This window comes from Terriglobus roseus (assembly GCF_900102185.1).
GTDB lineage: Bacteria > Acidobacteriota > Terriglobia > Terriglobales > Acidobacteriaceae > Terriglobus > Terriglobus roseus_A.
In genome coordinates, this window is sequence record NZ_LT629690.1 from 3,281,690 (window position 1) to 3,338,507 (window position 56,818).

Below are 56,818 nucleotides of genomic sequence, written 5' to 3' on the forward strand. Positions count from 1 at the left end.
GAACGGCCTGCAAGTGGACATCCCGCTTGCAAGAAAGAACTAGCCGCCAACGAAGCCAAGAAAAAGGCAGCGCTCACACTGAGTGCTGCCTTTTGGTTTTAAGCCCCGAAACGCTCCTGTAGCAGCGCTTCCACGCGCGCCACGTCTGCTTCGGTATCCACGCCCACCGTATCGAACTCCACGGCTTCCACATACAGCGCCAGCCCGTTCTCCAGCAGCCGCAACTGTTCCAGCCGCTCCGTCTGCTCCAAAGGACTCGCCGCCAGCGTGCCGAAGCGCAACAACGCATCGCGTCGATACGCATACAGTCCCAGATGCTTCCAGTAGGTAGCCTTCCCTGCACCATCGCGGTCGTAGGGGATGGTGGCACGCGAAAAATACAGAGCGCGACCGTCAGTGGCGTGCACCACCTTCACCGCATTCGGATTATGAACATTCTCCGGGGCGCAAAGCGTCTTCACCGTGCTGCATTCGACATGCATACCGCGCGAGAACGGCCGCAACAACGCGTCAATGTGTTCCGGCTTCAGCAGCGGTTCATCACCCTGAATATTCACGTAGATGTCCGCCTCACGCTCCAGCGCCACAGCGCGCATGCGGTCTGTTCCGCTGGGCAGCGCGGCGTCCGTCATCTGCCACTGCCATCCATGCGCCTGGCAGAGCGCCCCAACCTCCTCAGAATCCGTCGCCACGACGACTTCCTGCAGTTGCGGACACCGTTGCGCCGCCTCCACCACCCACTGCAGCATGGGTTTACCCAATAACGGGCGCAGCACCTTACCGGGGAGGCGCGTGGAAGCAAGGCGTGCGGGAATCACTCCCAAAATGCGTGTTTCACTCATGCGTGCAATCATCCGGACGACGGCAATTTGAGCCGAAGCCCGACTTCCAGTAAACTACATCGAGTGCCTAGTGCGCGGCTCCCCGCCGCCTTAACCGCAAGGTACGTCCCACACCATGGCGGTGTAGCTCAGATGGTTAGAGCGACGGACTCATAACCCGTAGGTCACTGGTTCGATTCCAGTCACCGCCACCACTTTCTGTACATCTCAATTCGCCGTCGGCGTCTCTTCCACGTGGTCGATCACAAGCACCTGTACTGGTCGCTTCGTCTTCACCATCTTCAGGCCCAACTGGCTATGCATCGCCTCATCTAGAGTCACCGCGCCATCCGGATCGCTGGACACAGGCTGTCCCGGTGCAGGAGGCGGCTTCAGCACAGTCAGGCTCGCCGAACTCCACGCCATCGTCAGGTCGTACCGTCCCGTCAGCCCCGTGGCATCCACAGGCAGCGTGTACACGTAGCCCGTCGCAAACTCTGCCAGTTGCGCTGCCAGTTCTCTCATAGACACGTTCTGGCAGGTAAACAGTGCCGTCAGCATCGGGTTCGCCTGCCTCGGGTCCTTGCCATCCGGTCCCGGCCCCTCCTTGCAGTGCGTCCGCGACGTTGGATCAGCAGCCTTCAACTTCGGATGGTCCGCATAGATGGTGTACGCCTCAATGGGTCGCTCCTCCATATGCACCTTCATGTTGAAGCGCTCCATCAGCAATTGCTGCAGCATCAGCCGCAGTTCGCGATCTTCAATCTGCGGCGGTAGCTGTCCTGCAACAGGTTCAGGCATTGCAGCCTTCGCCACAATGTCAAACTTGTCGGTCTCGATCCACGCAGGCATGTTCACAATCATCTGCGGATCATTCGGGTTAAAGTCCCATGCATACGTGAGCAAAAACTTGATCGGAATCATCGACAGAGTCATCTGCCCATTACGAATCATGCCGCCCGGCTTAGAATTCGGCCCGCTCGGCTTAATCGTCGACACCTCAAACTGAGGCATTGGTAACGGCGGCAATTCCTTCGCAACTGCAGGCGAGTTTGGTGTTGGGGTCTCGCTCGCACGATCCACAATCCACACCGGTCGTGGCGCCGTCTTCCGTTCCAGCATCAACCCCAGGTCATTCTGTACGGAATTGAAGATCGAAACAGCCTCAGCGCCAGCCTTCGCCCTCTGCCGCATATCCGTCCACTTGATCGTAAACTCCCACTTCCCTTCCAGCCTTGTCTGGTTCAGCACAGGGTCAGGCAGGTAGTTGTTCGCTACCTGCGCCAGCAACGTTGCAATCTCATCCGCGCTGAAGCCGCTGCACGAAATCACATTCAGCGGGGCACCACCCGCCATCTCTTGTCCATTTTGCGGCTTACAATTGCGCTCTGCATCCTCGGGGCTCTGCTTCATCTTCGTCTTGCCACCGGGAGCCGTCAGCACATACGCCGGCAAGGGTGCTTCGCCCTTGTGCATCACCAATCCAAATCGCTCTGCCAGTAGCGACTGCAGCATCAGCTTCTGGTCCGCTTCAGATGTCTTTGGATCGGCCTTCGCCACAACATCAAAACGCCGCATCTCAAGCCAGCTCGGCCCCCCCTGCACCATCTCCGGCTTCACGCCATAGGCCAGCGCAATGATGTCCACCAGTGTGGACTGCCGCAAGTTATAGCGGTCTCCATGCATCGGTCCGCCAACGGAGTACACCTGTCGTGCATACGGGCTGTCATGCACATCCGCAATCACAAACGAAGGTTTCGTGGCAGGCTTTTCCTGCGCCAACGCCACAGCACTCACGACACAGAACATTCCCAGGACAGAAAGCAAACGCTTCATCCAAACGCCCACCGATTCACAAGAAGTGACCTGCTACAGCAAACCATGCATTGGAACGTGATGCGACCAGCCTATACCGTTGCTGCATAGACGCAGCCACATCAGTTTCGTCGTGCACTCGCCGCCGATTCCTATTTTGGTGCATCCTACTGAGTGCATGACGAACCTTCCCGTTCCCGAAACCCTGCTGGATCAGGCACCGCTGGCCTATGAAAATGACGATTTCCTGAAAACCCCGGACGCGCGCATCTTCCGCATCCTGGCGGAATACCAGGAGCCCATGACGCGTTTTCGCCGCGAGCGCATTCAAGACACAGTGGTGTTCTTCGGCTCAGCGCGGTTCGCTGCGCTGGACGTGGCGAACCATGAGATGGAGCTGTTGGCGAACTCTTATTCCAACAATCCTGCACCGCCTGAGGAACAGCCTGACAGTTCGCCGGAGGCAAGCGATCTACAACGCAAGCGCGCCGAAACCGCCATTGAAATGGCGCGCTATTACGAAGACGCGCGCAAACTCGCCTACTTGCTCACGGAATGGTCAAAAGATCTTCCCGGTCGACGTCATCGCTTTGTGGTGTGCAGCGGAGGCGGCCCCGGCATCATGGAAGCTGCCAATCGCGGCGCATACGAGGCAGGTGGCAAGACCATCGGCCTGAACATCGCTCTGCCCTTTGAGCAGCGGCCTAATCCGTACATCACGCCGGCGCTCAACTTCCAGTTCCATTACTTTTTCATGCGCAAGTTCTGGTTCGCGTATCTGGCGAAAGCGCTCGTTGTCTTCCCCGGCGGCTTTGGCACGCTCGACGAAATGTTTGAACTGCTGACATTGGCACAGACGCACAAGATGGCGAAGGAACTAACCATCATCATCTATGGTCGTTCGTACTGGAGCGGCGTCATTAACCTGGAATTGCTTGCAGAGAAGGGTGCTATCTCCGTCGGCGACACAGATCTCTTTCGCTTTGCCGATACGCCCGAAGAGGCTTTCGCCATTTTGCAGGAAGGTCTGCAAAAGTACTGCCCGACATGCGGTCCGGACGAACGAGTTCCGGACACCCCGGCACCGAGCGCACAGGAATTGCTAGGACCAGACATCTCTGCCACACGTTCCTAAATTCTTGCGTCGTGATTTCGAGCAAAAACATCAGCGGCATTGCATAACAGCAATGCCGCTTTCATTCACGAATGACATTGAGTCGAAATAGCGACTCTATTTCGTACTCAGAAAGTCTTCGACGACCTTCACAAACCGTTGCGGCTGCTCCAGCGAAGGTATGTGCCCACTCTCATCAATGGTGACCAGCTTCGCCTGCGGTATCGCCTTTGCGAAAGCCTGTCCTGTTGCAATTGGCACAAGGGTGTCCTGCGCGCCCCACACCACCAAGGTGGGAATCGTAATGGTGGAAGCCTTCTCGCCCAATGCCTCTCCACGCACTGCAGGATTGCCGGTGAACGCACTCGTCGCCATCGCGTCATCGGCCGCCAGCTTCGTGATGAAACGACGCCGTGCAACCTCTTCCGTGATCAACGACTTGTTATAGAAGACCGCTCGCAGTCCTGTAACGACATCGCCGACGGTGCTCACTGAAAAGTGAACACCCGCGTTTGAAGAAAGCACGTTCTCTGGAACAGAAAAGCCAACAGCATCTTCCAGGATCAATCGGGTTGGCTTCGGCAACGTACTTCCAGAAGTTAACGACTGTTGCGCATAAGCGGCAGCAGTCCATCCACCCAGTGATTCGCCAAGCAAATCAAAATGCGTAATGCCCTGGGTACGCAGAAACTCCGCAAGAAACTCCACATACGTCTGCACGCGATATGCAATCAGCGGCTTCGCGCTTTGTCCTGCGCCAATTTGATCCATCGCAATCACGCGATAGTGTTTCGCCAACAACGGAAGCGACGGGCCGAAGTCCACATCAGCCTGTGAACCATAACCATGCAACAGGACCAGCACCGGCTCACCAGCCTTAGCAGTACCCATGTCGTAATAGGCAATCTCTTGTCCGAAGACACGCGTGTGTTTTTGTGCGGGAAGCGGATGGCCGAAGATATCGGCGTTCTGTGCAAGGGCTGCGGAAGATGCGAGGAGGCAGGCTGCGAGGCAGAGTAGTGTCTTCATTATGTTTAGTGGCCGCCTTCATCCGAAGGTCGTCCCTCTTGCATTGAGATTACACCCTATTAACGTTGCAACGGTGTAAACAGAAACTGCCCAATCAGCTTCGGAGCCAACAAAAGATCGCGTGCAAACGAACGCTGTTCACCAATCACAAACGCTCCGCGGCGCATTGCAAACCAGTTAAATCCTGATGCAAACGACGCGAAGATAAACGAAGCAATCAGCCCCGTACGCACATGCTGCGTTCCCATGGCGCGATGCACCAATGCCTGCGCTGTCAATAGTATCGATGGAATCCCCAGCCACACCACGAACGCCGTATTCCTTACTGGCTCTGCGTGGCGGAGTCGCTGTAGCGCTGCACCCGCCACACCTGCTGCGAACGTTCCGTAAATAAACTCCGTCATCACAGCTCTTGCTGCAGCATGGTGCGTGCCGTGAAGATTTGCGAAAAGGAAAAATAAACTACGCAGAATTGCAGAGAAGGATGCGGCCTTCCAGTTCCATCCGCGCAGTAGCCGCAGCGGATGGCGCAACATCTCTGTCAATACACGATGAAGCGGAACGGGATCGTTCGACATAAATGTGCAAACAGTCTCTCATGCAGAAGTGCTATGGTGTCGTGCATGGGGACTGCGCCGCGCGTTGCGTTCTTTCCGGATTCGTTCCACGAGGTAAACGGTGTCGCGCATACCGCGCGCAACTTTACCGCGTATGCAAAACGCCATAGCCTTCCCATGCTGTGCATCCGAGCTGGCGCTCCCGGTGTTCGCGGCAAAGTAAATCTGAATACAAACGGCTCCGTTACTGAAGTTGATCTGCCGCGTAGCGCTTTCAGCATTGCGATGGAAAAGGATCTTAGCTTCGATCCAACATTCAGTCGTTATGCCGTCACCATCAGCAGAGAGTTGGATCGTTTTAACCCTGATCTAATTCACATCACGGGCCCCAGTGAACTCGGCATCTTCGGCGCGTACTTCGCATGGCGCAGAAACATTCCATTGGCAGCAAGCTGGCATACCAATGTTCACGAATATGCAGGCCGCCGGAGCGCCCCGCTAGCCAAGTTACTAACGGACGCACCGCAATGGATCGAATCGGGCGCGCTCCACGCAACATCACGCTTCTATCGGCTGGCAAAGGTGCTTTACGCGCCCAACGAAGAACTGTGTACATTACTGGAAAGCAAGACGCAGCGCACATGCCACGTGATGCGGCGTGGTGTAGACACGGAACTCTTTTCCCCCACGCGAAGAACACGCCACCTCGATAGCGATGAACTGATCTTTGGTTACGTAGGTAGGCTTTCCATCGAGAAGAATGTCGCCCTTCTTCCCCTTCTTCAACAGGCACTCGACGCCGCAGGAATCAATGCACGCTTCTGCATCATCGGGCACGGCGGTGAAGAAGCGGCTCTCCGGCAAGCGTTGCCAAACGCAGATTTCGTTGGCGTATTACGCGGCGAAGCACTCGCAACGGCTTACGCCAACATGGATCTATTCGCCTTCCCATCTGAGACCGATACCTTCGGCAACGTGGTACTGGAAGCACTGGCCAGCGGCGTTCCGGCTGCTGTCACAGATGGTGGTGGTCCAAAGTTCATTGTGACCAACGAAAGCACCGGCATCGTTCGCCCAACATCTGAGTGGATCGAAGGGATCGTAGAGCTCACGAAAGATCGCGAACGTCTTCGCGCTATGGGAGAAGCCGCTCGCGCCTATGCTACAGGTTGTTCGTGGGATGCCATCTTCGATGCCGTCGTCGCAGAATATCCGCGAACTGCCCCGGCAATACAACCAATGAAACTTAGTGCAGAATCTCCGCAACGATAGCGGAACCCGGCGGCAGTGATCCGATCTCAACGTTGATGGCACCCATGCCACGATCGGATCGCATCAGCGGGCGCAGATACACATTGCGAAACCCATTCGATGCCAAAGCCGACGTTAGTAGCAAGTTTGCCGGCGTCGTGCCATCGTTCGCTGCAAGTAGCAACGATCCACGACCTCCCTTTGATCGCAGAATCCAAACTCGAAGTGAAGGCTGTGCCGTTGTCAGGACAACAACACTTCCGTCACGCACCACCGCGTGCGTATTTCGAAACGCAAGCACCTGCTGCACCGATTTCCGCGCCATATCCGACGTGAGTAAACGACTATCCAGTATCGGCGATCCCGACGCCAGCAGCAGCGGGAACAGACTTCTCACATAAGGAACAGCCGCCGGAAAATTCGCAGCAGCAGCAGCATCTGCTTTTTCATCGCCAACCGGCATAGCGGGAATCTCAACAGCATTCACTTCGCCCGGATGACGTATGCCACTCTCAGTGTCCTGCGGCGAAAGAATGTGCAACGTAATGGGATCACCAGACGCTGCACCACGCCTGCGTGCAGCAGAGGTCACAGCCTGCGCTTCCTGTCCCGCGGTTCGTGCGAGCAGAATGCGATGCCCCGGGTAATGATCCAGCGATGCGCGCAATTGCCTAGCTGCATCCATATCGCCGGCACCAAGTGTCCCCAGATCGATTCCAGCCACGCCACGGCTCATCCAGAAACGAACCTCGCCAGCATTGCTGGCCGCACGCTGCAGCGGGATGTGCAGCAGCAGATGCATCCGCCGCGCAGACATCTCACGCAGCAACGCATCCAGCTCCTCTTCCGTGCCAAATCGTTCCGCAAAGGGCTGTTTTGCCGTCGGCTCCAGATCTGGCAACAGGATGCTGTCCGCACCAACATCACTCATGCTGTCCAGCATCTTCGCCGCATCGGCAAACGTCACATCCTTCGCGCAACGGATCATCGACGCGTGCAGCCACCACACCTCAGGCGTAATCCCATTGCCGCGCCATCCCGCATGCGCCAATTGCTGCGCACGCGCACCCGTAGCCACCAGCAACGATCCCACGACGAATTCGCGACGACTCACCATCGCCTTCCATAGTAAGGCGAATCCACGGAAATCATCATACCCGCGCCATTTGCGACAATAGACATATGTTGCATCTCGCCGACGGAGCCAAGCGCTTTGACCACAAGCTGTTATTTGAAGGGGCCAACTGGCTCATCACACCGGACGAACGTACCGGTCTCGTCGGTGGTAACGGCACCGGAAAATCGACGTTGCTGAAAATCCTCGCAGGCATCGAGCATCTGGATCACGGCCAGCTCAATCGCAGCAAAGGTCTCACCATCGGCTACCTTCCGCAGGACGGCCTCGCGCTACGCGGACGCACGGTGTTCGACGAATGCCTCAGCGTCTTCAAGGCCGCGCAGGACATGGAACACGAGATGGGTGAACTCAGTGACAAGCTCGCGCACTTCGACCCCGCCAGCGCGGAATATGAAATTGCCGCCGACCGCTTCTCCGTAGTCAGCGAAACATTGCAGGCGCTTGACCTCTACAACCTGGACGCGCAAGTGGGCGCAGTTCTCGGCGGACTCGGCTTTCAAAAAGAAGACTGGCGTCGCGACTGCGGCGAATTTTCCGGCGGATGGCAGATGCGCATCGCGCTCGCCAAACTGCTGCTGGAAAAACCATCGCTCCTACTGATGGACGAACCCACAAACCATCTCGATCTGGAAAGCCGCAACTGGCTTGAAGAGTATTTGAAGTCATACCCAAGGGCCTTCATCCTCATCTCGCACGACCGTTATTTCCTCGACGTCACCGTGAACAAAATCACGGAAGTGTGGAACAAGCGCGTGTGGTTCTACACCGGCGGCTACGAAAAATACGTGAAGCAGAAGACAGAACGGCGCGAACAACTCGCGCGCGACTATGCTTCACAGCGAGAACGCATCGAGCAACTCGAAGCCTTCATCGGCCGCTTCCGTTACCAGGCCACGAAAGCCAAGCAGGTGCAGAGCCGCATCAAGGAACTAGAAAAGATCGAGCGCATCGAAGTTCCCGAAGACGAAGAGACCATCCACTTCACCTTCCCGCAACCGCCCGCATCGGGTCGAATTGTGTGCGAGGTCAGCGGTCTCTCCAAGCGCTACGAGCCAAAGCAGATTCTCAGCAACGTGAATTTCACCATCGAACGCGGTGATCGCATTGCACTTGTAGGCCCGAACGGCGCGGGTAAATCCACGCTCATCCGCATGTTGAGCAAACTGGAAGAACCCACTGCCGGCGATGTCCGCTACGGCCATAATGTCCTCGCTGACTACTTCGCCCAGGATCAGTACAAGGTGCTTGATCCGCAGGCAAAGATGCTCGAAGACATTAGCGCTGCTGCGCCAAAGATTCCTACAGTGGAACTGCGCAGCCTGCTCGGCGCATTTCTCTTTACCGGCGACGATGTTTTCAAACAACTCGGCGTACTCAGCGGTGGCGAACGCAATCGTTACGCACTGGCGCGCATGCTCGTCTCGCCTGCAAACTTCATTCTGTTGGACGAACCCACAAACCATCTCGACCTGCGCGCGAAGGACGTGTTGCTCGAAGCCATCCGCAACTTCACAGGCACAGTGCTGTTCGTCTCACACGACCGTTACTTCATCGACGGCCTCGCCACACGCGTCTTCGAGTGCGAACACGGTGGCGTTCAGGTGTATCCCGGCAACTACGAAGACTATCTTTGGCGCAAGAATGGCGGTCCGGAACAGATGCAAGCCGCTGCCGTCGAAATGCAGAAGGCACACATCCCCGTCATCGAAACACCGCCACCACCGCCTCCTCCTGCAACACCCGCTTCGAACGTCAAAAAGCTAAATCCAATCAAGCTGAAACAGATGCAGGATCGCGTGCGGTTCGCAGAAGAAGAGATGCCGCGACTGGAAGACCGCATGACGGCTATCGAAACCGCGATGGGCAACTTCGTGTCCGCAGAAGAGTCGCAGCGTCAAACTGCCGAACTTGCAGAGATCCGCAAGCAACATGAAGAACTCATGCTGGAGTGGGAAGACCTCTCTACGCAACTGGAAGAACAAGGCGCAGCCGTCTAGCGCCGCGACAGCGAAATCTCGATGCCTGCAAGAATGCCTCGCCCCGGCATGCGGATGCTTTGAATCTCCGCATAGCCGGTGTTGTACAAGTTCGTTCCTTGCACATACGGACGCACCATGCCGCGATCGCGTGATACTGCAAAATCCACAGTGCTGTAAGGCGTTTGCCCCACACGCTGCGTCACTGTGAATGCTGGCCGCAACGCGACCTGCGAACTCGCATGAAGCCACGCCTCCACGCGCGCGCGATTCGTGGGGAACTGAAACACAAGCTGCGACTGCTGCCCTTGCAAGACATCCTGCGAACCAAAGATGGCAGTCCAGTTCACCTTCAGTTGTTGGTCGCCCTGCAACCGCATTTGCACAGATGTTTCAATGCCCGTTAGACGCACCTCGGCAAGATTCTTGGCCTGCCACTTATCCGCAACAGAGCGGCGCACATAATCAATCGCGTTTTGCTGACGCGCGTAGAAACCGGTCACCGATGCAGCAACGCGTGTCGACGGATACCAATCCACACCACCATCAAAATTCCACGCCGTCTCCGGCTTCAGCGAAGGATTACTGATCGTCGTTGGATCGTTGTAATAAAGATTGGTGTAAGTCGGCAGACGGAAACCATAGCCCGCACTGCCGCGCAGCTTCCATACGTTATGCAGCAAAAAGCTCGCAGCAAACGAAGGCGCAGACACCACACGCCCGCCGCTCAAAATCTCTTCACGCAATCCGATGGAAAAATTCGCGGCTCCACGATGCAGATCCGCATCGGCATACAGTGACGTACGATTGCGCCCATGCTGCCCCAGGCTATTGCTTCGAATGCTGTCAGTGTTCTCTTCCGTGCCCACAAACAGTTTTCCCGCACGCCCTAATGTGACGGTCTGCCGCAACGCCCCCTGCCAACTGGCGTCGACATGATTGTTCGCGTAATACGCCGGATTCGTTCGAGTCAAAATGTAATTATCCGCATGCCTCCGATACGCAACGGCAGCGGTAGTCTTCTCACGGAAAGCCTGCGTGAATCCAACAAACCAACCCTTGGTTCGTTCCCACGAGTTGTAGTTTCCATAGAACTGGTTCGCGCCAAACGAGCGATCACTTCCAGCCAGCAGCAGATCCGATTCGCCCAGCGATGACGTCGTGCGGCCTTCTGCACTCGCGCTTTCACTTCGGTAGTCGCGGCCCGGGATGAAGCCGGTTGAGAAATCGCGCTCCCCTGCAACAACAAGACTTCTCATCTGATTCGCAAGAGCACCCGTCACTGCCTGCTCATTTCCGCCAAAGCTTCCGCCACCCGCGCGCAGTCGCAGCGAACTCTCCCGCGGTTTCCACGTACTCACATGCACGACACCTGCAAGCGCATCCGCACCGTATAACGTGGACCCCGAACCATGCAGCACGGCGAGCCCGCCAACTGCCTGCTGCGGCACTGGCACATCCAGGTTGAAGTGCGAGGCCTGCGCATCATTGATGCGAAACCCATTCAGCAGCACCAGCGTTTGTTCAAACGTGCCGCCACGAATGCTCACGTCAGACTGAACGCCCATGGCGCCGCGCTGCTGAATGTCCACCGACGAATCAGAACGAAGTCCATCCGCAATTTCCTGCAACGAAAGCGACATCGGCTGCGTATCAATTACCTGAACGGAGCGCGCGGTCTGTCCCAGTGCAACGGGCTCAGCCTCACCCACAACGGTAACGGTCTGCTGAATATCCTGCGGCTGCTTTTGTTGACCAAAGCAAGAGCCGAACAACGCAAGAACAGGAAGCACATCAAAAGAGCGGCGTAAACGGACAATCATTCCATGCTGAGTGTAGCTGGGGTAAGGTGAAGAACACAGGGGACTATCTATGCAGGACGAAGAAACGAGCAACCCACCGCAGCACATTCTACGGCGCATCTTCTTTGCGGAAGACGGCCTGCGCGCGATCTGGTCCATCGTGTTGTTCCTTGGCCTCACCTTTGCGCTCGTAAGGGGCGTTCTCGAGCTGTTCCGCAGTTTCCTCCATCAACAGCAGCTTGTATTGAAAAACACGGGAGAACTTCCCGCCGGCTTTTCACTGTTGATCGACGGTGTCGTTTTCGCAGTAGCAGCACTTGTTGCCTTCTTGATCTCGCGCCTTGAGAAGCGTGACTTTGGAAAGTACGGCATCGATGCACTGCGGCCACATCGCATCCGGCAGTTTGCTGCAGGGATTGCAGTTGGCATAGGCACCATGTGCCTACTGATGCTGGCCTTGAAAGTGGCAGGTGTCGTGGTCTTCAACGGCATGCTTCTGCATGGAGCAGAGATTGTGAAATGGGGCGCCCTATGGGCTCTGGCATTTCTTGTCGTGGGGCTCACTGAGGAATATCTCATGCGCGGCTTCCTGCAATTTCAACTGGCGCGTGGCGTTGCAGCCATCGCTTCGCGCATGGGCCACCGCGAAGCCCTCTGCAAACGTATCGGCTTCTGGGTCGCAGCCGGATTCTTCTCGCTACTGTTCGGCCTCCTGCACGGCAACAATCCCGGTGAATCGCCCATCGGCCTGCTGAGCGCCGGCCTCATCGGTCTTGTCCTGGCATACAGCCTGTGGCGCACAGGATCGCTGTGGTGGGCAGTCGGTTACCATGCCGCCTGGGACTGGACGCAATCGTTCGTATGGGGAGTCGCGGACAGCGGCGGCGTCTCTCAGCATCGCCTGTTGCTCACCCATTCCCAGGGTCCGTTGCTGCTCAGCGGTGGCCTTACGGGGCCAGAGGGCAGCATTCTCGTGCTGGCAATCATCCTTCTCGTCACGGCTATCGTGGCCCTCACATTGAAGCCTGAACCGGGTTCTCCCGCGGCGGAATCGAACGTGCCGTCCGTCTGACTTGCTGCAAAGGCAATCTCACTGGTCTACTAGGCACATGGCCGGGTTGTGGCAGGCAAGAAATTGGAGTGAGCGGCTTGCCGAGTTGCAGGCCGCTGAGACGGAGTTGAAAGAAGCTCCGCTGCGTCGTGACGTGCGTTCGCTGGGCACACTGCTGGGCGAAGTATTGCGCGAACAGGTGGGTGACGACCTGTTTGAACAGGTGGAGACGCTGCGTCGTCTGGCCACCGAGCGCCGCGAGGCAGAGTTCCAGGGCGACACCGCCAAAGCGAAATCCGCTCTGCAACAGGCACTGTTGCTGGTGCATCAGCTTCCCGTCGATCGTGCCTATCAGCTTGCCCGCGCCTTTGGTTTTTACTTCGAACTGATCAACCTTGCAGAAACCAACCATCGCAAGCGTCGCCGTCTGGCCGGTGGATTGAATCCCAATGCCGAACCGCAGCGCGGAAGCCTGCAGGGCACGCTGCGCCGTATGCGCAAAGCAGGCTACACGGCAGACGAAGCGCTCGCATTCCTGCAAGCGGTCTGCATCACTCCTGTCTTCACAGCGCACCCAACGGAAGTCGCGCGTCGCTCCGTCATCTCCAAGCGCCGCCGCATCGCCACATTGCTGGAAGAACTCGATCAGATTCCGCAGACCGCTGAAGCCATTGCACAGCGCGAAGATTCACTCATGGCAGAGATCACCGGCCTGTGGCAGACAGACGATGTCCGTCTCCAACGCCCTGCCGTGACCGACGAAGTGCGCATGGGGCTGGATTACTTCCACGACAGCATCTTTGAAACACTGCCCCTGCTTTACGGCGAAGTCGCAAACGCGCTGCGCCACGAATATGGCCTCGATCTGGCGCTGACGGAACTACCAACGCTGGTCAATTTCGGCTCATGGATCGGTGGGGATCGCGATGGCAATCCCTTCGTCACACCCGAAGTGACGCAGGAAGCACTCGCCATGTCGCGCGAGGTCGTCTGGGAGCACTATCGTAAGCGCCTCATCGCGGCGGCACAGCGGATCTCTTCCTCAACACAGCAGGCCGCAGCAAATCCGGCGCTGGAAGCAGCAGCAAACGAATATCTTTCGCAGATGCCCGGTGTTGCAGCCGAGCTTCGCGAACGTTTCCTGTGCGAACATCTTCGCCTCATGTTGACGTGCATGATGCTGCGCATGGGCGACACCACCACGATCGTGCGCGACGAGCACGAAGCGCTTCCGCCCTATCGCAACACAGAAGAATTCCTGCGCGACCTTCAACTCATCCGTGATTCGCTCACGGACAACCGCGGCCTGCGCATTGCGGAAGAGATCATCGATCCTCTGATCGTTGAATCCCGCACTTATGGTCTTCACTTGCAAACGCTCGACATCCGCCAGCACGCTAAGGTGCATTCCGCGGCAGTGAAGGAACTCAGCGCATGGTGCGAAGATGGCTCGCTTCCGCCTGCGCCATCGCCCATGACTGCGGAGGTCATTGACACCTTCCGCACCGTCGCCACCGTCAAGCGCGACGATGATCCCATGAGCATCCGTCAATACATCATCAGCGGAGCCACCTCTGCCGACGACGTGTTGAAGACACTATGGCTCGCACGCCTCGGCGGTGTGACCGCAGAAAAATCAGAGCACGATCCCGGCCTGCTCATCGCGCCGCTTTTCGAGAGCATCGAAGATCTGGAAAACGCGCCAGCCATCTGCCGTCAGTTGTGGACCAGCGAAGCCTATGCGCCATTGCTGGAAAGCTGGGGACGCAAGCAGGAAGTCATGCTGGGCTACTCCGACTCCAACAAGGACGGCGGCATGATCGCCTCCACTTGGAGCATCTGGAAAGCACATCGCGCCCTTTACGAAGTAGCACGCGATTGCAATGTAGACCTGCGCCTCTTCCATGGCCGCGGTGGCACCGTAGGACGCGGTGGCGGCCCCACGCATCGCGCCATCTACGCGCAACCCTTGAACAGCTTCAATGGCGAACTGCGCATCACCGAGCAGGGCGAAGTACTCAACTTCAAGTACAGCGACGTAGTGCTCGCTGAACGCAGCCTGGAACTGATGATCGCCGCATCGCTCGACGCTTTGGCTCGCCCTGACAGCAAGGCCTGCGGCGGATGCAGTGCGCACCTTACCGGTGTCGCATTGCCTGAGTGGGAACAGGCGATGGATTCTTTGTCCGCCTGGTCGTTCGAACAATACCGTCAGGACATCCTCGACAACCCGGACACGTTCGATTACTTCCAGCAGGCAACACCCGTTGCCGAGTTAGAACACGCACGCATTGGATCGCGTCCCGCCAAGCGCACAGGCAAACGCTCTCTTGCAGATCTTCGCGCCATCCCCTGGGTCTTCGGATGGATGCAATCACGCCACACAGTTCCCGCATGGTACGGAGTAGGTTTCGCACTGGAACGCTTCACACGCGAACACAGCGATGGACTGGAACAGTTGCAGCGCATGATGAAGGAGTTTCCTCTCTTCCTCGACATGATGCGCAACGTGGAATCAGCCCTCGCCAAGAGCGATTTCGGCATCGCCGAACTCTACGCATCACTGGTCAAAGACCAGGAGCTTCGCGATCGTGTCTTTCCCATGTTGAAAGAAGAGTTCGATCGCACGCGTGCGATGCTTCTGTTAATTACTCAGCAGGCCGACCTTCTATCAGGCAACCCCGTACTCGCTCGTTCCATCCGTCTACGCAATCCCTACGTGGATCCCATGAGCTGGATCCAGGTAGAGCTTCTACGCCGCAAACAGGCTGGCACAGACCAGCCGGAAGATGCATTGAATCGCGCCATTACCGGAACCATTAACGGTATCTCCGCAGGCTTGCGTAACACTGGCTGATATTTCCCCTCTGGGGAGATTCGCCGGGAATGCACAGTAATTAATACGGTGAAGTAGTTCCACAAATTATTGATTCAACCAGCTGTGAGTGAACGACTGTCTCACGGCTCAGGAGGCCCCTGTGAATCTTGTCCAGCGCTTCGGCCTGGTGTTCTGCTCTTCACTTCTTGTTCCCGTTTTGAATATCGCGGCGCAAGGATATCCTGCACATTCTTTCATTCCCGCTATCTCTAACGTTTCCGGCAACCCTTTCTCCGCAAATACACAAAATCAGCAGAGCGGTGGCACCCTTTCCGTTACGCCCTACAGTGAATCAAAGGTAAAAGACACCTACATCCCCTCTTCGGAGCTATGGAAGCATCCGGGCCTCGGGCTCGCTGTAGGCATCAATGGCATTGGCCTGGAAATCGCTGAGCCAGTGGCGCAGCACTTCAACGTCCGCGCAGGTGGCGGATACTTCCGCTTTGATGAATCCTTCACCAGCGACGGCGCTCAGGTAGAGGCCGGCATGAAACTCGGTGGCGGCCACATCGGCCTGGACTACTTCCCGTGGAGTCATCACGGCTTTCACATCAGCCCGCAGATGTACTTCGGCGTGCAGACATCGGCAGATGTAACCGTAATCGTGCCTCCCGGCCAGACCATCAGCCTCAGCGGTGGCGATTACGCCTCAAGCGCCGCTGATCCACTCCACGGTTCAGCTACTGTGACGGTGCGAAACGTAGCACCGGGCCTAACCATTGGCTACGGCAATCTGGCCCCACGACGACTTGGTTCTCACTGGTCCTTCCCAGTGGAACTCGGCTTCTACTACATCGGTCAACCAGACCTGATCATCAACTTTTCCGGCACCGCCTGCGACACAACACAACCTCCCTCGATTGGCTGTCAGAAAGTGGATAAAGACATCGACTTCCAAAAAGATCTGGCCCGTTTTACCTCGCGCCAGAACCACAACCTAAGCTACGCATCGTTCTTCCCGGTTCTCTCTTTCGGGTTCGGATATCGTTTCTAACAAAACTCTGTGGATGAACTAAAGGGCTGCCATGCGCAGCCCTTTTATTCTGGATGCATGATCGGAACGCCCTATCGTGGCAGACTCGCGCCTTCGCCCACAGGGCTCCTCCATCTCGGCCACGCACGCACATTCCTTATTGCTGCGGAACGTGCCGGCGGCGGAACGCTGATCCTGCGCAACGACGACCTCGACACGCAACGTTCCCGTCCAGAATTCGCTCAAGCCATGTTGGAAGATCTCGCATGGCTCGGCATCCGCTGGACAGAAGGCCCACAGCCAGACGGAACGGAGCCGGGCAACTTCGGCCCGTACGCGCAAAGCCTGCGCGGCTCCCTCTACACGGCAGCCTTCCAGCAACTTAGCGAAGCCGGTTTCCTGTATCCCTGCATCTGTTCCCGCAAAGACCTCCTCTCGGCCCCGCACGCACCGCACGCGGAAGACGAAGACGAGCCGCTCTACCCCGGCACCTGCCGCGAAAGAAACCCTGAGTCAGACGAACCATCCGCATGGCGATTCCGCGTCACCGACGGCGAAGAAGTCAGCTTCTACGACGCCCTGCTCGGCCCTCAAACCTTCATCGCCGGGCGCGACTTCGGAGACTTCGTCGTCATGCGTCGCGACGGCGTTCCCAGCTATCAACTCGCCTGCGTCGCCGACGACGCAGTCATGCAGATCACCGAAGTCGTCCGCGGCCGCGACCTTCTCCGCTCCACCGCGCGGCAAATCCTGCTCCTCCGCGCCCTCGGCCATTCCATCCCCGCCTACGCTCACGTGGAACTCATGCGCAATGAACGCGGTGAACGTCTGGCCAAGCGCGACGCCGCACGCAGTCTACGCTACCTGCGCGAATCCGGCCTGACGCCCCAGGAAGTCCGCAAAATGGCTATAGAAGAGATCGAATAAACAGCAGAAAGGGCTACCCGAAGGTAGCCCTTTCACAAAAAGATGGTCGGGGAGAGAGGATTCGAACCTCCGACCCCCTGGTCCCGAACCAGGTGCTCTACCAGGCTGAGCCACTCCCCGATGCAAGGTGGATCGGTTGGCACAAGGAGCCGAGGGGCCTGATCGCCTCAGCAGCCAACTTGCCTAGTGTAACAGAGTTTCGCCGCCTAAACCGGCTGCAGGGCAAAAGGCGCCGACATGCTGTCGCTCCCCTTCCAATTGCGTTGGAATGACCACGTTACTGCTTCTTCATACATCTTTTCGGTCTACGTTTACCGTGCCGGATATCATCGATGCATGACAAAGACAGCCATCTCTTCGACCGACGCTCCTGCAGCCATTGGCCCATACTCCCAGGCGATTCGCTCGGGCGATTTCCTCTTCGCCTCCGGACAGGTTGGATTCGACCCCGTAACCGGTTTGGTCGTCGAAGGCGGCACGCCCGCGCAGACGGAACGCGTACTCGCGAACATTGAAGCCCTGCTCACCGCTGCCGGACTTGGCTTTGCCGATGTCGTCAAAACCACCGTCTTTCTGAAGAACATGGAAGACTTCGCCATCATGAACGCAGCCTACGCCAAGCGGTTCGCTCCAGAGGGCGCCACGCCGCCTGCGCGCTCCACCATTGAAGTGGCTCGCCTGCCCAAGGACGCACTGGTCGAGATCGAAATCGTCGCACGATTCCCAACAAACTAGCGCCTCTGTCCGGGGGAGCCGCCATGGTTCGTGAGCACCCCCAACAGCGTCTAATACAACGGGAGAAGACCTCATGACAGAAAATCTGAAAGCTGATGCCACCGTTTCTCGCGGACCTCGCGTACAGAAGACGGAGGCAGAGTGGCGGCAGCTCCTGACCCCGGAACAGTTTCACGTTCTGCGCGAGAAGGGCACAGAACGCGCCTTCACCGGCGCGCTCGTTGACAATCACAAGGACGGCATCTACCACTGCGGTGCCTGCGATGCTCCACTCTTCAAGAGCGACACTAAGTTCGACAGCGGCTCCGGCTGGCCCAGCTTCTTTGAGCCGGTTTCGCCGACCGCCATTGAAGCGATTGAAGACAACAGCCACGGCATGCGTCGCGTGGAAGTCGTCTGCGCCAACTGCGGTTCTCACCTGGGACACGTCTTCCCAGACGGCCCCAACCCCACGGGCCTGCGTTACTGCATTAACTCTGCATCGCTGAACTTCGACGAAAACGCGAAGTAACTCGTCGCTGCTCACAAAGAAGAAGGCCGGCTTGAGCCGGCCTTTTCCCTTTGCCATCAGGGGCAATGACGTTTCATCAGCCGCTTGCTCAGAGCCACCGTCTTGTCATCATCGGCGGGTTCCTGATCCTCGTCGGTCACACGCCCCGTCCGCAGATGCACGGTATACGTCCCAACTTCCTCTACGCTCTGCCCTGGCTGTCTCGCCGTCACGCGCACTCTCACCGTGTCGCCAACGGCTTCCACCACCGCAGGCGTCAGCGTTGCGTGCAGGTTGTCATGAAACGCGCGAGCGTTCGGCGTGAACATCGCAAGCTGTTTTGCATCGGCCGTCGTCAGAACCGCCGGGCAGCCAAACGAGAACGCGGACATCGGCAACAGAAATGCGACTGCCCCAGAACACCGCATAGCACGATTGAAAAACACAGCCATCAGCGCCCAAATAGCTCCTTCAACCTGACAATGTGGTTGCGGTCATGGCCCGCAATCATCTCCAGCAACTCCGACAGCGGAAACGTCCCGCGCTCCGGATGCGTCAACAGGTTCCCAAACTCTTCGGATGCAACCGTGTTCAACACGGCCAGATTCCACTCACGCAGCGTAAGAAACGTCCGCAGGCTAAGCTCCGCCGAATACGCCGCATAACGCTCCGCCCACACATCCTGATCAAACGGAGCGACGGCAGCACCAGGCTTTTCCAGCGTGTGGCGAATACGCCAAGCCCAAACCAATTCGCAGTCCGCCAGATGCGCCAGGATCTCGCGCACACTCCATTTGCCGGGCGCGGTCGGCGCATCCATCTGTCCCGTCGTCATGCCGCTAAGCAGCGATTGCAACTCCGCAGGCGTGGACTTCATGATCTCCGCCGCGTCGCGGCCTTCAAGGTAACTCGCATAGGGGTTCATGCGAACACTGTATCGCGCGTTAAGGTAATTGAGGTGACCGAACTGCAATCCGAAGCCCAAGCCAATAACCGCCGCGCCCTCTGGCAGATCTTCACTGCCGCCTTCGTCGTGCGCGTGCTGTACATCCTGCTGGCGCACACCTTCAAAGTGCGCCCCAGCGACGACCACTTCGAATTTGGCTGGGAGATGGGACGCATCGGCCGCTCCCTAGCCACCGGCCACGGCTACAGCGATCCCTTCACGGGGCACACCGGTCCCACTGCATGGGTTCCACCCGGTTACACACTGCTGGTCGGCGGTGTCTTCCGTATTTTCGGTGTTTACTCGAAGCTCTCAGCCTTCGTTCTACTCACCTTCAATTCCCTGCTCTCTGCGTTAACTGCCGTCTTCTGTTACGAGATCGGCCTACGCTGCTTCAATCGCCGTGTCGCACTGTGGAGCGGCTGGCTCTGGGCACTCTATCCCGCAGCCATGCAATACGCCGTCCGCTGGATCTGGGAGATGACGGCCACCACCTGCATCTTCACCGCGCTACTCGTCCTCATGCTGCGCATGCGCGGCATCGGCGACGACCAACGATCTGAACCGACATGGCAACAGTGGGCCGCCTTCGGCCTGCTCTGGGGCGTACTCGCCATGGTCAACCCGTCGCCCCTGATCATGCTGCCGGTGACAGCGCTCTACATTCTCTTTGCTCCGCAATGGCAAACCAAACGCCTTGCCCACGCAGCGTTGGCGGGCGTTCTATTTCTGGCCGTGATCGCCCCATGGACCGCACGCAACTACGCCGTGTTCCACCGCTTCATTCCCCTGCGTGACAACTTCGGAGCGGAAAACTACCAGGGCAACTCCGACTGGTCGACCGGCTTCCCCTGGGGCCGCACCGTACCTCTGGAAAATCATCAGATCCTCGCCGAATACGCACGCATGGGCGAACCCGCATGGGCCGCCGATCGCGCAGCGAAGGCCAACACATGGATCAAGGCGCACCCGGCCCGCTTCGTAAAACTGAGCATGAAACGCGCATGGATGTACTGGATGGGCGTACCCAAAAGCGTGGAAGAAGCAGGCGTCCTCGAATACTTCCGCCTGATGAGCTTCCAGTTCCTCTCGCTCTGCGGAATCCTCGGTGCAGCGCTCGCAGTATGGCGCAAGAAACCCGCGGCATGGGTCTTCCTATCCGCGTTCCTGCTGCTCCCTCTGCCCTACTACCTGGTCACGGTACAGGCCCGCTTCCGCCACACGCTGGAACCACTCATCTGCATCCTCGGCGTCTACCTCTTCCAAAGCGCAGGACGACGCAAAACCACAACATAGATTGCCCGAAAACAAATGCCCACATCTCAAAGAGATGTGGGCACACGCGTAGCGTCGAGAACGGTACGAAGTACTACTTCGCCAGTTCTTCCTTCACAATCGAGCTCACCAGCTTGTTATCCACGTGCAAGCCATCGGCCATGATGCGCTGCTGCACCACGCGCATGGCAGGCCCCATATCCTTCGGCCCCGGCTTTGCGCCGTCATTGGCCATGGTGTGTAGCGCACCCTGCACCACTGCGCGAATCTCTTCTTCGCTGGCGGTCTTGGGCATGTACGCCTCAAGCATCTTGATCTCGTCCTGCTCTTTTTGAGCCAACTCCGGACGATTGCCCTTGGCAAACTGCTCCGCAGCATCCTTGCGCTGCTTCACCATGGTCTGCAACACGGCCAGTTCTTCGGATTCCGTCAGCGCCTCGCGCTTGTCGATCTCCTTGCTTTTCAACGCGGACTTCACCATGCGCAGCGTCTCGGTGCGAAAGCTGTCCCGTGCTTTCATCGCTTCAATGATGTCTTTGCCGATCTTTTCTCCGATAGCCATCGTTCCAAACCTTCTTTCAGCTTGAGTTTACCGCCGATAGTGACAAGAAATCGCGTCCGCTCCGGCTCCCCGTCCCGTCGAGTCGATAAACTAGAAGCATGATCCGCAAAACACGCCTGTTCACGCCCGGTCCGACGCCCCTGCTTCCAGCTGCACAGTTTGCCATGGCAGCTGCGGACATTCACCACCGCACGCCCGAGTTCCGCGCCCTGTATTCGCGCGTCCTCGCTCAGTTGAAGGACTTCGTCGGCACCAAGAACGACGTCATCATCCTGTCCTCGTCCGGCACCGGCGCAATGGAAGCGTCCGTCTCGAACCTGACCTCGCCCGGCGACCGCGTTCTGGTCCTCACCGCAGGTAAGTTCGGCGAGCGCTGGACGGCTCTTGCCAAGGCCTTCGGCTGCTCCGTCGATGTCATCAGCAAGCCCTACGGCCAGACCTTTGACCTGAACGAAGTCAAGGAAGCTCTCAAGCTGGAGACTCGCGCCGTGTTCATGCAGGCCAGCGAAACCAGCACCGGCACAAGCCACGACGTAGAAGGTGTTGCCAAGCTCCTGAAGGAAGTCAACAGTGAAGCGCTGCTCATCGTCGATGCCATCACCGGCCTCGGCACCACGCCGCTGGACATGGATGCATGGGGCGTTGACGTGCTCGTTGGTGGATCGCAGAAGGCAGTCATGATTCCCCCGGGACTCAGCTACCTCGCCGTCAGCGAACGCGCATGGGAGCGCATGGAAGGCACCTACAATCCGCGCTACTACTTCGACCTCCGCAAGGAGCGCAAGAACGCGAAGAACGGCGAAAGCGCATACACCCCTGCCGTTGCGCTCATCGCTGCTCTCGGAGCTGCTCTGGACTACATCGCAGCTCAGGCCGATGGCGATCTCGCTGCAGGCCGCGCCAAGCTCGTTGACAACGCGCAGGTCATCGCCAAGATGACACGCGAAGCCTGCGTTGCTCTCGGCTTCAAGCTCTTCTCCACCTCGCCGTCGCCTGCCGCCACTGCGGTACTCGCGCCGGAAGGCGTGGATTCGGGTGTGATCGTGAAGGCACTGAAGACGCGCTTCGGAGCCATCATCACCAACGGCCAGGGCGAAATGAAGGGCCAGCTCTTCCGCATCGCTCACCTCGGCTTCTTCGACTTCCTGGACACCATGGCTCTGCTTGCAGCATTGGAGCAGGTTGCAGTCACCGACCTGAAGCTGCCCAACGTTCAGTTCGGCACCGCGCTCATCCCGGCGCAGAAGGTCTTCGCTGAAGCTGCCGCAAAGTAATCGCAACCCAAACCAACAACGAAGGCCCTGCATGAGCAGGGCCTTCGTCGTTTAGAACGAATCAACTCGAGACATCACACCGCAAGCGCCGCAAAGGTAGCTGCATCCGCGACACCTGTTGCGGGCAAACCATGCGCCGTCTGGTAGGCCTGCAGAACCGTTGCAGTACCGCGTCCGAACACGCCATCTGCCTTGATCCCCGGCTGCGATGCCGATAGTCCAAGTTGCAGCAATCGCACATCCAGTCCCGTCAGCAGCGGGGCCTGCACCGACACGTTACGGCTTCCCGGAACAGGTCCGTCATAGCAGCCCTTGGGCATGGCATTCAAAGTCAACAGAGAGATTTCACTACCGCGCACCACCAGCGGCAATTCCAGCCCCCATTCGCCCAACTCAATCAGCCGCGAAAACGCATCCATGCGATACACCGTGGCGTTCAAGTCTTTCCTCGAACTTGTTGCCAACCAATTCCGCCGCGTTGCCACATATGCGGTAACCCAAGCCTGTTCACCAATCGTCGCAAATGCTCCCGCACTCGCCGTGGTCGTGTCGCGCATCTTCGCCCACGATCCGTGGATTGTGCTGTCGTAAACCACCCCAACACCCAGCGGCGTGGTGATGCCAACGGCATCGGCTGAGCGCGTCGCCGCCGCCCAGTACACAGCATCGAAAAAGGCGTCCTGCGTCTCGCGCATGATGTGGTCGTCCGCAGTGGCACGCAGAACATTCTGCAGATATTGCTCGTTATCCAGTGTCAGATCGATAGCATCAAACCGCGGCAGAAACGGCGCCAACTTCGATGCAAACTTTGCCCCGGGATTATCGCAATACTGATGTAGAAGTTTGCCCAGGTTGCCGGATGCAAGCGTCGTCTGTGAGCGGCCAAAGGTCAGGTGCCCTGTATCGCCTGGAATCACCACGACACTGCCATAGTCCCCAGTGACTGTGCCCGTCTCAAAGATATTCACGATCCCCTGGATCGTCTGCTTCTGCGTGGGTGTATTCATCGTTCTCTCCAGCGATACATGGGCAAAATAGCCCGCTGCTCTCGCGATAGAGAGCGCAGCGTCCTAACCGTAGAGGACACCGAATCTTGCGGCAAGCAATTTCTTTTCGATCAGTGCTTTTCCTGTAAGGCCTCAGCAGAATCCGCATTCACATCAAACAGGCGGCAGCCTTCCGTGATCTGGTGAAAGCGATAACTCGGGTGCATGAACAACCCAATACGCGCATCGCCTGACCCCCACACTTCCTGCACCAGCCAGACACCGTCATTACGCGGAGCCGTAATAATGTGCAGCAGAAAACCCTTATGAATATTGGCTAAAAGCCCACCCGCCAATTTCACATCGCGCACGCCATGCACATTCGTATCCTGCACATGGCCTGTCGCTTCATCCACCGCAACAGTACCTTCCATCGCCTGCACGGCCTTTTCAATCATGCCGCTGGCCTTCGCTTGAGGATTACCCACACCATCAAACAGAATCGTTGGACGGCCATTGATCATCACGCGGCGCTCGTTAGTTAGCTTAATTAACTTAACGATCTGTGCCTGCGAGATGCCCATCTCATTAGGCTTCCCAGCCTCAGCATCCTGAATCTGTTTCTTAACCTTGTCGATCTCTTTTTTGGCATCATGCTCACTCAGCGGCTTGCCGTTGTGCGTTACCGTCTGCGTAATCTGCCGTTGCTTCACGAAGAAGATCTCGCGCTCATCCGCGTCCACCTTCTTCTGGTTTCCCTTAGGGTCCAGTTCAATCGTCTCTGTGCGGATGCGGCACAGGTAGCGCTCGCGTTGCGCCTCGGTAGCCTTGTTCACTTCCAACGCCCGCGCACGCAGGCTCTCAATGTCGGGCAACGGCTTGTTCGTCTGGGAGGAAGCGGTTGTAGCCGCAAGCAGGACGAGGGGGAGGACTTTGCGCATGGAAATCATCATCGCATCCGTAAGACGCTACGAAACGAAAATGGAACCGCGAAATCAATCCGCGCGTACCCTGTCACTGGAAGGACAACTTTCCGCGGGCGTAAGCGTCCATTGGAATGGTTGCGGTGATCGGCGCTCAGTGCCCCACCGGAAAGGCAGCAATGACACAGCAGGAAGAGCAGCTTCTCAACGGCCTCATCGAACGTGTGAATTCCACCCAGCTTCAAACCAAGGACACCGACGCGGAACGCCTCCTCCAGACGCGTTTCGGCCAGAATCCCGACGCGCTCTACATCCTCTGCCAGACAGTCCTGGTGCAGCAGTTCGCCATGGAAAAATCGCAGACCGACCTGCAGGCCGCCCGCGAAGAAATCGATCGTCTTAAGCAGTCAGGCGGTGGTGAAAAGCACGGCAGCTTCCTCGGCAGCCTCTTTGGCCTCAACAAGGAAGAAGAGCCCCAGCAGGCGCCACAGCCGCCCGCGCAGTACAACAACCCAACCAGCGTTAGCGCAGGCAACGCCAGCTACGCGCCCGTCCGCAACGCTCCACCGGCCTACACACAGCCCACCGGCTACTATCCTCCCCAAGGCGTGCCGCAGGGTTACCCACCTCAGCAAGGCTATCCCCCACCACCACCTCCGCAGGCATACCCCGGCTACCCGCCGCAGGGTGGCTACTACGGTGGCGGTTACCCCGCGCCACCCATGGGCGGAGGCATGTTTGGCGGCGGTGGCGGCTTCCTCCAGGGAGCCATGCAGACCGCGGCAGGCGTCGTAGCAGGCGAGATGGCCTTCCGCGCGCTGGAAGACGTCTTCTCCAGCGGCCATGAACGCGGCTTCTCCGGCGGCGAAACGGTAAACAACTACTACGACAACTCCGGCGACCGCGACACCGGCGGCGGCTTCGGCGACCGCCTAGCCCAGGCCGACGGCTACGACGGCAACATCTCCTCTGACATCGAAGACCGTCGCGGCGACTCCCATGGCTTCTTCGACGGTGGCGACAACAGCGGCTCCGACGCCTTCGCCGACAGCAGCAGCAACTTCGACGACTCCAGCAGCTACGACGACGGCGGTGGCGACTTCGGCGGAAGCGACGACAACTAGTAAAGGATCAGGGCTGCATCCCGACCGGAATGCAGCCCTCCTAACTCTCTACTGCCGCTTCTTCTCCACAACGCTGTATCCCTCCGGTGGCCTGAACCACTTCGCCTCCGGCTCACTCGTCGTAATCTCAGTCGTCACAAATCTCTGCTCGCCTAAAGACGGCAACTGCACAATCGACACTAGGTTGAATCCAAGCTGCGCAGAATATTTCATCTCGCGGTAATACGACATCGTCTGCGAGTTTCCCATTGCGCCCGCCTGCACCGTGATCGTGTCGCGATACGCATGAACCGGCACGCCTTTAACCGCATCTGCGCCCAGATCCTCATGTTCCCGATACGCCCTGCCGCCTGAAACCGGCCCGGACTTTGTCATGGAAGGCGGTTCCTTCAGCGGCGGCGCCTCCTCATGTGGCCCCGACGTACACACATGCGTCCGAGCGTTGCACTCGTAATAGATGTTCGCAACGGGATCATCAATCTGGATATAGCTCATTTGAGAACGAGCGTTCGTACCCTTCGGCACCAACAGCCATCGCTCCATATAAATGCGGCCTTCGCTGTCGCGCTTAATGGGGCGCGAGTTCACGGCAGTCATCGTCCCACCGCTCAGCAGCGGACGCGTCCATTCCGTGGCAAGCTGCAGGCTAAACGGCGCGCCCTTCACGTTGGGCACATAGATGCTTTCCAGCACCTCCTGCCCACGCCCAAAGTAGCTAACGCCGCCATCCTCTTGCTGTGCACACGCAGGCACACACAGCACCAGAAAACTCACCGCGTAAACCCCGCCAAGCCATCTCATGGCCAGCCAGTGTACACGCGCGGCGTTACTGTGTAACCCGCTCCCAGAAGCTGCTGGAAAGCAGCGGATCCTTGTACCGCGCAAACTGTTCCCATTGCGGATAGCTCTTCTGGAACTGCCCCGCCGTCATGCGCGCATCCTTCGCGGGATACAGTTTGCCGCCATAATCCAGCGTCATGCTAGCCAGCCGATCAAACAGCGGGAAGCTCTTCCCCGGCTTGATCGGGAAGTCCAGCGCCAGCGTAATTCCCGCCTGCGGAAAGCTCATCATGCCCGGCGACTTCACATCGCCAAACGCCTTCAGCACCGCCAGGAAGCTCGCCAGTCCTGACTTCGACACTTCATTCAAAATCGCAATCGTACCTTCGCGCGCGCTCGCCCACGGAATGGCGTACTGGAACTGCAGCAGCCCGCTCTTGCCGTACATGCGGTTCCAATGCAGCACCTTATCCAAGGGATAGAAGAACGGCTCATAATCCTGCAGCGCACGCACACGCGGCTTGAGCTGCTTATGGAAGAACACCGTGTTGAACGCCGACACCGTGTACTGGTTCAGCGCCTGCCCAGGCAGATCAATCGGAAACACCAGCTTCGGCTCTGGCGACGGCGTCAGCTTATCCGGAATCTTCGAGTGGTCGCCGATCATGAACACGCCACGCGCAAAGTTCTTGCCCGTGCCCGTGCAGTCCACCCAGCTCACGGTGTACTCAATGTGCTTGTACTGCTCCGTCAGCGCCAGGAACTCATCCACGCCGTGGAACTGAATTCCCTCGTAATCAATCAGCCGCGAAACAATCGGCTTCAGCTTGACCTGCACCCACGTCAACACACCCGTTAGTCCTAGCCCACCAATGGTGGCCTCATACCAATCCGGGTTATCCGTGGGCGAGCAGTGCATCCGCGTGCCATCGCTGCGCACCAGTTCAAACTGCGTCACATGGCAGCCAAACGTGCCGTTCACGTGATGGTTCTTGCCGTGAATATCATTGGCAATCGCGCCGCCCAGCGTCACATATTTCGTTCCCGGCGACACAGGCAGAAAGTATCCGCGAGGCACCGCAAAGTCCAGCAACTGCGCCAGCGTCAAACCCGCTTCGGCGGTCAGGATGCCGTTCTCCTGATCCCAATCCAACAGGCGATTCATGCCGGTCGCATTCAGCAGGAAGCCGTCCTTCAGCAGGCAGCTATCGCCATAGCTGCGGCCCATCCCCACGGCCAAAGCGCCAGAGGGCATGCCGTCATACTTCTTCACAATGGCGGGATAGTCCGTCTGCCATGTCAGTGGCACAACGGTCGCGTTGTAATTTGGATAGCGCCCCCACGAACTGAAGGGCGTCTTGCCTTCAAACTGGTCATCCGAATGCGATTCGGGACGCACCGGCGGCAATTCCGCCGACACAGTACGATGCTGCAATTCCGGAGATTCTGCGGGGGTATCCATTACTTCCAGTCTACCGGAGCACCGTCAAATCCCGCCGAACAACCCGTGAAACCTCTGCATAAACCTGCCCCACTGCTACCATGCGGCATGCTGGCAAGCGTGCAACGTACGGCTCTGGCTCTCCTTCTCCTCGGGGCTTGCCGCCTGCCCGCTCAGAGCACCACGCCGGATTGGCAAACCGCAGCAGGGACACATCTCTCCTTCGAAGTCGCCACAATCAAACCCAATACATCGGACGAACCCGCTCACGGCAACTTCACACTTGGCCCAGGCGACGCTTACACAAACACAGGTGGCCGCTTCCTCACAAAGAACATCAGCCTGCTCGATTACATCCGCTTCGCCTGGAAACTCACCGACGGCCAGGTCGCACTCCTCGAAGCCAGTGCACCCAAATGGGTTTCAACAGCAGGCTTCGACATTGAAGCCAAGTCCGATCTACCGAACCCGACAAAAGATCAGATGCGCCTCATGGTGCAGTCCTTGCTCGCCGATCGCTTCGCTCTGCACACACACACAGAAACGCACGAACTTCCCGCACTCGCCATGGTCCTAATCACCCCCGGCAAGCCAGGCCCCGAACTCCATCCACATTCCCCAACGGACAACACCTGCTCCGGCGCAGCACCATCGCCAAACCAACCATCCATCGCCTCGACTCCCAACTTCTGCGGCAGTCTAAGAAGCAACGGCGTAGCATCATCACCCAGCCACGTTCGCATCACGGGCCAGAAAGTCCCGCTCACATTGCTCGCCGCACAGCTAGGTCAGATGGGAGGCTTCGGCCGCCCCATCCTCGACCAGACAGGTCTAACCGGAACCGTCGACCTGACGCTCGAATGGGGACCAGATTCCGACACCGAACCAATGGACAGCAACAGCCGCCAAACCTACATGCAGCGAGCATTGCGAGATCAACTCGGCATCAAGCTCGATCCCAGAACCGCCCCAGTCACAGTCCTTCTCATCGACCACATCAATCCACAGCCATCAGCCAACTAACGAGCACAGGCCACAGGCACAACGTCCACAGTGTTCACAGTCAATGGCAGCGGAGTCCCCTTCACAAACGGTTGCGCAGGAGTGATCTCAAACGACTCATTCTTCCCAACCGCAATTTTCTCCGTAACACCACCGCGCAGCATCACTTCGCGAGCCTCACCCTCTGCAACCAGCGCAACCTTGCCCTCACCGCTCACATGAAACGTCATCGTCGAGCATCCCTGCGGGACCAGCCAGCGCAACTTATAAAGCGTCTTCTTCGCCTCATAACCTTCGCCGTTGTAATTCCAGAACATCTCCGCATTCTTCTGGTTCAGTGTGTACGGCGCATCGCCCTTCGCGACCAAAACCTTATCCAGCAGCAACGCGCCCTCATACTTCACCGCAATCACCGGAAGATATCCCTGCGGCAACGCATCGACCGACACAACCGCATCACCACCCGCACGCTCTACCTTCAGCGCTGTGCCTGACGACAACACCTTCGCAGAAGCAAACCGTGTGCGTCCCGCCAGCGGCAACCGCAGCTTCCCATCCTTCGGCAACGACTTCACAAACAAATAAACCGTTCCCGGCTTCACCGTCGCATAACCAAAATCAAGTTGCGAAAACGGCGAAGCCTGCGTGCCATAGATTGCATCTTCATGCGGCTTCAACCACGCGCCCACACCGCGCAACACATCCGCTTCATAAGGCACAACACTGCCATCACCTTCCGGCCCAATGTTCAGGATGTAATTGCCACCGCGACTCACCACCTGCACCAGCTTCAGAATGTTCTCGTTGATCTTGCCCTGAACATCCTTCCGCACCTGCCACGAACGATAGCCCCACGTCGCGTTGAACATCGAAGCAGGCGTCTGCCACGGCTCATCCAATCCATACTGCGGCACTTCGTTATCGCCCATCACGGCGAAGTCGCCCTCGTAATTCCACACTCGACCACTCACCATCGTCTGCGGCTGCAACTTATGCACAGTGGTTGCAAACAGATCGCTCTGCGCGAGCGTTGGCTTGCCCATGTCAAACCAGATCTCGCGAATCGGTCCGTACTGCGTCATCAACTCACGCAACTGCGCCACGTTGAACTTCGCATGCGCATCGCTCAGCGGATTGCTGTTCGTAGGAATGTACGTATCCATCCCCGGCTCATGCCAGTCAATCGACGAGTAGTACACACCAAACCCAATACCGCCACGCTTGCACGCCTCCGCAAGCTCTTTCACAATGTCGCGGTGATACGGCGTGGCATCCACCACGTTGTACTTCGTCTGCGCCGTATGAAACATGTTGAAGCCATCGTGATGCTTCGAGGTAATCACGATGAACTTCATCCCCGCATCCTTCGCCAGCTTCACAATGGCATCCGGGTCCCACTTTGTAGGATTAAACGTCTTCGCAGTCGCGGCATACTCATCCAGCGGGATCGGCGCATTCGCCATAATCTGTTCGCTGTAGCCGTTGTCGATCTGCTTGCCCTTCCACATACCGCCAAGCTGCGAGTACAGCCCGAAGTGAATGAACATTCCAAACTTCTGTCCCTGCCACTGCTGCACCGTCTGCGCAGAAGGCCGCGGCAACGAACGAGGCTGAGGCCTGTCCTGCACAGCATGTTGCGCAATAGCAGAAGAGGAAACGGCGGCAGCAAGAATCAGAGGAAGAAACTTCATCCCCGCATCATAGCTGTTGTCACTGCACCTTGCGCGCCGCTTCAATCGCAGAAGTCGTATACATCTCCCACTCCCACGGCGTCACCGTATCTCCAAAGATCGTCTCCAGCAGCGGCTGAAATGCGAACTCACCATTATCTGAATTCGTCAACAGAATCATGCAGTCTTTGCGGCGCGTGAAGCACACCATGTAGTTCTGCGCGCCATCACCATGGCCTTCCTTAAAGAACGCAGGACCAAACTTAGTCTTCGTCAACAAACCCCATCCGAGCCCATACGCCAGCCCCACCTGCCTCGCTTCCATGCCTTCCGGCTCATCCTTCGCCAATGCAAATTGATGCAGCGTGTGTATCTGCACCTGCGGGGTCCACATCTTCTTCTGCGTCGCGGCATCAAAAATCTTCCCCGCAAACAGCGCCTCAACAAAACGACCAAGATCAGCAGCACTCGTCGTCATGTTCCCACTTGCGCGCGCCGGGAACCGCTTGGTCTGCGAACGAAATTTCTCGTCCTTATCAAAACGATCCGCAACATCCTCTGCAAATCGAGCCTGATAGATCTCTGACGTCCGCGTCATCTGCAACGGACCAAAAATCGCATCCTGCATGAGGATGTCCAGTGACTTTCCCTGCTGCTGTTCAATCGCAAACTGCACCAGGTTCAAACACTCACCCGAATACGAGTAGTGATCGCCTGGCTCAAAGTGAAAGCGAAGCTTCTTATCCGGCTCCTGCATCCACGCAATGTTCACCAGCCCCCCCGTATGCGACAAACACATACGCGGCGTCAGCTTCGCCCATCGCGGGTCTTTCAAAATCTCTGAAGCAGAATCTTTATAAGCGTCGTACTCAGTCCACGGCTTCGGAAGTTGCTGCGGCATCGGCTTATCCGGATCAAACTTGCCCTGTTGCACCAACTGCATCACGTACGTCGCAAACACTGCCTTCGTAATCGAAGCAGCCCACGTCGTTGTGTTGGTGGTCATCGGCAGATCAGGATTCTTACGCCGCGAACCGTAGGCATAGCTCCATGCAACCTTGCCATCGTTCACCACAACAATCTGTGCGCCCGTCACATGGTTCGCCGCCAACGTCTTTGCAGCAAACTGCTCCGCCTCGGCAACAGAGACATGGCTACCATCCAGCTTGCGTATGTTCTGCGCGGATGCAACCACAGCAGTAGAAAGAACAGCCAACGAAAGAACGGCACGAGCGATCATGCCAACACAATACGCGACTCCCACGCTCCAAGTTCCGAAGAAATTGAAGCAGTGTTCGCCAGCACAATCTGCCCCTTTGAAAACTCATCCGGCAATGCAAAGGTTTCGCGCGAGAAGTTCAACGCAACCAGAAACCGTTCCTCACCAAGCGTGCGCGCATACAGAAACAAGGAAGGATGCTCCGGTGCCAAGTCCTCATAGTCGCCATAGACAAACGCAAGCGTCTGCTTGCGCAACCGCAGCAGTTGCTGCATGTAGTGATAAATCGAATCCTGATCACGCCGCGCATCCGCCGCATTAATCGTCGTATAGTTCGGATTCACCGCCAGCCAAGGCTTTGCGTCCGGTGAAGTAAATCCCGCGTGCGGTGAATCATCCCACTGCATGGGAGTACGTGCATGATCACGACTCACCCTAGCCAGATTGTCTAGATAATGCTCCGCAGTTTCCTTACCCGTCAGTACGTCGAACTTCCACGCATTCTTCGCTTCAATATCGTCATACTCCTCAATCGATCGAAACCGATAATTCGTCATCCCCAACTCATCACCCTGATACAGATACGCAGTCCCCTTCAACGTCAGTAGCATCGTTGCCAATACCTTCGCACTGGCTACACGGTATGCATCACTGTCATCGCCAAACGCGTTTACCAAGCGTGGATTGTCATGGTTCGCAAGAAAGATCGTGTTCCACGAGTGCACACCCAGCGCCTCATACTGCCTCGCATAGATAGCCTTCAGTTCAGTCAGTTTCCACTGCCGCCAATTACGACCATCGCGATTCAACCGCACCGCATCGAAGTTGAAAATCATATTCAACTCATGCCGACGCTCATCCACCAATGTCGGCGTCTCTTCAATCGTGATGCCATGCGCCTCACCCACCGTCATGCAGTCATACTTTGACAGCACCTCACGGTTCATCTCCTGCAGATATTCCTGCAGATGCGGTCCGTTCGCATTGATATGCACCTGGCTCTCATTCGGCAATACATCTGGAAACGTGGCGTCTTTACTGATGAACGGAATCACATCCATGCGAAATCCATCCACACCTTTGTCCAACCAGAAACGCATCGTGCTGTAAATCTCTTCACGCACCGCAGGGTTGTCCCAATTCAAATCCGGCTGCTTCTCTGCAAACAAGTGCAGGTAGTACTCGCCAGTCCCCTTGTCCTTGGTCCACGCAGAACCGGAGAATGCCGATCCGAAGTTATTCGGCGGAAGCTCCGCTCCATTTGCTGCAATCTTTCCCGGTCGCCAGAGGTAGTAATCGCGATACGGATTGTCGCGACTCTTGCGGCTCTCAATAAACCACACATGCTCATCCGAAGTGTGGTTCGCAACCAGGTCGACGATCAACCGCATGCCACGCTGCTTAATCCCCGCCAACAGTGCATCAAAATCCTGCATGGTGCCAAACTCGCGCATCACTTTTCGATAGTCGCGAATGTCGTAACCATTGTCTGCATTCGGTGAATCGTAGTGTGGTGACAGCCAGATAACATCCACACCAAGATCGCGAAGATAATCCAGTCGCGACGTAATGCCCGGCAGATCTCCAATGCCATCCCCATTGGAGTCCTGAAAGCTGCGCGGATAGATCTGGTAGACAACCGATTCTTTCCACCAATGTTTCGTCTGACCGTAAATCAACTCGTCATGCATATCATTTCTGATGACAAATGCAAACGCCGCGATCACTCAGGATCGCGGCGTTTTCGCACTGTAGTTTTCGTTACTGCTTCACAACATCGATGTAGTACAAGTCCTCCGCCACCTTGAAGCTGTCACGCTTGCCCTGCATCGTCTGCCAATTGGCCGTCGGATGCAGCAACGTCCAGTGCTGTGGATCGCCCACCCTCACTGGCATATTAAAACCGGCTTCCTCCGCAACCCAGCGATACTGCACCGTGCCTGCCGTGTCATCAAACTTCAGGTCCAGCTTCGGCAACGCAGCATGACGAAGATACTCATTGAAGAGCGGGGTCAGATCGCGGCCCGTGTACTGATTCCAGAACGAGACAACATCTTCGGTAAGAATCGTCTTGTACTTAAAGTGCTCATAGTAAGCATGAATACCCGCATACCACTTCACATCATCATCCAACACTGAGCGAAGAGTATTCAGGAACAACGCGCCCTTGAAGTACTGGTCCTCATCACGCGGTTCACGATCCGTGCCGCGCGGCCCCAGTATCGGCCGCTCGTTCTTCACCTTCTTCTTGTAACCATTCACGTACTTGATGGCATCATCCTTACCCCAGCGACCTTCCACATAGATATCTTCGGAGTAAGTGCACCAACCCTCATGAATCCACATATCGGCGGGATCAGCCGCTGTAATGGCATTGCCAAACCACTCATGACCGCTCTCATGAATGATGATGAAGTCGAACCGCGGACTGATGCCCACGCCCGTCCAATCGCCACCGTGATAGCTGTTCTGAAATCCATTGCCGTATGCAACCGCGCTCTGATGTTCCATCCCCGCATACGGAACCTGAACCAGCTTGTAACCATCACGTACAAACGCATACTCGCCAATCTTCTTATTGAAGATCTCCAGCATCGGTCGCGCCTGCACAAACTGCGCTTTCGCCTTTTCTAAATCTTCAGGCTTGGCATAAAAATCAATCGTTAGCTTTCCTAACGGCTTATCATTCCAGTGAACATACGTGCCAATGTTCAACGTCACATCGTAGTTATTAATTGGATAGGTCACGCGCCAGTTCCACTGCGTGTACCCATCATGCAGATCACGATGCCCTAACAGTCGACCATTGGAAACATCCATCAACCCGTCGGGCGCGCTCACATGCAGATCAACACCCTGCTGCGGCTCGTCCTTCCACTGGTCTTTGTTCGGCCACCATACGCGCGCGCCATTGCCTTCGCATGCGGTAAACACCCATGGCTTGCCTGCTGAGTCTTTCTCGTAACTCATGCCGCCAAAACGTCCGGCCTTGCGCGGATGGCCGCTGTAAAACACATCCAGCGTTTGCACCGATCCCTTACGCATCACCCGCGGTACATCCACAAAGAAGGACTCTTCTTCGCGTGTCACCTTCATCGGTTTCCCGCGATACAGCACTTTGTCGATTGTTAGTTCCTGCGCCAAATCCAACTGAATACGTTGCCCATCCTCCAGCATGCGAAACCGCACCTGGTTATCTCCGGCAATGCTCTGGTCCTCAGGGTTTACGCGTACGGTCAGCGTGTAGTGCAGCAGGTCGTTGTTAGCGCGATACGGCCCATACTCACCCAGCAACTGCGTCTTCTTTGCCGTAGCAACATCTTGTTGCGCGAAGCTGCGACAGCAGGCCATCAAAAATAAAACAAAAAACAGTGACACCCGATACTTCATGGCCAAAGTATCGCCTGAAACGAACCTTGTCCGAAACCCGACTTATCGGTTTCCAACAAACGAAAGACCCGGTCCCATATGGGACCGGGTCTTCATCACTTTCCCGTTATGGGAGAGAAGCTTACGCTGCTGCCTTGGCCTTCTCGTTTGCAGCCTTGGCCTGTACAGCCAGAGCAGCAAAACCTGCGGCGTCGTTCGTTGCGATGTCGCTCAGAACCTTGCGGTCCAGCTCAACGCCAGCCTTCTTCAGGCCGCTGATGAACGTCGAGTAGCTCATGCCATTCAGGCGAGCACCCGCACCGATACGGACGATCCACAGCGAACGGAACTGACGCTTCTTCTGCTTACGGCCGATGTAGGCAAACTTCAGGCCGCGCTCAACGGCTTCCTGGGCTGCCTGGTACAGTTTCGATTTCGTGAGGAAATAGCCAGACGCGCGCTTAAGAATCTTTTTGCGGCGGTCATTGCGCTTTGTGCCACGTTTTACGCGGGGCATAGTGTGTCTCCTTTTGCGTACTTCGTTGGTCAGCGGCTGGAGGTAAGGTCACCCTCATCGGGCTACGGCCTCTTCACACGCTTGCTGCTTTCCTGCCTCGTAATCGCGCTTCAAAATTGCTTTCGAAGAACGAGGGCCCGGTAACGCATTCGGACCGTTGTTTCAGAACCACCTGAAACGGCTGGGCGGAAAATCTCTGTCATTCACCTGCATCTGCCCCGAAGGGCAAACCTCAGGCGTAGGGGATCATCCGGGAGACCTTGGCGTGATCGCCGTCGGAGACATAGGCCTGAGCGGTCAACTTACGCTTCACCTTGGTCGTCTTCGAGGTCAGGATGTGGCGCTTCTTCGTCTGGCCGCGCTTGATCTTGCCGGTGCCAGTCTTGGAAAAACGCTTCTTCGCCCCTGTGTGGGTCTTCAGCTTGGGCATTTGAGTTTCCTGTCTGAGAGCTGAACGCATGACACTGCGCCCGCTTGTGTGCCGTCCGATATTCTGGACAACCCTTTGATTGTACCCCAATTTTTACAATCAGCGGCGGTATTGTTCGTCCGAGACATGTTCCATCCAATCCACCACCTTGCCATCCAGCCGCTCTTGGATCGCAATATGAGTCATCCCGTTCGTCGGTGTCGCGCCATGCCAGTGCTTCTCCCCTGGCGCAAACCAGACCACATCATCCGGCCGAATCTCCTCCACCGGCCCGCCTTCACGCTGTGCCCAACCAAGCCCCGCGGTCACAATCAGCGTCTGCCCCAGCGGATGCGTATGCCAGGCCGTCCGCGCACCCGGCTCAAACGTCACGCTAGCGCCCGCAACCAGTGCAGGATCAGGCGCTTGGAACAGCGGATCAATCCGCACCGCTCCGGTAAAGTATTCCGCCGGACCAACACCCGACGCCTTCGAACCCGCCCGTTGAATCTCCATGGCCCACAGTCTACCGTTCAAGCCCTAAACCAGTCCGGAATGGTAGAATAAAAGGTGAACAGAGCCTCCGGAAATCCTGCAAATTCCTTGCATTTTCGCCGGTTTGCGCTCACCCGGAACCCTAGGAGAACGAGTGGCCACCGAGACACCCCTGATCGACCTGCAGCAAACCGACCCCACCAACGCTCCCGAGCCTAAAATCACGTCGGAGACCGGCCAGCCCACCTACACCAGTGACAACATCCGCGTGCTGGAAGGCCTTGAGGCGGTTCGTCTGCGCCCGGCCATGTATATCGGCTCTACCTCGGAGCAGGGTCTGCACCATCTCGTGTACGAAGTCGTCGATAACTCCGTCGACGAAGCCCTCGCTGGCCACGCCACCAAGATCGACGTCATCATCCACGCCGACAACTCCATCACCGTCATCGACGACGGTCGTGGCATCCCCGTCGACATGAAGGACCTCGGCAACGGCGTGAAGATGCCCGCTCTCCAGGTCGTACTCACCAAGTTGCACGCAGGCGGCAAGTTTGACGCCAACAGCTACAAAGTCTCCGGCGGTCTGCACGGCGTGGGCGTAAGCTGCGTCAACGCGCTTTCTGAAGAGTTCGACGTCGAAGTCTGGCGCGATGGCCACACCTACCAGCAGGACTATTCCAAGGGCGACCCCATCAGCGAAGTACGCGAAGTCGGCGTCACCCAGCGCCGCGGCACCAAGGTCCACTTCCTGCCGGACAAGTCCATCTTCTCCGTCCACGAGTACAACTTCGACACGCTCGCAGGACGTCTGCGCCAGCTCGCCTTCCTGAACAAGGGCATCGAGATCAATCTCACCGACGAGCGCGCTACCGACGCGAAGAGCGGCGATTTCAAGTCCATCAACTTCCGTTTCAAGGGTGGCATTGAAGAGTTCATCCGCCACCTGAACAAGGGCAAGGCAGTCTTGCATGAGAAGCCCATCTACATGGAGGCCGAAAAGGGCCAGCTCACCATGGAGATCGCGCTGCAGTACAACGACGCCTACTCCGAAACGGTCTTCAGCTTCGCCAACAACATCAACACCGTTGACGGCGGCACGCACCTCTCCGGCTTCCGCACATCGCTCACCCGCACCATCAACGCGGCAGGCCAGTCCCTCGGCCTATTCAAGGACATGAAGGAGTCGCTCTCGGGCGACGACGTCCGCGAAGGCCTCGTCGCCGTGGTCAGCGTGAAGCTGCCGCAGCCGCAGTTTGAAGGCCAGACCAAGGGCAAGCTCAACTCCGACATCAGCGGCCAGGTGCAGCAGTTCGTCAACGAGCGCCTCGGCGTCTTCTTTGAGCAGAACCCGCAGGTAGCCAAGCGCATCATCAACAAGGCCATTGAAGCCGCTCGCGCACGCGAAGCCGCCCGCAAGGCCCGCGACCTCACACGCCGTAAGGGCGCGTTGGATGGTGGCGGCCTGCCCGGTAAGCTTGCCGACTGCTCTGAGCGTCAGCCCGACCGTTGCGAACTCTACCTCGTCGAGGGTGAGTCGGCAGGCGGAACCGCCAAGCAGGGCCGTGATCGTCGCTTCCAGGCCATCCTGCCCCTCAAGGGTAAGATCCTCAACGTCGAAAAAGCCCGCTACGACAAGATGCTGGGCCACGAAGAAATCCGCGCCATGATCACCGCGCTCGGCACCGGTATCGGCAAGGACGACTTCACACTGGATAAGCTTCGCTACGGCAAGCTCATCCTCATGACCGATGCTGACGTCGACGGTTCGCACATCCGTACGTTGCTGCTGACCTTCTTCTTCCGTCACATGACGCAGCTCATCCAGCGCGGTCACGTGTACATCGCGCAGCCGCCCCTCTACAAGATCAAGAAGGGCCGCTTCGAGCAGTACATCAAGGACGACCGCGACTTCGTTAAGGTCATGGTCAAGCGTGCTGCAGACGGCATGGTTGTCCGTTACGGCGACACGGCTCAGACCCTCGAAGGCGCTGAACTCACCAAGTTCATGGGCAACCTGAACGAGTACATCGGCTTCTTCGACAAGGCAGATAAGCGTTTCCGCAACGAGAAGGTCACGGAGCAGGTCGCCAAACTCTTCGCCCACGAAGGCAAGGAACAGGCCAAGCGCGCTGACTTTGAAACGCCTGAGAAGCTGGAAGAGATGGCGACGTATCTCGAATCCATCGCCCGCGAATTCCAGTTCAAGGCCGTTGGCAAGCCCGTCAAGGACGAAGAGCACAACACCTGGTCGCTCCAGTTCACTGATGCGCAGGGCGCCACCCGCAACATCGACTTCACCACCATCTCCGCTCCAGAGATGCGCCAGATGCTCGGCAAGTACGCGCAGATCAGCGAATACCTGAAGCCGCCATTCCTCGTCGAATACGCGCAGAAGGCCGGCAAGGCCGCTGTCATTGCAGAAGAGGAAGAGGCAGAAGAAGCCGCCGAGACGGACGTGAACGAGACCATCGCTGCAGCCCCCGGCACCGCAACAGAAGCCAAGGGCGCCAAGCGCAACTCGAAGGTCGGTCAGGACCCCGTCCAGAAGGACACCCCGCGCGACCTCTTCGAGTACGTCATCGAGCAGGGCAAGAAGGAATACCAGGTGCAGCGCTACAAGGGCCTCGGCGAAATGACCGCCGAACAGCTCTGGGAGACCACCATGGACCCCGAACGTCGCACTCTCCTGCAGGTCAAGCTTGAGGACATCGCAGCCACCGAGGAAATCTTCACCACCCTCATGGGCGAAGACGTCGAAAGCCGTCGCCGCTTCATCGAGGAAAACGCCCTCGACGTTAAGAACCTCGACATCTAGGTGCTTCGCACGGTTCTCGACGTCGCTCTCGCGACGTGAAAAACAATCAAGCCAAACAAAGGGATGCGCCTCACAGCGCATCCCTTTTACTTTTCGGTGACAATTCCACCGTCGCGGTGGTGCTATGTTGATCGCCGCGGAACCAGAAGCAGATTCCGAATGTCTGTGCCGGGGGTTCAAAATGATGCGTTCGTTAACAATGCTGATTGCGATGCTCGTGCCGGTGTGTTCCTCAGGACAAGTAAATCAACCCTCCCCCATCAGATCCACCCCGCAGCCGATGGTCCAGCCATTGAGCGCGGTATTAATGAATGACGTGGACGCCCGCCGTGCCAAGGTGGGAGATGCGATCAAGGCTCGCGTCTACTCCGGCTTCGTCGCGCCTAACAGCACTCGCGTGCCTCCTGGATCAGTCGTCTCCGGCCACGTCACGGAAGTATCGAAGCTGGTCAAGGGTTCCACCGACTCGCGCCTAGCCGTCGTGTTTGACCAGGCTCAACTCGCCAGCGGTCAGACAGTGGCTGTGCATCTGGGTATCGCAGGACTGGCAGCAGCTCCTCCCACTCCCAGCCTTATGGATGCAGCAAATGACCCGACCCCGACCGCGGATTCACGATTTCCCACGACTCCCACAATAGGCAACGTAGATCCAAGCGCCCAGGCCAACACCCAAGCCATCCCTCGTGGCACAGGGACAAACCATAACACGCGCCAACCTCGCGGCCAGATCGCCTACAGTGACATTGCGAAAGGCTCTCCACAAACAACTTCTGGAAACCAGGGGCCTGCCATCGCAAGCGTTGGGTCCACCGTTCCCGGCATCTCGCTTCAACCAAACCCCACGACCCACTCGATACTCGTATCGAACTCAACCAACGTCGCATTAAGGAACGGCATGCCGCTGGCTCTCCTGCCAATCGCAGACCAACAGCAATAAACGTAGCCCGGCGCTCGTAGCGCCTGTCATGAAATGGCCGAAGGCCCTCTATCCCTTCAAAACTTCAATCCAACAATCTCGCATAAGATGTTGGCCGTGCGGCAAAGCGCACGAAAGAGGGATTGGGATGAAACGGTCCATTGCATTACTCGTCATGGCATTTGCTCCATTGCTCGCGACAGCACAGGCAACAGCACCTCTTAACGCAGTTTTGATGACCAACGTTGACGCGCGCAAAGCCAGGGTTGGCGACACCATCAAAATCCGCAGCTACTCCGGCTTCGTTGCAACCGGTGGCCAACGTGTACCTCCCGGCTCAACTCTCCTCGGGCACGTGACAGAAGTCTCGAAGTTGGTGAAAGGCTCCGCGGACTCGCGACTCGCCATCCTCTTTGATCAGGCACAGCTCGCCAGTGGCCAGACCGTACCAATCCACATGGGCATCGCAGGTCTCGCTGCCCCACCGCCAGTTGCAGGCATGCAGGATCTCTCCAGCATGAGTGCTGAAAGCGAATCTCCATTCCCCGGTCCCCGCTCCACTGGAACCCCAGTTGATCCCAGCGGGACACGCAGCACAGGCCCCACCACGGGTGGCACAGATGGCACCCGCGTCACGCGCACCACGGTCGGTCAGATCAATTCCCCCAATCACCCCAACGAAACCATGCCCAGCGATCACGTCGGCGGAACAGCTACTGTAGGATCGTCGATTCCCGGAATCACCCTCCAGCCCAGCCCCGCCACGCGATCCACTCTCGTCTCCAACTCCAGCAACATCACCCTGCGCATCGAAACCCCACTCGTCCTGCTTCCCGTCGCAGCCAATCAATAAAGAACGAGCGCCCACATCTCGGCCATATAGAGATGTGGGCACATCGCGTAAAGCGCAATCCAACGAACGGAGTCCTTCTTCTTTCAGCAGAGCAAGCCTTTAGTCCTGACGTGACTCCTACACCTCCGCCATTGTCAACGGATAGTTCGCCTCCATCGCTGGCAAAATCTGCACCACCTCAAAGTAGTGGTCCCAGAACAGCGTCTCGCGTAGATGGTCTGCAATCCACGCCCACGCATTCAGGTCCTCGGTCTCCCACACCAGAATGTCCGTGGCCTGCGCGCTGAACGCCTCGCATTCAAAGTAGCGATACGTCACCTGCGGACGACGACGCAGAATCGGCCACACCACATCACGAAAAAATGCCTGCCGTTCATGATTCGGCAGATCCAGCCAGTGCCGCGTGGTCTTCACCTGCATAAAGATCTGAAACGTTCCCGCCATACCTTCGTGCTCCGGCAATACAGCATCAAGTGCAAGGGATTCGATTGTCATTTGCGTATTTCTCCTTCCCTTCTAGAATGTGAGTAAATGCTCACAAAGAAAACTCGCGTTCCGGCAAAGAAGAAAGCCACACGCAAAGCCGCTGCAAACCCGCGTAAACAGCCGTCACAAGAGCGTTCGCGTGAAACCGTCGCCGTCATACTCGAAGCGGCTGCTCGCATTCTTGAATCTCGCGGGCTTGAGGGCTACAACACCAACGCCGTCGCGGAAAAAGCTGGCGTCAGCATCGGCTCGCTCTACCAGTACTTCCCCGGTAAAGACGCGCTCACCATCGCGCTCATCCGTTCTTTCGAAGACGAGCTTCTACAAAGCGTCAAAGCCGCTATCGCCGCCTCGCAACACGACAGACTGACACAAGCGCTGCAACGCATCGTTCGCGCACTCTACGCCACACACATCCACCGCGCCGCACTCAACGTGGTCTTAGAAGCCGAAGAACAACGCCTGCAACAACACATCCCGGAAAACAAAGAGACCCTAACCTCCCTCGTCACTGCATTGCTCAAGCGGCATCGCCAACACCTACGCTTGCCCATGAAAGAAGCGGTACAAGACACCATCACCATCTCGCGAGCCATGGTTGACGCTGCACTCCGCGAGGGCCTCAGCGCCGCAACAGCAGAGCGCAGAACCGTCCGCGCACTCACCGCATACCTGTTCTGGCAGGATCAACCCAACGAATCCCACTAAGATGGCTCTTGAATTGGTTTAGGAGAACAGGGTGCAGCGCAGAGACTTCCTCAAACTAAGCGCAATGGCGGCAGCAGGCAGCCACATGCAGATGCAAGCGCAAAGCCAGGCACAACGCCCCAACATCATCCTCTTCATCGCTGACCAGCGCACTTTCGGCCTCAGCAAAGCCACCGGCTATCCGCTCGACACCAACCCCACACTCGATCGCCTTCAGCAACAGGGCATCGGCTTTGAACGCAACTACTGCACCATGCCGCTCTGCGTGCCCAGCCGCATCTCCATGCTTACCGGCCGATGGGGCAACGCACATCGCGTTCGCAACAACCTCATGACCTCTGAGGCCTACTTCGACAAAGACATCTATCAGGTCGCGCATGATCAGGGTTACACCACCGCACTCTGCGGCAAGAACCATACCTACCTCCGCAAAGACCACGTCGACTTCTGGCGCGAGTACACCCACACCGGCGGCCCGCACACCAACAACGCACAACACGCCGCCTTCGACCAATACCTCCAGGACACGCACTACAACGTCATGGACAAACCCACGCCGTTCCCGGTCGAAGCACAACTTCCCTACCGCATCGTCTCTGACGCAATCGAGTTCATCGACAACGCAGGCCAGCAACCATTCTTCGTGCAAGTCAGCGTCCCCGAACCGCACAACCCGGAACAAGTACCCGCGCCGTACTGGAACATGTTCCCGCCAGAGTCCATCCCCGAGCGTTGCGCAGGCCCCGACAAACTGAAAGACACCAGCTTCCGCATGCAGTGGGAGTACCGCATGCAACAGGACGCCTCCCCACAAACCGAACCGCTCTGGCGTCGCTATCTATCCAACTACATGGGCATGCTGCGCCTCATCGACGACCAGATCCAGCGCCTGCTCAACCACATCGACACACGCGGCCTTCGCGACAACACACTCTTTCTCTTCACCTCAGACCACGGCGACGCGCTCATGAACTTCGGCCTCGGTCACAAAGGCGCGGACCTGCGCGAAACAGTCACGCACACGCCACTCATCTTCAGCGGCCACGGCGTCCGCCACAGCGACAAGGTGCAGCAGTCCTTCACCTCCATGGCCGACATCATGCCCACACTCTGCGAAGTCATGGGCGCAGACATCCCGCACGGCGTGCAAGGCCGCAGCCTGTGGCCTCTGCTCCAGGGCGAGCCGTATCCCGCAGACGAATTCCGCAGCATCTACTCCAGCGTCGGCCTCGGCGGTCTGTATTACACCCAGGAAGACAACGTGCCCTACAACATCGCCGAAGACCCCAAGGGCGCAGCCTTCGACGAACTCAACAAAGTCACCCTCAGCGGCAACCAGAAGATGGTGCGTATGGGCGACTGGAAGCTCGTCTTCGACATGATGGGCTACGGCCAGCTCTACAACCTGAAAAACGACCCCTGCGAGCTGCACAACCTCTTCAACCAACCCGCTCACGCCAAAGAACAGGCCTCCCTCATGGCCGAACTCATGATGTGGGTCATGCGCACGGAAGACAGCCTTCCCACCGGCCCGCAGAACCGGAAATACCAGACAAAGTGGTCCACAAAGCACAACTGGTACGCCCCATATCGCAAATCCGGGCCACCTCCCGCCGCCTACCAGCCCTGACCGCTCCGGACTTCCCCCGTGGCGCGTGATGCGGTATCATTATGTGGTTGGCCGTGCCTGCTGTTGAGTGGTGCATGTGCTCCTTCAGGGCGATAGCTCTGGATGCAGGGGAGTAAGCTCAACGGTTAAACTGTCGGTCTCCAAAACCGAACTTCTCGGTTCGAATCCGAGCTCCCCTGCCAGTTTTCCCGCAGCAAATTCTGTACACTGCCGAAGGTTTGTTGCGGCGTGTCCGGAAGCAGCAAAGGTAAGTGCAGTAAGCAGTTACGAGAGTTGAGGCAACAAAATGGCCAAGGCAGCAGTGGTGGAAGAGAACACAGCACTCCAGAAGGTGAAGGAACCCGGCAAGAAGCTTGGTGACTTCCTGGGCGACGTGCGCAGCGAAATGCGCAAGGTATCAACCCCGTCGACCGCGGAAACCCGCACCACGACCGCCGTCGTGATCGTCACGGTCTTCGCCTTTGCTGCATACTTCTGGATTGTCGATTTCGGCATCAACCATTCGTTGAACGCGCTGATCACGAAGCTGACGCAGCACTAAGTTTGATCGCGCTTCTGGCGCGCACCTGAGTTTTTGAAGAAGGACACGATGGCTGAAGAGTTCGCACCCGTGGAAGAGACAATCGAAGAGACCCCGGCGGCGGAAGTTGCCGAGGGCACCGAGCAGGCTGAGGCTCCCGCGCAGGAAAGCAATCTGAAGTGGTACATCATCCACGCCTACTCTGGCTTTGAACGCAAGGTCAAAGAGTCGCTGGAGAGCCGCGTGCACGCCTTCGGCCTCAGCCACAAGATCGGCCGCATCGAAATCCCGACCGAGCCGGTCACCGAGATTCGCAACAACAAGAAGTACACCATTGACCGCGTCTTCCTGCCCGGTTACGTCTTCGTCGAAATGGACCTCGACAACGACCTCTGGCACCTGGTGAAGAACACACCGCGCGTCACTGGATTCCTCCAGACCGGCGACACCCCCACCCCGCTCAGCGAAGCTGAAGTCAACAGCATGTTGAACCGTGCTGACGTGGTGAAGGACAAGCCCAAGCTGAAGGTCAAGTTCGAGAAGGGCGAGCAGGTCCGCATCACCGAAGGCCCGTTCGCAAACTTCAACGGCGCGGTGGACGACGTAAACGAAGACAAGCAGACCCTGAAGGTCATGGTCAGCATCTTCGGACGTCCTACTCCGACCGAAGTCGAGTTTTCGCAGGTGGAGAAGACCATCGAGTAGCGGAAACTACCCGTTGCTTCTCCTGCACAAATGAACCCTGTCGCGTACCGGTGGCTTCTACCCTGCTCGCGACCCAGCCGTAAGCAATAGCGCTTGCGATTGAATCGAAAAGGAAAAGAACAATGGCACCGAAGAAAATTACTGGATACGTCAAGCTCCAGGTGATGGCTGGCAAGGCCACCCCGGCTCCCCCGATCGGCCCCGCGCTCGGTCAGGCGCAGGTCAACATCATGGAATTCTGCAAGCAGTTCAACGACCGCACCAAGGATCCGTCGATGGCGGGCCTCACCATCCCGGTCGTGATCAGCGTTTACGCAGACCGTACCTTCTCCTTCATCACCAAGACCCCCCCGGCTCCGGTGCTTCTGAAGAAGGCCGCCAAGATCGAAAAGGGTTCGGGTACGCCGAACAAGGCAAAGGTTGGCACCGTGACCGAAGCTCAGGTTCGCGAGATCGCCACCCAGAAGATGCCCGACCTGAACGCTGCAACCGTTGAAGCTGCCATCAAGATGATCAAGGGCACCGCCCGTTCCATGGGCCTCGACGTAGTCGTGTAACCCAGAGTCATTCAGTACGAACAAAGAGGACGCTCCAAGCGTCCTCTTTTTCTTGCTCAAAACACGACTTCAGTTATCGCTGGGCCGCTCCACATGTTCCACCACAACCACCGGAACAGCTTCTTTCGCGTTCACCAATTGCAATCCAAGCTGCTCGCGCAAAGCACTGAACAAGTCCGGCGCTTCCCCACCGCCCTCTGCCTTCGCTGAAGATAGGGCTTCTGGATTCCAGTGCAAATCGAAATCGTAAGTCCCGGCCAACCCGGTCCGATCCACGACAATTCGATTTCCAGTCTCCGGCCGCCCCGCAAGCCAATTCGTGAAGGAATCAATAGGAATCGCCGAACTCCTGTAGCGCCCTGGCGTCACAGAGACGCGCGGCATCTTGATACCGGATGGCATCATCGCGCCAGGAGGTGGAGGCGGCGGCAATCGTCCCCCCTCAGGCTTCAATCCCGCAACCTCTTTGATTTTCGGCCCGCCCTTTGCTACCACCAGCGCATACACCGGCAATTCGCGGCTCTGCTGGCTTGTCTTCAGCGCAAACCGCTCCTCCAGCAACCCTCGCAACATCAGCTTGTATTCGTGCAGACGTTCGCCAAGCGGAACCTTGGAAAAGATCTCGGCCTGCGCAGGAGTCAGCTTCGCCTCCACATCAAACCGCTCGGTTTCAGCCCACGCAGGCGCACCAACCAACTGCGCATCCATGCGAATCTCATATGCCGTCTTGATCAACTGTCGCAGCGTCTGTCCCCGCGCAGAAAACCGAACCGGACTCCACAGAAACGTGCTTGGAATTTCTGAAGCGGCACTCGGCTTGATCGTCGCCACTTCGTAGACCTGTGTCTTTCCTGCTTCCTGCGCTTGAGCCTGCTGGCCAAGTGCAAACAGAAACAAAGCAAAACCAAATCCCGCTTTGACGATCGTCTTCATCAGCCACCTACTGCAGCAAGGAAACCGCCACCGCCGTCATCGTCACCACACCCGTTTCAATCGCCGGCTTGTAGTCCGGCGCATACAGTGGCGAGTGGATATCCGGCAACGCAACACCCTTCTTCTGAGCCTCCGCTACCTTCGCCGGATCACCAGCACCCAAACGGAAGAACGTCATCGGAATCTTGTATCCATCGGTTAGGAAGCCCACATCTTCGCTGCCCATGACTGCCTGCTGCGGCAACACCTTATCGGCGCCCAGCGTAGCAATCGCCACCTTCCGCACACGCTCCGTCAACGCTGCGTCATTCACCGTGGGCGCAGTCGATTCAGGATGCGTAATCGTCGGCATCTTGTCTGCAGGCAATCCATACGCAACAGCCACAGCATTCGCTGCATTCGTAATGCCGTCCAGCAGTTTCTTCAACGTCGCTTCGTCATAGCTGCGCACAGTCAGGCCAAGCGTTGCTTCTGCTGGAATGATGTTGTTCTTCGTTCCTGCATGAAACGTGCCCACCGTGATCACACCCGGCGACTGCGGTGAAATCTGTCGACTCACCACGCCCTGCAACAGCGTCACAAACTCCGCACCCATGAAGATGGGATCCTTCGAGTTCTGCGGCTGCGATCCATGCGCGCCCACACCATGAAACACCACCGTGATCGAATCCGAACTCGCCATCATCGGCCCGGAACTAATACCGACTGTTCCCGCGGCGATGTTGCCGAAGTCATGCATCCCCAGCACATAATCCGGTCGGGGAAAACGAGTGTAAAGACCATCGGCCATCATCGCCTTCGCGCCCTGAATCACCTCTTCCGCAGGCTGCCCCAGCATCAGCACCGTGCCATGCCAGGCATCCTTGTGCTTCGCCAGCTCCGTTGCAATGCCAATGAAGGCAGACATGTGAATGTCATGCCCACACGCCTGCATCACACCCACTTCTTCACCCTGCGCATTCTTCGCGCGCACCTTGCTGGCATACGCCACGCCCGTCTCTTCCGTCACAGGCAAAGCATCCATATCCGTACGGATCAGCACCGTCGGTCCGTTGCCATTCTTCAATACGCCAACAACGCCAAACGCGGGCTTCCCGTCCTCATACTTTCCAATGTGATCGGTCACCTGGTAGCCCAGCGAGCGCAACTGCGACGCCACAAACGCAGACGTCTTCTCCTCCTGCCGCGACAGTTCAGGAGCCTGATGCAGCATCAGGTACGTCTTCTCCAGCGCAGGCATCTGCGCAGCCGCATCGCTCTGCAGCGTAGCCGTAGGAATCTGTGCAACACAGGAGGTCGCCAACAGTGCAGCGGAAAGGGCAAACGCAAATGTCTTCATGGCGCGAGTATAAAGCGCACCACGAAGACATTTTCCGAAAAGAAGAAACTACGTGGCAGAAGGCAGCGAGCGCTGCGACGCCGGCAACAGTGCCAGCCGGAGTTCCTCAGCCAGCGCACCCAGCGGATTGCTCACAGTCTTCTTAACGATGGTCAGCAGCGATTCACCGCGCTTCTGCATGAGATATGCCGCGGTCACGCCCGCAGCCAGTGTCGCCAGAAATACAAAACGCTTCATGTTCATAACCATCTATCTCCCTGCTTCTCTTGTGTGGACGCGACAGCATCACGCCGGGTTGGTTCCCACGCAAAGCGTAGACCCATAATCGCATCCTACATTCCATGGAAGCCACGCAGCCGGTCTCTCGCAGACCCTCCCTCCTGCCCTGGACACCGCTCATCGTCGCTGCATTCGCCAGCTACGGCCCCGTAGGCTGGAACTACGGCTTCGCACTGTACTTCCTCAACTACAACCACGGTTTCGTCAAACGCGGATTCGTCGGCGAACTCTTCTCTCCCTTCGCCTACCTCACGCGTGGCCAACTTCTGCTGGCGGAATACCTCTTCCTCGCCGCGGCCTACCTGCTTTGCTATGTCGTCTTCCGCCCCACACTCTTTCGCAATCGTGAAACCTCCATGCTCGCCGCGCTGTTGTTAAGCGCACCCGCAGCACTGCCACACATCGGCTATCTCTTCGCGCAACCCGATGTCACCATGTTCCTTCTCCTACTGCTCAGCCTGTGGATGCTGTTGCGCATGCCTCCGCTCACAGCCGCATGCGCAACAGTTCCGCTCTGCATCATCGGCCTCTGTGCACATGAAGCTTTCTCGCTCATGTTCTATCCGCTCGTCGTCGCCATCCTGTTAGAGCAATGCCGCACCCGCCGACTGCCGTGGATCGCGCTCATCGCTCATGTGGCCATCATCGGCGCAGCCTTTCTCGCCATCCTTCACTTCGGCAAATTGAAAGTCTCACCCGACACCATCCTTCAGGAAGCCCTTGCACGAACCAACGTCGGTGTTCAACGTCAGGTCTATGACGTGATGGCCTCCAGCTTCGCAGAACAACGTGCGCTCGTCCGCCGCCTCTACACATCTGGCATATGGTGGTTACTTGCGCTCACGCTCAGCATCGCCGCGCCATACTTCTTTCTGCTCGGCAAACTTCTTCGCCGCTCCATGCGCGCAGCAGCCATGCCTTCATGGCAACAGGCATTCACATCCCTGCTCTTTCTTTCACCACTTGTGCTCTGCTACCTGGGGCACGACTTTACGCGATGGATCGGCGCAGCCTTCATCAGCGCCAGTCTCTTCATCTTGGTTCTTGCACAAACGAACACAATGGTCAGCAACACATTGTCACAATGGACAAGCAGCGAAAACACTACCGCATGGTTGGCTTACCTGATCGCCGCGGGCCCCATGGGCGCCACCGGCATACGCTCCGCGGAGATTTTCCTCAGAGCTTTTCAAGGCAACTGACGTTCTGAAGGACGCACCGCGTACACACCCGCCCACGCAATCAACAACAACTGCAATGGCAACCGGGCATAAATCAACCAAACAGGGATCGTCGCAAAACGATCTGCATGCATCGCCATGTAGATGTGCACGTCAAAGTAAACGACAAGCATCGCCACGATGCCCCACGCCGCAAAACGCCGGCTCCACGGCACCAGCAAACCAATACCGCCCAACACCTCTGCCACGCCACTGATCTGAACCAGCCCAACAGGATGCGCATAGTGCGGCGGCATGATTGCCACATACATCGCCGTATGCCAGAAGTGGTTCATGCCCGCGGCCACATATAGCAACGCCTGCGTCACCAACCCAATGCGATAAAGCAAACGCATACCATTTCCTCAAAACGAAAAAGCCTCGCCGAAGCGAGGCACTTTTCGCGCAGAGAGTCCCGTTTACTTACGGGAATCCCGGGCAGCCTTTACATAGTCGTGGCTGGTCTGCACGTGAGCAGCCTGTGTGCTCAGCAACTGGTGGACCGGCAGCGGCAGGTCATGCTTCAGCGCATCGGCATATGCCTTCTTCGCCGCATCCTCACCCTGTTCCGCAGTCTCCAGCAGGGTGTGATCGCCACCACCCATCTTCGCCTTCAGATCACCCCACGTGCGATGAATGGCTCCGGACACGCTGCCCGTCTCCTTGAATGCATCCGACACGCCAGACTTGATCAACACATCTTCCAGCTCGCCCTTGAACGAGGCGCGCTTCAGACTCTCAGCCAGGAAGTAGCGCTTCAGAGTCTCGTCGTGCAGGTTCTCGCCAATTTCCTTGAAGCCTTCCTGCCCATCGATAAGTCGTTCGATGACGTCCTTCAGGACCGATTCCGTTTCCTTCAGCAGCTCTGCCATTGCGTTCGTTTCCTTGCGGGCTGGTTGCCCTGTGTTTCGTTTTAGGTTGATCCCCGCATGTTGCGAGAGAAACAAAATCCTTGCCATGGCCGTGGGCGGTGTCCCCCGGTTGCATTGCGATTCTCCTTGGCCGGAGGCGAGGGGAGGAAATCGCGAAAACCCCCGCCACCGCCCTGCCATGGTCTTTGTGTCAAGGACCCGCGGCTCATGCAGCGGGTTCAGTGTGTAGACCGGATATTTCCCGGCTTGTTCTGAACCTTAGGAGCCATCTGCCGCCGCGCGGGTTGCCCACGCGGGTTCCTCCCCCAGATTGCGCACCCTTTCCGCTGCCGACCAGTAGAGAATCGGGCATGATACCCTCCGTGTCCGCACCTCCGCGTACAAGGAAAGGTTCACAGGAGATTTGCTGCCTATGAAGCCGCTCCGCCTGGAGATGACCCCCACCCGCAGCCGTCGGCTGAACGAAGTCCTCGGCCTGCTGCTGCTGGCAACTGCCGTATTGCTGGTACTTTCGCTGGTCAGCTATACCCCCGACGACCCCTCCCTCAATACCGTCGGCGGATTCAGCGGAACCACCGCGCTGCGCCCCGTCCACAACTGGGTCGGACGCATCGGTGCGCTCCTGAGCGACCTCCTCCTGCAGATCCTCGGTATCGCCGCCTTCGTCTTCCCCATCATGCTCGGTCGCCTGGGCATCTGCTGGATGCGCTCGCAGGCGCAAGGCTCCCCCGCCGCCAAGACCATCGGCCTCGTACTCTGGATCCTCGCCGCCCCCACCGCCTTCGCGCTCCTGCCCATGCACCTCCTGTGGCGCAGCGCTCTACCTATTGAAGGCGCCCTCGGCCGTGTCCTCTCCGGCTTCATCGTCGGCCTGCTCAACTACCCAGGCGCCTGCGTGGTCGTGGGCCTGCTCGTTCTTCTCAGCCTCTATCTCTCCACCACCTTCACCTTCAACACCGCACAGGACTGGGCAGGCCAGCGCCTCGGCATCTTCGGACGCGTCCGCGAGCGCTATCTCGCATGGCGCGGCGACCGTGGCGACCTGAAAGCCGCACGAGCCGCCAACAAGCTGGAAACCCGCCGCGAACGCGAAATTGCCCGTCAGGATGCCATCAACGCCAAGGCCACTGCCGCAGCCCAACGCGCTGCCAACGGCGGCTCGCTCATCACCAGCCTCTTCGCCAAGTGGAGCCTATGGCGCAAGGGCATCCGCCCCGACTCCGAAGTCGTCGACGACATGCCTGCCTCCCGCTCCATGTGGTCCAAGATGCCGCGCACCAACGTCGACGCAGCCCCCGACCCCGAATTCGCGCCGCTGCCTCACCACCTGCAGCAGGAAGCCGACGAAGCACTCCAGGCCGAAGTCACCGGCATCGACGCTCCGCTCAACGGCAGCATGCTCGAAGCCGCACCCGCACAGGAAAACTTCGCCGACTGGCACCAATCCGCACCCACCGCTCAGGACGATCAGGCCTTCGCCTGGCTGAACAGCCGCGGCCAGGAACAGCAGCGCCCACGCACCGCCGAAGTCGTTCCGTTCCCCGCCCCCACAGCCGCGCGCATGGACCCCCCGGCACCGCCCGCTCCGCCGGAAGACAAAATCTCCTTCGGCAAGCGCGCCGACGAGTCCATCAAGACCGTCACGCTCACCGCCAAATCCGTCCACGGCTACAAGCTGCCGCCGTCGTCGCTGCTGCACCACGACAACAAGCACGCCGCCGTCCGCGAAGAAGCCCTGCGCGAAGAAGCCCGTGTCCTCGTTGAAAAGTGCGGCGAGTTTGGCGTCGACGGCCAGGTCACCCAGATCAACCCCGGCCCCGTCGTCACCACCTTCGAGTTCCGTCCCGACGCCGGCGTCAAATACTCCCGCGTCACCGGCCTCGCCGACGACCTCTGCCTCGCCATGGCCGCCGAGTCCGTTCTCATCGAACGCATGCCCGGCAAATCCACCGTCGGCATCCAGGTCCCCAACAGCGATCGCGAAACCATCTGGCTCCGCGACGTCGTCGAATCCGAAGGCTTCGCCAACTCCCGCTCCAAGGTCGAAATGGCCATGGGCAAGGACATTAACGGCCGCATCGTCACCGCCAATCTCGCGGCCATGCCCCACGTCCTCATCGCAGGCTCAACCGGCTCCGGTAAATCGGTCGCCATCAACGCCATGATCATGAGCGTCCTCTTCAAGGCCACACCCGAAGAAGTCCGCATGATCCTCGTCGATCCCAAGCGCGTCGAACTCGGCATGTACGAGGGCATCCCGCACCTCTTCACGCCCATCATCACCGAGCCCAAACTCGCCGCCAACGCACTCCGCAACGCCGTCCGCGAAATGGAGCGCCGCCTCAAGCTCCTCGCATCGCGCCACGTCCGCAATCTCGACCAGTACAACAAACTCTTCGACAGCGGACAGCTCTTCAACGAAGACGGCGAAGAGCAGCAGCCCCTGCCCTACATCATGATCATCATCGACGAGCTCGCCGACCTCATGATGCTCGACAAGGCCAACGTCGAAGAGTCCATCACCCGCCTCGCACAGATGGCCCGCGCCGTCGGCATCCATCTCGTACTCGCCACGCAACGCCCCAGCGTCGACGTCATCACCGGCCTCATCAAGGCCAACGTCCCCACGCGTATGTCCTTCCGCTTGGCGACGAAAGTCGACAGCCGCACCATCATCGACAGCAACGGCGCAGAATCGCTCCTCGGCCGCGGCGACATGCTCTTCCTGCCACCCGGCACATCACGTCTCCAACGCGTCCACGCACCCTTCGTTACTGAGAAGGAAATCTCCGACGTAGTCGAATTCTGGAAGCAGCAGGGCGAAGCCGAATACGCAGAAGGCTTCCTCGAAGGCCCCAAGGACGACAAGGGCAACAGCCTCTTCGACGGCGAAGGCAACAACGACCAGGACGAACTCTTCGACGACGCAGTCCGCCTCGTCTTCGAATTCGGCAAGGCCAGCACCTCGCTACTGCAACGCCGCCTACGCATAGGCTACGGCCGAGCCGCCGCCCTCATCGACATGATGGAACGCGACGGACTGGTAGGCCCTGCCGACGGCAGCAAGCCCCGCGAAATCCTAAAATCCCCAGACTTCTACCGCGAAGTAGACGAAGCCCTCCGCTAACGCAACAAGCATCTGCAAAACAAACTGCCCTGCGCCATCAAAGCGCAGGACAGTTTGCCGTTTCTGATCTCAACTTCCCACAAGCCCGACTTATCGTCAAAACCGATACAACAGCGACCTCATTCAGGTAACTGCTTTCCACTAACCTGAGGACCACGATCAATATGTTCTGCGTTGAGCGTTTGCATTTGCTTGATGAGCCTACTGATCACCACGATCGATTTCGAAGCTGCCTGCACCTGCCGCTCCAGCCCTTCCAATCGTTCCTGAATTTCGCCACCACGTTCGATCGGTATCCACGGGGGAATAGACAAATTTCCATTCCTAAAGTTACTGAGCCTGCACCTGAGCTCATTCTCAATTGCCTTGATGCCAGTCGGCTGCGAAACGGTCTGGAATTTATACGTGCCTGCAGCACTCAATCCCTGAGGATTGGTTACTGTGACCTTGATTGTCACGCTGGTCCCCACAGGCGGAAGTGCTGCAATCGTCAGGGTCTCTGTGTTTGTGGCGGCGGGTGTAGCTCCGGTTACTGACCAAGCAAACTTCAACCCGCGCTGGTCAGGAAATACATTCAGATTTGTAATAACAAATGTCTGCCCTGTGTTGGCGATCAGCATGGGAGAGCACAAGCTCCCGGATGGGTCCACTTCGATGTCGAGCGGTCCGAATGTAGTTGCGCCAAGCTCCAGAACGGTAACGTCACGAGTCAGAGTTCTACCTGCATAACTGACCGTCAACGTCACCTTCTTTGTCATGAAGTTAGCCGCCTGCGGCAAAACCACCAGAGGCGCAGATCCGCTAGTCATTCCCGTGCCAATCGTCAGCACAAATCCCGGAATAATCGTCGCGTCACTGCTCGTGATAACGAGCGGGAGCGGAAAGATCGCCGGATGATCCACCGCAATAACAACTGGCACCGGTGAAGTCGCAAGCCACGTCGCCACAGAGGGAGCAGAAAAAAACGCCAGATCCGGCACCGGAAAAACAGTATCCAAAGGCGGGAAATAGGGTGAGGAATCGCCGCTCGTGCCGGGCGTCGTGGGGTAATGACCATTCACCAGCGCGCTGAACTTTGGCCATGCATTTGTCCAACTATCGTGTGAAAGATTCTCGTAAACATTGGAAAGATGGCCAGCGCCTGCGTTGACAATGTCCTCGATCGAATAACCGAGCTGGTCGTGCAGATACATCAGAAACAACGTGGCACCGGCCACACCGGGATGCATCGGATTGACATCTTCGTCGTTTTCTTCAAGAAAGTTATTTCTGGCGCTGTTCAGCCAGAAATTGGTGCAGGTTAATACCCCCATAGTCAAAGAGGGCAGGGCTGAGATGCCGGGATATTCCCTGAGCATGAATTGTTCGCCGAGAAATCGCGACAAGGCATCGCCCTTGTTGCCTGCATTCGTCAGGGCGAACCAGGGAGTCGTTGATCCGTACGTTCCGAACGCACGCATATACATCTCACTTACCGATGAGATCAGCAGATATCTTGCGAACATGATGGGAGTGCCCGACATCATGGCGAGTTCGCCAAATGTGATCGTCAACTGCAAGGGAACCAAAAATCCCCCCATCCAGTCGCTGCCAATATCACCGATCGGGTTCCCCATCGCGTCCAGAGCCACGGCATTAATCGAGACATGAATGGGCGGAGACATATCAAGCTGGCGACCTGAGAACCACGCTGCCAACAAGGATAGGTCCGCATCGCTTGTCTTCATCATCTCCGTGGCGAGATCCACACCCCGAGCTGAACTTAGCGAATCGTCATATTCAAAAATAAAGTATTGGGTCTGGCCACTATTAGGCAGTCCAGCGGTGGTGTAAGGCATGGGACACCTCTCGCAACGTAGCGATCGAATCCTATTGCACGTTTTATTCAAAGAGCAACGAAATATTTAGATGTTTAGTTTGGATAACTACATTCCGAAAGGACTAGGGACAACGGATTCGAATGCGACAAGGATGGACTAATTAAGCAAACCATAACAAACCACGCGAAACCCCGAAATCCCATGACTTTTACCGACGAAGTAAACAAGGGCCCCGCTAACTCAATAACCGCTGTAAAACTAACTGGACCTCGCCATCCAAGCGCAGGGCAGCTCTTTATGCAGGTAAACACTTACAAGCCGACTTCCGCCTTATGAACCGGAGTAGAGTACAGCCGCCCCCTCAGCCAGAAGGCCACCTTCACCAACCCAATCAGCGTGGGCACCTCGATGAGCGGCCCAACCACCCCGACAAATGCCTCGCCTGAGTTCAAACCAAAGACAGCCACAGCAACGGCAATAGCCAACTCAAAGTTGTTGCCTGCCGCAGTGAACGACAACGTGGCAGATTGCGCGTAGTCCGCTCCAAGCTGCTTGCCCATTAAGAAGCTGACGAGGAACATGATGAGGAAGTAGATCACCAGCGGAACGGCAATTCTCACCACATCCAGCGGAAGCCGCACAATCAAATCGCCCTTAAGCGAAAACATCACAAGAATGGTGAACAGCAGCGCCACAAGCGTAAGCGGACTGATGCGCGGCACAAAGCGAGTCCGATACCACTCCTCACCTTTCGCTCGAATCAGCACAAAACGTGTCAGAAACCCCGCAACAAACGGCACGCCAAGATACAGTCCAACACTCTTCGCAATATCGACAATGCCAATCGAAACAACGCTTCCAGTCAGCCCAAACCACTTCGGCAAAACCGTCAGGAACATCCACGCATACACGCTATAAAACAGCACCTGAAAGACGCTGTTAATGGCCACAAGCCCAGCGACATAGTCTGTGTCACCCTCTGCCAGTTCATTCCACACAAGCACCATCGCAATACAGCGAGCAATGCCAATCAGAATCAAGCCACGCATGTAGGCCGGCTCGCCACGCAGGAAAACAATGGCAAGCAGGAACATCAGCACCGGCCCAATCAGCCAGTTCTGCACCAGCGAAAGACCAAGAACGCGCTTGTTACGAAACACCTCGCCAAGCTTTTCGTTGCAAGCAGAGTCCAGTTCCACCTGAGTTCCGGGGAACGTCGGAGTAACGACACGAGTTCCTGTCAAGCCCCCATACCACCCAACCCCAACAAAGCAAAACAAATAGAGTTGACAGGTTATTTCTCCAAAATCACTAAAATAGAACTATGCACATCATCCTCTGGGAATTCGTCGTACCTGCGAACGCTCAAGAGAATTTCAAGCAGGCATACGGCCCAGAGGGAGATTGGGCGCGCCTCTTCCGCCGCGCGGAGGGCTACCTTGGAACGGAACTACTTCACTCACAAGACAAACCCGACATCTTCCTGACC

General features: G+C 57.6%; 52 protein-coding genes, 3 tRNA genes and 1 pseudogene (2 of these 56 cut by a window edge). 27 read left to right on the forward strand and 29 right to left on the reverse strand.

Annotated elements, in window-relative coordinates; all coding sequences use genetic code 11:
* Window positions 1-43, forward strand: the 3' portion of a protein-coding gene (locus tag BLT38_RS13720) for an HAD-IA family hydrolase (RefSeq protein ID WP_083345690.1). It extends 626 nt beyond the left edge of the window; the window shows 43 of its 669 coding nt (coding positions 627-669); its start codon lies beyond the left edge, outside the window; its stop codon occupies window positions 41-43.
* Between the two features lie 55 nt (window positions 44-98).
* Here BLT38_RS13720 and kdsB read toward each other — a convergent pair whose 3' ends face one another.
* The gene (gene kdsB, locus BLT38_RS13725) at window positions 99-842 is read right to left on the reverse strand and encodes a 3-deoxy-manno-octulosonate cytidylyltransferase (RefSeq protein WP_083347094.1); all 744 of its coding nucleotides are present in this window, start codon (window positions 840-842) and stop codon (window positions 99-101) included.
* Window positions 843-959: 117 nt separating this feature from the next.
* Here kdsB and BLT38_RS13730 point away from each other — a divergent pair.
* A tRNA-Met gene (locus BLT38_RS13730) sits at window positions 960-1,036 on the forward strand.
* Window positions 1,037-1,049: 13 nt separating this feature from the next.
* Here BLT38_RS13730 and BLT38_RS13735 read toward each other — a convergent pair.
* Entirely contained in the window at window positions 1,050-2,657 is a 1,608-nt protein-coding gene (locus BLT38_RS13735) for a TIGR03435 family protein (RefSeq protein WP_083345691.1), read from the reverse strand.
* A 157-nt stretch (window positions 2,658-2,814) separates the two neighbouring features.
* On the opposite strand from BLT38_RS13735, the gene BLT38_RS13740 reads away from it, so the two are divergent.
* Window positions 2,815-3,771 (forward strand): TIGR00730 family Rossman fold protein, encoded by a 957-nt coding sequence (locus BLT38_RS13740; RefSeq protein WP_083345692.1) that lies wholly within the window; start codon window positions 2,815-2,817, stop codon window positions 3,769-3,771.
* Between the two features lie 96 nt (window positions 3,772-3,867).
* On the opposite strand, the gene BLT38_RS13745 is transcribed toward BLT38_RS13740, so the two are convergent.
* Both BLT38_RS13745 and BLT38_RS13750 read right to left on the reverse strand, forming a co-directional pair.
* On the reverse strand, window positions 3,868-4,779 hold the full coding sequence (locus BLT38_RS13745; RefSeq protein ID WP_083345693.1) for an alpha/beta fold hydrolase: 912 nt from the start codon (window positions 4,777-4,779) through the stop codon (window positions 3,868-3,870).
* Window positions 4,780-4,838: 59 nt separating this feature from the next.
* Entirely contained in the window at window positions 4,839-5,357 is a 519-nt protein-coding gene (locus BLT38_RS13750) for a hypothetical protein (protein ID WP_083345694.1), read from the reverse strand.
* A gap of 45 nt (window positions 5,358-5,402) precedes the next feature.
* On the opposite strand from BLT38_RS13750, the gene BLT38_RS13755 reads away from it, so the two are divergent.
* Window positions 5,403-6,608, forward strand: coding sequence for a glycosyltransferase (locus tag BLT38_RS13755; protein ID WP_083347095.1), 1,206 nt, complete (start codon window positions 5,403-5,405; stop codon window positions 6,606-6,608).
* Here the strand turns inward: BLT38_RS13755 and BLT38_RS13760 are convergent.
* Complete coding sequence (locus BLT38_RS13760) at window positions 6,583-7,701, reverse strand: hypothetical protein (protein ID WP_156785133.1); 1,119 nt, start codon at window positions 7,699-7,701, stop codon at window positions 6,583-6,585. The genes BLT38_RS13755 and BLT38_RS13760 overlap by 26 nt on opposite strands.
* Window positions 7,702-7,769: 68 nt before the next feature.
* On the opposite strand from BLT38_RS13760, the gene BLT38_RS13765 reads away from it, so the two are divergent.
* On the forward strand, window positions 7,770-9,722 hold the full coding sequence (locus tag BLT38_RS13765) for an ABC-F family ATP-binding cassette domain-containing protein (protein WP_083345696.1): 1,953 nt from the start codon (window positions 7,770-7,772) through the stop codon (window positions 9,720-9,722).
* Here the strand turns inward: BLT38_RS13765 and BLT38_RS13770 are convergent.
* Complete coding sequence (locus tag BLT38_RS13770) at window positions 9,719-11,524, reverse strand: TonB-dependent receptor plug domain-containing protein (protein WP_083345697.1); 1,806 nt, start codon at window positions 11,522-11,524, stop codon at window positions 9,719-9,721. The two genes, BLT38_RS13765 and BLT38_RS13770, sit on opposite strands and share 4 nt — an antisense overlap.
* Before the next feature lie 49 nt (window positions 11,525-11,573).
* Here BLT38_RS13770 and BLT38_RS13775 point away from each other — a divergent pair, with 49 nt between their 5' ends.
* From BLT38_RS13775 to gluQRS, 4 genes are all read left to right on the forward strand, one after another.
* Window positions 11,574-12,575: a CPBP family intramembrane glutamic endopeptidase gene (locus BLT38_RS13775; protein WP_083345698.1), complete on the forward strand. Its 1,002-nt coding sequence runs from the start codon at window positions 11,574-11,576 to the stop codon at window positions 12,573-12,575.
* 37 nt (window positions 12,576-12,612) lie between these two features.
* The gene (locus BLT38_RS13780) at window positions 12,613-15,411 is read left to right on the forward strand and encodes a phosphoenolpyruvate carboxylase (protein WP_083345699.1); all 2,799 of its coding nucleotides are present in this window, start codon (window positions 12,613-12,615) and stop codon (window positions 15,409-15,411) included.
* Between the two features lie 121 nt (window positions 15,412-15,532).
* On the forward strand, window positions 15,533-16,426 hold the full coding sequence (locus BLT38_RS13785) for a hypothetical protein (protein ID WP_083345700.1): 894 nt from the start codon (window positions 15,533-15,535) through the stop codon (window positions 16,424-16,426).
* Between the two features lie 57 nt (window positions 16,427-16,483).
* Window positions 16,484-17,332: a tRNA glutamyl-Q(34) synthetase GluQRS gene (gene gluQRS / locus BLT38_RS13790; protein ID WP_083345701.1), complete on the forward strand. Its 849-nt coding sequence runs from the start codon at window positions 16,484-16,486 to the stop codon at window positions 17,330-17,332.
* Between the two features lie 43 nt (window positions 17,333-17,375).
* Here the strand turns inward: gluQRS and BLT38_RS13795 are convergent.
* Window positions 17,376-17,452 (reverse strand) — tRNA-Pro (locus BLT38_RS13795).
* 216 nt (window positions 17,453-17,668) lie between these two features.
* On the opposite strand from BLT38_RS13795, the gene BLT38_RS13800 reads away from it, so the two are divergent.
* Both BLT38_RS13800 and msrB read left to right on the forward strand, forming a co-directional pair.
* Window positions 17,669-18,067 (forward strand): Rid family detoxifying hydrolase, encoded by a 399-nt coding sequence (locus BLT38_RS13800; RefSeq protein ID WP_083347096.1) that lies wholly within the window; start codon window positions 17,669-17,671, stop codon window positions 18,065-18,067.
* A gap of 73 nt (window positions 18,068-18,140) precedes the next feature.
* Complete coding sequence (gene msrB, locus BLT38_RS13805) at window positions 18,141-18,578, forward strand: peptide-methionine (R)-S-oxide reductase MsrB (RefSeq protein ID WP_083345702.1); 438 nt, start codon at window positions 18,141-18,143, stop codon at window positions 18,576-18,578.
* A 56-nt stretch (window positions 18,579-18,634) separates the two neighbouring features.
* On the opposite strand, the gene BLT38_RS13810 is transcribed toward msrB, so the two are convergent.
* Window positions 18,635-19,009, reverse strand: coding sequence for a hypothetical protein (locus BLT38_RS13810; protein ID WP_083345703.1), 375 nt, complete (start codon window positions 19,007-19,009; stop codon window positions 18,635-18,637).
* Window positions 19,009-19,482, reverse strand: coding sequence for a DinB family protein (locus BLT38_RS13815; protein WP_047489893.1), 474 nt, complete (start codon window positions 19,480-19,482; stop codon window positions 19,009-19,011). Before BLT38_RS13815 ends, BLT38_RS13810 begins: the two co-directional genes overlap by 1 nt.
* Window positions 19,483-19,515: 33 nt before the next feature.
* Here BLT38_RS13815 and BLT38_RS13820 point away from each other — a divergent pair, with 33 nt between their 5' ends.
* Window positions 19,516-20,799, forward strand: a complete 1,284-nt coding sequence (locus tag BLT38_RS13820) for an ArnT family glycosyltransferase (protein WP_231966498.1) — start codon at window positions 19,516-19,518, stop codon at window positions 20,797-20,799.
* Window positions 20,800-20,872: 73 nt separating this feature from the next.
* Here the strand turns inward: BLT38_RS13820 and BLT38_RS13825 are convergent, their stop codons facing one another.
* Window positions 20,873-21,340, reverse strand: a complete 468-nt coding sequence (locus tag BLT38_RS13825; protein WP_083345704.1) for a GatB/YqeY domain-containing protein — start codon at window positions 21,338-21,340, stop codon at window positions 20,873-20,875.
* A gap of 98 nt (window positions 21,341-21,438) precedes the next feature.
* Here BLT38_RS13825 and BLT38_RS13830 point away from each other — a divergent pair, with 98 nt between their 5' ends.
* Window positions 21,439-22,614 (forward strand): pyridoxal-phosphate-dependent aminotransferase family protein, encoded by a 1,176-nt coding sequence (locus tag BLT38_RS13830; protein WP_083345705.1) that lies wholly within the window; start codon window positions 21,439-21,441, stop codon window positions 22,612-22,614.
* Between the two features lie 74 nt (window positions 22,615-22,688).
* On the opposite strand, the gene BLT38_RS13835 is transcribed toward BLT38_RS13830, so the two are convergent.
* Window positions 22,689-23,621, reverse strand: coding sequence for a peptidoglycan-binding protein (locus BLT38_RS13835; protein ID WP_083345706.1), 933 nt, complete (start codon window positions 23,619-23,621; stop codon window positions 22,689-22,691).
* Between the two features lie 110 nt (window positions 23,622-23,731).
* Window positions 23,732-24,541, reverse strand: a complete 810-nt coding sequence (locus tag BLT38_RS13840) for a hypothetical protein (RefSeq protein ID WP_156785134.1) — start codon at window positions 24,539-24,541, stop codon at window positions 23,732-23,734.
* A gap of 161 nt (window positions 24,542-24,702) precedes the next feature.
* On the opposite strand from BLT38_RS13840, the gene BLT38_RS13845 reads away from it, so the two are divergent.
* A complete protein-coding gene (locus BLT38_RS13845; protein ID WP_172838282.1) occupies window positions 24,703-25,647 on the forward strand; it encodes a DUF2076 domain-containing protein in 945 nt (314 codons plus the stop codon).
* A gap of 48 nt (window positions 25,648-25,695) precedes the next feature.
* Here the strand turns inward: BLT38_RS13845 and BLT38_RS13850 are convergent, their stop codons facing one another.
* Together BLT38_RS13850 and BLT38_RS13855 are read right to left on the reverse strand one after the other, a co-directional pair.
* Window positions 25,696-26,448, reverse strand: a complete 753-nt coding sequence (locus BLT38_RS13850; protein WP_156785135.1) for a hypothetical protein — start codon at window positions 26,446-26,448, stop codon at window positions 25,696-25,698.
* Window positions 26,449-26,473: 25 nt separating this feature from the next.
* A complete protein-coding gene (locus tag BLT38_RS13855) occupies window positions 26,474-27,889 on the reverse strand; it encodes an FAD-binding oxidoreductase (protein WP_083345710.1) in 1,416 nt (471 codons plus the stop codon).
* A gap of 99 nt (window positions 27,890-27,988) precedes the next feature.
* Between BLT38_RS13855 and BLT38_RS13860 the strand changes: the two genes are divergently transcribed.
* Window positions 27,989-28,891, forward strand: a complete 903-nt coding sequence (locus BLT38_RS13860; RefSeq protein ID WP_172838283.1) for a TIGR03435 family protein — start codon at window positions 27,989-27,991, stop codon at window positions 28,889-28,891.
* Here BLT38_RS13860 and BLT38_RS13865 read toward each other — a convergent pair.
* From BLT38_RS13865 to BLT38_RS13895, 7 genes are all read right to left on the reverse strand, one after another.
* On the reverse strand, window positions 28,888-30,561 hold the full coding sequence (locus BLT38_RS13865) for an alpha-L-fucosidase (RefSeq protein WP_083345712.1): 1,674 nt from the start codon (window positions 30,559-30,561) through the stop codon (window positions 28,888-28,890). The two genes, BLT38_RS13860 and BLT38_RS13865, sit on opposite strands and share 4 nt — an antisense overlap.
* 19 nt (window positions 30,562-30,580) lie before the next feature.
* A complete protein-coding gene (locus BLT38_RS13870; RefSeq protein WP_083345713.1) occupies window positions 30,581-31,780 on the reverse strand; it encodes a serine hydrolase domain-containing protein in 1,200 nt (399 codons plus the stop codon).
* The gene (locus BLT38_RS13875) at window positions 31,777-33,450 is read right to left on the reverse strand and encodes a glycoside hydrolase family 13 protein (protein ID WP_083345714.1); all 1,674 of its coding nucleotides are present in this window, start codon (window positions 33,448-33,450) and stop codon (window positions 31,777-31,779) included. Before BLT38_RS13875 ends, BLT38_RS13870 begins: the two co-directional genes overlap by 4 nt.
* Window positions 33,451-33,520: 70 nt before the next feature.
* Window positions 33,521-35,149, reverse strand: coding sequence for a M1 family metallopeptidase (locus BLT38_RS13880; protein ID WP_083345715.1), 1,629 nt, complete (start codon window positions 35,147-35,149; stop codon window positions 33,521-33,523).
* A gap of 121 nt (window positions 35,150-35,270) precedes the next feature.
* Window positions 35,271-35,645 (reverse strand): 50S ribosomal protein L20, encoded by a 375-nt coding sequence (rplT, locus tag BLT38_RS13885; RefSeq protein WP_083345716.1) that lies wholly within the window; start codon window positions 35,643-35,645, stop codon window positions 35,271-35,273.
* Window positions 35,646-35,877: 232 nt separating this feature from the next.
* A complete protein-coding gene (gene rpmI, locus BLT38_RS13890) occupies window positions 35,878-36,075 on the reverse strand; it encodes a 50S ribosomal protein L35 (RefSeq protein WP_083345717.1) in 198 nt (65 codons plus the stop codon).
* A gap of 99 nt (window positions 36,076-36,174) precedes the next feature.
* Entirely contained in the window at window positions 36,175-36,570 is a 396-nt protein-coding gene (locus BLT38_RS13895) for a cupin domain-containing protein (protein WP_083345718.1), read from the reverse strand.
* A 133-nt stretch (window positions 36,571-36,703) separates the two neighbouring features.
* On the opposite strand from BLT38_RS13895, the gene gyrB reads away from it, so the two are divergent.
* The 3 genes from gyrB (at window position 36,704) to BLT38_RS13910 (ending at window position 41,133) form a co-directional block, all read left to right on the forward strand.
* Entirely contained in the window at window positions 36,704-39,364 is a 2,661-nt protein-coding gene (gene gyrB / locus BLT38_RS13900) for a DNA topoisomerase (ATP-hydrolyzing) subunit B (RefSeq protein ID WP_083345719.1), read from the forward strand.
* Between the two features lie 181 nt (window positions 39,365-39,545).
* Window positions 39,546-40,301 carry a hypothetical protein gene (locus BLT38_RS13905; RefSeq protein WP_156785136.1) on the forward strand — a complete coding sequence of 252 codons (756 nt, stop codon included), beginning with the start codon at window positions 39,546-39,548 and terminating at the stop codon, window positions 40,299-40,301.
* A 127-nt stretch (window positions 40,302-40,428) separates the two neighbouring features.
* Complete coding sequence (locus BLT38_RS13910; protein WP_083345721.1) at window positions 40,429-41,133, forward strand: hypothetical protein; 705 nt, start codon at window positions 40,429-40,431, stop codon at window positions 41,131-41,133.
* A gap of 117 nt (window positions 41,134-41,250) precedes the next feature.
* On the opposite strand, the gene BLT38_RS13915 is transcribed toward BLT38_RS13910, so the two are convergent.
* Window positions 41,251-41,628 (reverse strand): darcynin family protein, encoded by a 378-nt coding sequence (locus BLT38_RS13915; RefSeq protein WP_083345722.1) that lies wholly within the window; start codon window positions 41,626-41,628, stop codon window positions 41,251-41,253.
* A 36-nt stretch (window positions 41,629-41,664) separates the two neighbouring features.
* On the opposite strand from BLT38_RS13915, the gene BLT38_RS13920 reads away from it, so the two are divergent.
* From BLT38_RS13920 to rplK, 6 genes are all read left to right on the forward strand, one after another.
* Complete coding sequence (locus BLT38_RS13920) at window positions 41,665-42,327, forward strand: TetR/AcrR family transcriptional regulator (protein WP_083345723.1); 663 nt, start codon at window positions 41,665-41,667, stop codon at window positions 42,325-42,327.
* A gap of 31 nt (window positions 42,328-42,358) precedes the next feature.
* Window positions 42,359-43,957, forward strand: coding sequence for a sulfatase (locus tag BLT38_RS13925; RefSeq protein WP_156785137.1), 1,599 nt, complete (start codon window positions 42,359-42,361; stop codon window positions 43,955-43,957).
* A gap of 106 nt (window positions 43,958-44,063) precedes the next feature.
* Window positions 44,064-44,139: transfer RNA gene (locus tag BLT38_RS13930), tRNA-Trp, on the forward strand.
* A 104-nt stretch (window positions 44,140-44,243) separates the two neighbouring features.
* On the forward strand, window positions 44,244-44,498 hold the full coding sequence (secE, locus tag BLT38_RS13935) for a preprotein translocase subunit SecE (protein WP_083345725.1): 255 nt from the start codon (window positions 44,244-44,246) through the stop codon (window positions 44,496-44,498).
* Between the two features lie 48 nt (window positions 44,499-44,546).
* Window positions 44,547-45,182: a transcription termination/antitermination protein NusG gene (gene nusG / locus BLT38_RS13940; protein ID WP_083345726.1), complete on the forward strand. Its 636-nt coding sequence runs from the start codon at window positions 44,547-44,549 to the stop codon at window positions 45,180-45,182.
* A gap of 122 nt (window positions 45,183-45,304) precedes the next feature.
* The gene (gene rplK, locus BLT38_RS13945; protein ID WP_083345727.1) at window positions 45,305-45,739 is read left to right on the forward strand and encodes a 50S ribosomal protein L11; all 435 of its coding nucleotides are present in this window, start codon (window positions 45,305-45,307) and stop codon (window positions 45,737-45,739) included.
* Window positions 45,740-45,808: 69 nt separating this feature from the next.
* On the opposite strand, the gene BLT38_RS13950 is transcribed toward rplK, so the two are convergent.
* From BLT38_RS13950 to BLT38_RS13960, 3 genes are read right to left on the reverse strand one after another with little or no spacing between them, the layout of a single operon-like run.
* Entirely contained in the window at window positions 45,809-46,672 is an 864-nt protein-coding gene (locus BLT38_RS13950; RefSeq protein ID WP_083345728.1) for a TIGR03435 family protein, read from the reverse strand.
* Between the two features lie 7 nt (window positions 46,673-46,679).
* A complete protein-coding gene (locus BLT38_RS13955) occupies window positions 46,680-48,011 on the reverse strand; it encodes an amidohydrolase (RefSeq protein WP_083345729.1) in 1,332 nt (443 codons plus the stop codon).
* A 48-nt stretch (window positions 48,012-48,059) separates the two neighbouring features.
* Window positions 48,060-48,254, reverse strand: coding sequence for a hypothetical protein (locus tag BLT38_RS13960; protein ID WP_083345730.1), 195 nt, complete (start codon window positions 48,252-48,254; stop codon window positions 48,060-48,062).
* Between the two features lie 98 nt (window positions 48,255-48,352).
* Here BLT38_RS13960 and BLT38_RS13965 point away from each other — a divergent pair, with 98 nt between their 5' ends.
* Window positions 48,353-49,492 carry a hypothetical protein gene (locus BLT38_RS13965; RefSeq protein WP_083345731.1) on the forward strand — a complete coding sequence of 380 codons (1,140 nt, stop codon included), beginning with the start codon at window positions 48,353-48,355 and terminating at the stop codon, window positions 49,490-49,492.
* Here BLT38_RS13965 and BLT38_RS13970 read toward each other — a convergent pair.
* A complete protein-coding gene (locus BLT38_RS13970) occupies window positions 49,480-49,866 on the reverse strand; it encodes a DoxX family protein (RefSeq protein WP_083345732.1) in 387 nt (128 codons plus the stop codon). The two genes, BLT38_RS13965 and BLT38_RS13970, sit on opposite strands and share 13 nt — an antisense overlap.
* A 63-nt stretch (window positions 49,867-49,929) precedes the next feature.
* Window positions 49,930-50,382, reverse strand: coding sequence for a PA2169 family four-helix-bundle protein (locus tag BLT38_RS13975; RefSeq protein WP_083347098.1), 453 nt, complete (start codon window positions 50,380-50,382; stop codon window positions 49,930-49,932).
* 412 nt (window positions 50,383-50,794) lie between these two features.
* Here BLT38_RS13975 and BLT38_RS13980 point away from each other — a divergent pair, with 412 nt between their 5' ends.
* Window positions 50,795-53,509, forward strand: coding sequence for a DNA translocase FtsK (locus tag BLT38_RS13980; protein ID WP_083345733.1), 2,715 nt, complete (start codon window positions 50,795-50,797; stop codon window positions 53,507-53,509).
* Window positions 53,510-53,628: 119 nt separating this feature from the next.
* Here the strand turns inward: BLT38_RS13980 and BLT38_RS13985 are convergent, their stop codons facing one another.
* Together BLT38_RS13985 and arsB are read right to left on the reverse strand one after the other, a co-directional pair.
* Window positions 53,629-55,347 carry a hypothetical protein gene (locus BLT38_RS13985; protein WP_156785138.1) on the reverse strand — a complete coding sequence of 573 codons (1,719 nt, stop codon included), beginning with the start codon at window positions 55,345-55,347 and terminating at the stop codon, window positions 53,629-53,631.
* Between the two features lie 293 nt (window positions 55,348-55,640).
* Window positions 55,641-56,498 (reverse strand): annotated as a pseudogene (gene arsB / locus BLT38_RS13990) (ACR3 family arsenite efflux transporter); the annotation flags it as partial.
* A gap of 155 nt (window positions 56,499-56,653) precedes the next feature.
* On the opposite strand from arsB, the gene BLT38_RS13995 reads away from it, so the two are divergent.
* Window positions 56,654-56,818 carry the 5' portion of an antibiotic biosynthesis monooxygenase family protein gene (locus tag BLT38_RS13995; RefSeq protein WP_083345736.1) on the forward strand. The gene runs 144 nt beyond the window's last position, so 165 of the gene's 309 nt are visible here — the first part of the coding sequence; it begins with the start codon at window positions 56,654-56,656; its stop codon lies off the right edge, out of view.

What these genes read in the sequence shown, in the direction of transcription:
- kdsB (WP_083347094.1), bottom strand. Translation starts at nt 842, where the DNA reads ATGAGTGAAACACGCATTTTGGGAGTGATTCCCGCACGCCTTGCTTCC.
- BLT38_RS13735 (WP_083345691.1), bottom strand. Translation starts at nt 2,657, where the DNA reads ATGAAGCGTTTGCTTTCTGTCCTGGGAATGTTCTGTGTCGTGAGTGCT.
- BLT38_RS13740 (WP_083345692.1), top strand. Translation starts at nt 2,815, where the DNA reads ATGACGAACCTTCCCGTTCCCGAAACCCTGCTGGATCAGGCACCGCTG.
- BLT38_RS13745 (WP_083345693.1), bottom strand. Translation starts at nt 4,779, where the DNA reads ATGAAGACACTACTCTGCCTCGCAGCCTGCCTCCTCGCATCTTCCGCA.
- BLT38_RS13750 (WP_083345694.1), bottom strand. Translation starts at nt 5,357, where the DNA reads ATGTCGAACGATCCCGTTCCGCTTCATCGTGTATTGACAGAGATGTTG.
- BLT38_RS13755 (WP_083347095.1), top strand. Translation starts at nt 5,403, where the DNA reads ATGGGGACTGCGCCGCGCGTTGCGTTCTTTCCGGATTCGTTCCACGAG.
- BLT38_RS13765 (WP_083345696.1), top strand. Translation starts at nt 7,770, where the DNA reads ATGTTGCATCTCGCCGACGGAGCCAAGCGCTTTGACCACAAGCTGTTA.
- BLT38_RS13770 (WP_083345697.1), bottom strand. Translation starts at nt 11,524, where the DNA reads ATGATTGTCCGTTTACGCCGCTCTTTTGATGTGCTTCCTGTTCTTGCG.
- BLT38_RS13775 (WP_083345698.1), top strand. Translation starts at nt 11,574, where the DNA reads ATGCAGGACGAAGAAACGAGCAACCCACCGCAGCACATTCTACGGCGC.
- BLT38_RS13780 (WP_083345699.1), top strand. Translation starts at nt 12,613, where the DNA reads ATGGCCGGGTTGTGGCAGGCAAGAAATTGGAGTGAGCGGCTTGCCGAG.
- gluQRS (WP_083345701.1), top strand. Translation starts at nt 16,484, where the DNA reads ATGATCGGAACGCCCTATCGTGGCAGACTCGCGCCTTCGCCCACAGGG.
- BLT38_RS13800 (WP_083347096.1), top strand. Translation starts at nt 17,669, where the DNA reads ATGACAAAGACAGCCATCTCTTCGACCGACGCTCCTGCAGCCATTGGC.
- msrB (WP_083345702.1), top strand. Translation starts at nt 18,141, where the DNA reads ATGACAGAAAATCTGAAAGCTGATGCCACCGTTTCTCGCGGACCTCGC.
- BLT38_RS13810 (WP_083345703.1), bottom strand. Translation starts at nt 19,009, where the DNA reads ATGGCTGTGTTTTTCAATCGTGCTATGCGGTGTTCTGGGGCAGTCGCA.
- BLT38_RS13815 (WP_047489893.1), bottom strand. Translation starts at nt 19,482, where the DNA reads ATGAACCCCTATGCGAGTTACCTTGAAGGCCGCGACGCGGCGGAGATC.
- BLT38_RS13825 (WP_083345704.1), bottom strand. Translation starts at nt 21,340, where the DNA reads ATGGCTATCGGAGAAAAGATCGGCAAAGACATCATTGAAGCGATGAAA.
- BLT38_RS13830 (WP_083345705.1), top strand. Translation starts at nt 21,439, where the DNA reads ATGATCCGCAAAACACGCCTGTTCACGCCCGGTCCGACGCCCCTGCTT.
- BLT38_RS13835 (WP_083345706.1), bottom strand. Translation starts at nt 23,621, where the DNA reads ATGAATACACCCACGCAGAAGCAGACGATCCAGGGGATCGTGAATATC.
- BLT38_RS13840 (WP_156785134.1), bottom strand. Translation starts at nt 24,541, where the DNA reads ATGCGCAAAGTCCTCCCCCTCGTCCTGCTTGCGGCTACAACCGCTTCC.
- BLT38_RS13845 (WP_172838282.1), top strand. Translation starts at nt 24,703, where the DNA reads ATGACACAGCAGGAAGAGCAGCTTCTCAACGGCCTCATCGAACGTGTG.
- BLT38_RS13850 (WP_156785135.1), bottom strand. Translation starts at nt 26,448, where the DNA reads ATGAGATGGCTTGGCGGGGTTTACGCGGTGAGTTTTCTGGTGCTGTGT.
- BLT38_RS13855 (WP_083345710.1), bottom strand. Translation starts at nt 27,889, where the DNA reads ATGGATACCCCCGCAGAATCTCCGGAATTGCAGCATCGTACTGTGTCG.
- BLT38_RS13865 (WP_083345712.1), bottom strand. Translation starts at nt 30,561, where the DNA reads ATGAAGTTTCTTCCTCTGATTCTTGCTGCCGCCGTTTCCTCTTCTGCT.
- BLT38_RS13870 (WP_083345713.1), bottom strand. Translation starts at nt 31,780, where the DNA reads ATGATCGCTCGTGCCGTTCTTTCGTTGGCTGTTCTTTCTACTGCTGTG.
- BLT38_RS13875 (WP_083345714.1), bottom strand. Translation starts at nt 33,450, where the DNA reads ATGCATGACGAGTTGATTTACGGTCAGACGAAACATTGGTGGAAAGAA.
- BLT38_RS13880 (WP_083345715.1), bottom strand. Translation starts at nt 35,149, where the DNA reads ATGAAGTATCGGGTGTCACTGTTTTTTGTTTTATTTTTGATGGCCTGC.
- rplT (WP_083345716.1), bottom strand. Translation starts at nt 35,645, where the DNA reads ATGCCCCGCGTAAAACGTGGCACAAAGCGCAATGACCGCCGCAAAAAG.
- rpmI (WP_083345717.1), bottom strand. Translation starts at nt 36,075, where the DNA reads ATGCCCAAGCTGAAGACCCACACAGGGGCGAAGAAGCGTTTTTCCAAG.
- BLT38_RS13895 (WP_083345718.1), bottom strand. Translation starts at nt 36,570, where the DNA reads ATGGAGATTCAACGGGCGGGTTCGAAGGCGTCGGGTGTTGGTCCGGCG.
- BLT38_RS13905 (WP_156785136.1), top strand. Translation starts at nt 39,546, where the DNA reads ATGATGCGTTCGTTAACAATGCTGATTGCGATGCTCGTGCCGGTGTGT.
- BLT38_RS13910 (WP_083345721.1), top strand. Translation starts at nt 40,429, where the DNA reads ATGAAACGGTCCATTGCATTACTCGTCATGGCATTTGCTCCATTGCTC.
- BLT38_RS13915 (WP_083345722.1), bottom strand. Translation starts at nt 41,628, where the DNA reads ATGACAATCGAATCCCTTGCACTTGATGCTGTATTGCCGGAGCACGAA.
- BLT38_RS13920 (WP_083345723.1), top strand. Translation starts at nt 41,665, where the DNA reads ATGCTCACAAAGAAAACTCGCGTTCCGGCAAAGAAGAAAGCCACACGC.
- secE (WP_083345725.1), top strand. Translation starts at nt 44,244, where the DNA reads ATGGCCAAGGCAGCAGTGGTGGAAGAGAACACAGCACTCCAGAAGGTG.
- nusG (WP_083345726.1), top strand. Translation starts at nt 44,547, where the DNA reads ATGGCTGAAGAGTTCGCACCCGTGGAAGAGACAATCGAAGAGACCCCG.
- rplK (WP_083345727.1), top strand. Translation starts at nt 45,305, where the DNA reads ATGGCACCGAAGAAAATTACTGGATACGTCAAGCTCCAGGTGATGGCT.
- BLT38_RS13950 (WP_083345728.1), bottom strand. Translation starts at nt 46,672, where the DNA reads ATGAAGACGATCGTCAAAGCGGGATTTGGTTTTGCTTTGTTTCTGTTT.
- BLT38_RS13955 (WP_083345729.1), bottom strand. Translation starts at nt 48,011, where the DNA reads ATGAAGACATTTGCGTTTGCCCTTTCCGCTGCACTGTTGGCGACCTCC.
- BLT38_RS13960 (WP_083345730.1), bottom strand. Translation starts at nt 48,254, where the DNA reads ATGAACATGAAGCGTTTTGTATTTCTGGCGACACTGGCTGCGGGCGTG.
- BLT38_RS13965 (WP_083345731.1), top strand. Translation starts at nt 48,353, where the DNA reads ATGGAAGCCACGCAGCCGGTCTCTCGCAGACCCTCCCTCCTGCCCTGG.
- BLT38_RS13970 (WP_083345732.1), bottom strand. Translation starts at nt 49,866, where the DNA reads ATGCGTTTGCTTTATCGCATTGGGTTGGTGACGCAGGCGTTGCTATAT.
- BLT38_RS13975 (WP_083347098.1), bottom strand. Translation starts at nt 50,382, where the DNA reads ATGGCAGAGCTGCTGAAGGAAACGGAATCGGTCCTGAAGGACGTCATC.
- BLT38_RS13980 (WP_083345733.1), top strand. Translation starts at nt 50,795, where the DNA reads ATGAAGCCGCTCCGCCTGGAGATGACCCCCACCCGCAGCCGTCGGCTG.
- BLT38_RS13985 (WP_156785138.1), bottom strand. Translation starts at nt 55,347, where the DNA reads ATGCCTTACACCACCGCTGGACTGCCTAATAGTGGCCAGACCCAATAC.